At 57.6% G+C, this 57,671-nt stretch carries 48 protein-coding genes and 3 tRNA genes (1 of these 51 running past the window's edge); 26 read left to right on the top strand and 25 right to left on the bottom strand.

Features of this window, described 5'->3' with window-relative positions:
* From BN3659_RS01465 to BN3659_RS01435, 7 genes are all read left to right on the top strand, one after another.
* On the top strand, positions 1-1,199 hold the 3' portion of the coding sequence (locus BN3659_RS01465; protein ID WP_091533985.1) for a DUF4857 domain-containing protein. It extends 31 nt beyond the left edge of the window; 1,199 of the gene's 1,230 nt are visible here — the last part of the coding sequence; its start codon lies off the left edge, out of view; it ends in the stop codon at positions 1,197-1,199.
* An 808-nt stretch (positions 1,200-2,007) separates the two neighbouring features.
* A complete protein-coding gene (locus BN3659_RS01460; RefSeq protein WP_091533984.1) occupies positions 2,008-3,264 on the top strand; it encodes a DUF3575 domain-containing protein in 1,257 nt (418 codons plus the stop codon).
* On the top strand, positions 3,261-4,277 hold the full coding sequence (locus BN3659_RS01455; RefSeq protein ID WP_091533983.1) for a DUF5119 domain-containing protein: 1,017 nt from the start codon (positions 3,261-3,263) through the stop codon (positions 4,275-4,277). Before BN3659_RS01460 ends, BN3659_RS01455 begins: the two co-directional genes overlap by 4 nt.
* 71 nt (positions 4,278-4,348) lie before the next feature.
* Positions 4,349-5,347 (top strand): fimbrillin family protein, encoded by a 999-nt coding sequence (locus BN3659_RS01450; RefSeq protein WP_091533981.1) that lies wholly within the window; start codon positions 4,349-4,351, stop codon positions 5,345-5,347.
* Positions 5,348-5,514: 167 nt separating this feature from the next.
* Complete coding sequence (locus tag BN3659_RS01445) at positions 5,515-6,489, top strand: fimbrillin family protein (protein ID WP_171847671.1); 975 nt, start codon at positions 5,515-5,517, stop codon at positions 6,487-6,489.
* Positions 6,490-6,526: 37 nt separating this feature from the next.
* A complete protein-coding gene (locus tag BN3659_RS01440) occupies positions 6,527-7,621 on the top strand; it encodes a fimbrillin family protein (protein WP_091533979.1) in 1,095 nt (364 codons plus the stop codon).
* A 10-nt stretch (positions 7,622-7,631) separates the two neighbouring features.
* Positions 7,632-10,070 (top strand): fimbrial protein, encoded by a 2,439-nt coding sequence (locus BN3659_RS01435; RefSeq protein WP_171847670.1) that lies wholly within the window; start codon positions 7,632-7,634, stop codon positions 10,068-10,070.
* 219 nt (positions 10,071-10,289) lie between these two features.
* On the opposite strand, the gene BN3659_RS01430 is transcribed toward BN3659_RS01435, so the two are convergent.
* Positions 10,290-10,362 (bottom strand) — tRNA-Gly (locus BN3659_RS01430).
* Positions 10,363-11,148: 786 nt separating this feature from the next.
* Here BN3659_RS01430 and BN3659_RS01425 point away from each other — a divergent pair.
* The 4 genes from BN3659_RS01425 to BN3659_RS01410 all read left to right on the top strand — a co-directional run bounded on the left by BN3659_RS01425 (position 11,149) and on the right by BN3659_RS01410 (position 13,710).
* Positions 11,149-12,138: an acyl-CoA reductase gene (locus BN3659_RS01425; protein WP_091533976.1), complete on the top strand. Its 990-nt coding sequence runs from the start codon at positions 11,149-11,151 to the stop codon at positions 12,136-12,138.
* 16 nt (positions 12,139-12,154) lie between these two features.
* Positions 12,155-12,685: an IS1096 element passenger TnpR family protein gene (locus tag BN3659_RS01420; protein WP_091533975.1), complete on the top strand. Its 531-nt coding sequence runs from the start codon at positions 12,155-12,157 to the stop codon at positions 12,683-12,685.
* Positions 12,678-13,586 (top strand): tRNA (adenosine(37)-N6)-dimethylallyltransferase MiaA, encoded by a 909-nt coding sequence (miaA, locus tag BN3659_RS01415; protein WP_091533973.1) that lies wholly within the window; start codon positions 12,678-12,680, stop codon positions 13,584-13,586. The genes BN3659_RS01420 and miaA overlap by 8 nt, the downstream gene beginning before the upstream one ends.
* A 38-nt stretch (positions 13,587-13,624) precedes the next feature.
* A tRNA-Leu gene (locus BN3659_RS01410) sits at positions 13,625-13,710 on the top strand.
* A gap of 295 nt (positions 13,711-14,005) precedes the next feature.
* Here the strand turns inward: BN3659_RS01410 and BN3659_RS01405 are convergent.
* Both BN3659_RS01405 and BN3659_RS01400 read right to left on the bottom strand, forming a co-directional pair.
* On the bottom strand, positions 14,006-15,007 hold the full coding sequence (locus tag BN3659_RS01405) for a DUF4062 domain-containing protein (RefSeq protein WP_091533972.1): 1,002 nt from the start codon (positions 15,005-15,007) through the stop codon (positions 14,006-14,008).
* Positions 15,008-15,070: 63 nt separating this feature from the next.
* The gene (locus tag BN3659_RS01400) at positions 15,071-15,982 is read right to left on the bottom strand and encodes a hypothetical protein (RefSeq protein ID WP_091533970.1); all 912 of its coding nucleotides are present in this window, start codon (positions 15,980-15,982) and stop codon (positions 15,071-15,073) included.
* Positions 15,983-16,701: 719 nt separating this feature from the next.
* Between BN3659_RS01400 and BN3659_RS01395 the strand changes: the two genes are divergently transcribed.
* From BN3659_RS01395 to BN3659_RS01365, 7 genes are all read left to right on the top strand, one after another.
* Positions 16,702-17,982: a nucleotidyltransferase domain-containing protein gene (locus BN3659_RS01395; protein ID WP_253181049.1), complete on the top strand. Its 1,281-nt coding sequence runs from the start codon at positions 16,702-16,704 to the stop codon at positions 17,980-17,982.
* A 120-nt stretch (positions 17,983-18,102) separates the two neighbouring features.
* Positions 18,103-19,797, top strand: coding sequence for a transcription termination factor Rho (rho, locus tag BN3659_RS01390; protein WP_091533969.1), 1,695 nt, complete (start codon positions 18,103-18,105; stop codon positions 19,795-19,797).
* A gap of 170 nt (positions 19,798-19,967) precedes the next feature.
* Positions 19,968-20,738, top strand: a complete 771-nt coding sequence (locus BN3659_RS01385) for a S1/P1 nuclease (RefSeq protein ID WP_091533968.1) — start codon at positions 19,968-19,970, stop codon at positions 20,736-20,738.
* A gap of 402 nt (positions 20,739-21,140) precedes the next feature.
* Positions 21,141-22,391, top strand: coding sequence for an efflux RND transporter periplasmic adaptor subunit (locus tag BN3659_RS01380; RefSeq protein ID WP_091533966.1), 1,251 nt, complete (start codon positions 21,141-21,143; stop codon positions 22,389-22,391).
* A gap of 3 nt (positions 22,392-22,394) precedes the next feature.
* Positions 22,395-25,490, top strand: coding sequence for an efflux RND transporter permease subunit (locus tag BN3659_RS01375; RefSeq protein WP_091533965.1), 3,096 nt, complete (start codon positions 22,395-22,397; stop codon positions 25,488-25,490).
* Positions 25,487-26,881, top strand: a complete 1,395-nt coding sequence (locus BN3659_RS01370; protein WP_091533963.1) for an efflux transporter outer membrane subunit — start codon at positions 25,487-25,489, stop codon at positions 26,879-26,881. The genes BN3659_RS01375 and BN3659_RS01370 overlap by 4 nt, the downstream gene beginning before the upstream one ends.
* Positions 26,882-27,350: 469 nt before the next feature.
* A complete protein-coding gene (locus BN3659_RS01365) occupies positions 27,351-28,250 on the top strand; it encodes an arginase family protein (protein ID WP_253181048.1) in 900 nt (299 codons plus the stop codon).
* Positions 28,251-28,451: 201 nt separating this feature from the next.
* Here the strand turns inward: BN3659_RS01365 and BN3659_RS01360 are convergent, their stop codons facing one another.
* The 4 genes from BN3659_RS01360 to BN3659_RS01340 form a co-directional block, all read right to left on the bottom strand.
* Positions 28,452-28,994, bottom strand: coding sequence for a flavodoxin family protein (locus tag BN3659_RS01360; RefSeq protein ID WP_091533962.1), 543 nt, complete (start codon positions 28,992-28,994; stop codon positions 28,452-28,454).
* Between the two features lie 322 nt (positions 28,995-29,316).
* Positions 29,317-29,487 (bottom strand): DUF3008 family protein, encoded by a 171-nt coding sequence (locus BN3659_RS01355; RefSeq protein WP_091534287.1) that lies wholly within the window; start codon positions 29,485-29,487, stop codon positions 29,317-29,319.
* 1,149 nt (positions 29,488-30,636) lie between these two features.
* Entirely contained in the window at positions 30,637-31,380 is a 744-nt protein-coding gene (locus BN3659_RS01345) for an MvaI/BcnI restriction endonuclease family protein (RefSeq protein WP_091533958.1), read from the bottom strand.
* Complete coding sequence (locus tag BN3659_RS01340; protein ID WP_091533957.1) at positions 31,370-31,672, bottom strand: helix-turn-helix transcriptional regulator; 303 nt, start codon at positions 31,670-31,672, stop codon at positions 31,370-31,372. Before BN3659_RS01340 ends, BN3659_RS01345 begins: the two co-directional genes overlap by 11 nt.
* A gap of 100 nt (positions 31,673-31,772) precedes the next feature.
* Here BN3659_RS01340 and BN3659_RS01335 point away from each other — a divergent pair, with 100 nt between their 5' ends.
* Complete coding sequence (locus BN3659_RS01335; protein ID WP_091533954.1) at positions 31,773-33,023, top strand: DNA methyltransferase; 1,251 nt, start codon at positions 31,773-31,775, stop codon at positions 33,021-33,023.
* A gap of 1,189 nt (positions 33,024-34,212) precedes the next feature.
* Here BN3659_RS01335 and BN3659_RS01325 read toward each other — a convergent pair.
* Genes BN3659_RS01325 through BN3659_RS01295 form a run of 7 tightly spaced genes read right to left on the bottom strand, consistent with a single transcriptional unit; the run spans position 34,213 to position 39,322 of the window.
* Positions 34,213-34,779 (bottom strand): NAD(P)H-dependent oxidoreductase, encoded by a 567-nt coding sequence (locus BN3659_RS01325; protein ID WP_091533951.1) that lies wholly within the window; start codon positions 34,777-34,779, stop codon positions 34,213-34,215.
* A gap of 25 nt (positions 34,780-34,804) precedes the next feature.
* A complete protein-coding gene (locus tag BN3659_RS01320; protein WP_091533949.1) occupies positions 34,805-35,554 on the bottom strand; it encodes an SDR family NAD(P)-dependent oxidoreductase in 750 nt (249 codons plus the stop codon).
* Between the two features lie 39 nt (positions 35,555-35,593).
* On the bottom strand, positions 35,594-36,607 hold the full coding sequence (locus BN3659_RS01315) for an aldo/keto reductase (RefSeq protein WP_091533948.1): 1,014 nt from the start codon (positions 36,605-36,607) through the stop codon (positions 35,594-35,596).
* Positions 36,608-36,618: 11 nt separating this feature from the next.
* A complete protein-coding gene (locus BN3659_RS01310) occupies positions 36,619-37,272 on the bottom strand; it encodes an NADPH-dependent F420 reductase (RefSeq protein WP_091533946.1) in 654 nt (217 codons plus the stop codon).
* Positions 37,269-38,135, bottom strand: a complete 867-nt coding sequence (locus tag BN3659_RS01305) for an aldo/keto reductase (protein ID WP_091533944.1) — start codon at positions 38,133-38,135, stop codon at positions 37,269-37,271. The genes BN3659_RS01310 and BN3659_RS01305 overlap by 4 nt, the downstream gene beginning before the upstream one ends.
* A gap of 18 nt (positions 38,136-38,153) precedes the next feature.
* Positions 38,154-38,450, bottom strand: a complete 297-nt coding sequence (locus BN3659_RS01300; RefSeq protein ID WP_091533943.1) for an antibiotic biosynthesis monooxygenase family protein — start codon at positions 38,448-38,450, stop codon at positions 38,154-38,156.
* Positions 38,451-38,473: 23 nt separating this feature from the next.
* On the bottom strand, positions 38,474-39,322 hold the full coding sequence (locus BN3659_RS01295; protein ID WP_091533941.1) for an aldo/keto reductase: 849 nt from the start codon (positions 39,320-39,322) through the stop codon (positions 38,474-38,476).
* A 127-nt stretch (positions 39,323-39,449) separates the two neighbouring features.
* On the opposite strand from BN3659_RS01295, the gene BN3659_RS01290 reads away from it, so the two are divergent.
* The 3 genes from BN3659_RS01290 (at position 39,450) to BN3659_RS13580 (ending at position 41,362) form a co-directional block, all read left to right on the top strand.
* Positions 39,450-40,289, top strand: coding sequence for a helix-turn-helix domain-containing protein (locus BN3659_RS01290; protein WP_091534286.1), 840 nt, complete (start codon positions 39,450-39,452; stop codon positions 40,287-40,289).
* 241 nt (positions 40,290-40,530) lie between these two features.
* The gene (locus BN3659_RS01285; protein WP_141682445.1) at positions 40,531-40,908 is read left to right on the top strand and encodes a hypothetical protein; all 378 of its coding nucleotides are present in this window, start codon (positions 40,531-40,533) and stop codon (positions 40,906-40,908) included.
* A 325-nt stretch (positions 40,909-41,233) separates the two neighbouring features.
* Positions 41,234-41,362, top strand: a complete 129-nt coding sequence (locus BN3659_RS13580) for a hypothetical protein (RefSeq protein ID WP_262480978.1) — start codon at positions 41,234-41,236, stop codon at positions 41,360-41,362.
* An 8-nt stretch (positions 41,363-41,370) separates the two neighbouring features.
* Here BN3659_RS13580 and BN3659_RS01280 read toward each other — a convergent pair whose 3' ends face one another.
* A complete protein-coding gene (locus BN3659_RS01280; RefSeq protein ID WP_091533938.1) occupies positions 41,371-41,727 on the bottom strand; it encodes a winged helix-turn-helix transcriptional regulator in 357 nt (118 codons plus the stop codon).
* Positions 41,728-41,921: 194 nt separating this feature from the next.
* On the opposite strand from BN3659_RS01280, the gene BN3659_RS01275 reads away from it, so the two are divergent.
* Together BN3659_RS01275 and BN3659_RS01270 are read left to right on the top strand one after the other, a co-directional pair.
* A complete protein-coding gene (locus tag BN3659_RS01275; RefSeq protein ID WP_091533936.1) occupies positions 41,922-42,812 on the top strand; it encodes a radical SAM protein in 891 nt (296 codons plus the stop codon).
* A gap of 10 nt (positions 42,813-42,822) precedes the next feature.
* A complete protein-coding gene (locus tag BN3659_RS01270) occupies positions 42,823-43,302 on the top strand; it encodes a hypothetical protein (RefSeq protein WP_091533935.1) in 480 nt (159 codons plus the stop codon).
* 201 nt (positions 43,303-43,503) lie between these two features.
* On the opposite strand, the gene BN3659_RS01265 is transcribed toward BN3659_RS01270, so the two are convergent.
* The 4 genes from BN3659_RS01265 to BN3659_RS01250 all read right to left on the bottom strand — a co-directional run bounded on the left by BN3659_RS01265 (position 43,504) and on the right by BN3659_RS01250 (position 45,382).
* Positions 43,504-43,785, bottom strand: a complete 282-nt coding sequence (locus BN3659_RS01265) for an HU family DNA-binding protein (protein ID WP_091533933.1) — start codon at positions 43,783-43,785, stop codon at positions 43,504-43,506.
* 116 nt (positions 43,786-43,901) lie between these two features.
* Positions 43,902-44,540, bottom strand: a complete 639-nt coding sequence (locus BN3659_RS01260; protein WP_091533931.1) for a hypothetical protein — start codon at positions 44,538-44,540, stop codon at positions 43,902-43,904.
* 39 nt (positions 44,541-44,579) lie between these two features.
* Positions 44,580-44,771, bottom strand: coding sequence for a hypothetical protein (locus tag BN3659_RS01255; protein ID WP_091533929.1), 192 nt, complete (start codon positions 44,769-44,771; stop codon positions 44,580-44,582).
* Between the two features lie 245 nt (positions 44,772-45,016).
* Positions 45,017-45,382, bottom strand: coding sequence for a winged helix-turn-helix transcriptional regulator (locus tag BN3659_RS01250; RefSeq protein ID WP_091533928.1), 366 nt, complete (start codon positions 45,380-45,382; stop codon positions 45,017-45,019).
* Positions 45,383-45,568: 186 nt separating this feature from the next.
* Here BN3659_RS01250 and BN3659_RS01245 point away from each other — a divergent pair, with 186 nt between their 5' ends.
* On the top strand, positions 45,569-46,093 hold the full coding sequence (locus BN3659_RS01245) for a DUF6125 family protein (RefSeq protein WP_091534284.1): 525 nt from the start codon (positions 45,569-45,571) through the stop codon (positions 46,091-46,093).
* Between the two features lie 260 nt (positions 46,094-46,353).
* Here the strand turns inward: BN3659_RS01245 and BN3659_RS01240 are convergent, their stop codons facing one another.
* The 5 genes from BN3659_RS01240 to lepA all read right to left on the bottom strand — a co-directional run bounded on the left by BN3659_RS01240 (position 46,354) and on the right by lepA (position 51,805).
* A complete protein-coding gene (locus BN3659_RS01240; RefSeq protein ID WP_091534283.1) occupies positions 46,354-46,845 on the bottom strand; it encodes a site-specific integrase in 492 nt (163 codons plus the stop codon).
* A gap of 124 nt (positions 46,846-46,969) precedes the next feature.
* Positions 46,970-47,410, bottom strand: coding sequence for a phage integrase SAM-like domain-containing protein (locus BN3659_RS13410; protein WP_224757835.1), 441 nt, complete (start codon positions 47,408-47,410; stop codon positions 46,970-46,972).
* 558 nt (positions 47,411-47,968) lie between these two features.
* Positions 47,969-48,041 (bottom strand) — tRNA-Gly (locus tag BN3659_RS01230).
* Between the two features lie 68 nt (positions 48,042-48,109).
* Positions 48,110-50,011, bottom strand: a complete 1,902-nt coding sequence (locus BN3659_RS01225; protein ID WP_091533926.1) for an AMP-dependent synthetase/ligase — start codon at positions 50,009-50,011, stop codon at positions 48,110-48,112.
* A 3-nt stretch (positions 50,012-50,014) separates the two neighbouring features.
* Positions 50,015-51,805, bottom strand: coding sequence for a translation elongation factor 4 (gene lepA, locus BN3659_RS01220; protein ID WP_091533921.1), 1,791 nt, complete (start codon positions 51,803-51,805; stop codon positions 50,015-50,017).
* Positions 51,806-52,152: 347 nt separating this feature from the next.
* On the opposite strand from lepA, the gene pheT reads away from it, so the two are divergent.
* Positions 52,153-54,618, top strand: a complete 2,466-nt coding sequence (gene pheT / locus BN3659_RS01210; protein ID WP_091533918.1) for a phenylalanine--tRNA ligase subunit beta — start codon at positions 52,153-52,155, stop codon at positions 54,616-54,618.
* Between the two features lie 781 nt (positions 54,619-55,399).
* On the opposite strand, the gene BN3659_RS01205 is transcribed toward pheT, so the two are convergent.
* On the bottom strand, positions 55,400-57,553 hold the full coding sequence (locus BN3659_RS01205; protein ID WP_091534281.1) for a beta-N-acetylhexosaminidase: 2,154 nt from the start codon (positions 57,551-57,553) through the stop codon (positions 55,400-55,402).
* Positions 57,554-57,671: the final 118 nt, after the last annotated feature.

Genomic DNA, 57,671 nt, shown 5'->3' with positions numbered 1-57,671 from the left:
TCGTTTCCGTGTTGTTGCTGGCATGGCTGCTGCCGTGGTTCTACACGTTCCTTTTCGCTTCGCCCGCATGGTCGCCGTTCACGCTTTACAGTTGCATAACGCACAGCTTCGCGTCGATTTCGTACGACGCCGAGGGCAAGGTCGTCGGACGCGATTTCAAGGGCAATACCTACACCGAGCGACAGTTCGACAGCATCCTTCCGATGTTCTACTACCGCCAGCTCGCCTCCGAGGGGCGCTTCCCGTCGCAGATCGAGGGCGTTGCGGTCGATGTCGGCGACGCCGAGCGTTCGGGCTTCATCTTCCGCACTTCTCCTTCCGAGATCAACCGCCGCAGCCCCGGGCTCTACCAACTGCTGGAATCGAGGCCCGCCCGGGTCGATTTCAAATCCCCGACCGACGTGTTCCGCATCACGGGTGAAGGGATCGAATTCGTGGATATGGAGACCAATACCCTCGACCGCGAGAAGAGCGATGCCTTCACCCGCGCCATGCGGGACGAGGGTTTCGCGTTCCCCGCCCGCGTGGTCGCCGGCAACGCATCGACCCGCAAGGAGTATGACAACGGGTATTTTATTGCGGACAATGAGTTTAAGGTCTATCACCTCAAGCAGGTTCGGGGCCGCCCGTTCGTCCGCCGCACGGACATATCCCCCTCGTTGGAGATCCGTCGTATTTTCGTTACGGAGTTTGCCGATCGCCGGCTGTTCGGTTTTCTGGTCGACAAGGACGATCGTTTCTATGCCCTCGAAACCGGGGACTATTCGCTGCACGAACTGCCCGTGGGGACGTTCGACCCCGCGCAGGAGGGGATGATGATCGTCGGCGACATGTTCTACTGGACGGTGATCTTGCAGGGCCTCGGCACCGAACGGCTCGTGGCCGTGAATGCACGCGATTACTCGCGTGTCGACGCATACGCACCCGAATCGGCTCCCGAAGCGTGGGAGCGGCGTGCGGAATATCTTTTCCCGTTCAGCCTTTCGTTCACCTCGCCGCTCGACGGATATGTGAAACCGCGTTTGGGAGACTTCTCCTGTCTCGCTTTCGGGCTCGGGGCGCTGTTGGCCGCGGTATATGCCGTATTGCGCCGCCGCATGCCGCCGGGCAAGCGGCTGCTCCGGATGGCGGGCATCGTGCTCTTCGGGCTTTTCCTCTTCATTCCGCTGCTTGCGCTGGAGTCGTCCGCAGAGGCATAGAAGCCGCTGTCGTATGAAAAAGAGGCTGTCCGCCAAGTCGCGGACAGCCTCTTTTATCGTTTTCCGACAGTCGGGTAAGGACCGCGAACGGCGTCGGGATGGGGATTTCCGCCGGCAATCCGTTTCGCCGCAGCCTCGCCCGCATTTCGGGGCGTGGAACACCGCCTGCCCTGAAAGGGGCGATTTCGAACGGGCCCGAATAGGGCCGAATGCGCTGCGTGTCGGCCGATGCGACGGATAGGCCGCCGGTCCGCGATCGTCCGGCAACAACCGTCTGCGAGGCGGCTCGTATGCCGCAGTGCCCGTGGCGGAAACGGCGGGCGGCGAACCGGCTTCCCGGATGAATGTTTCGAACCGCCCGTCGCCGGGCGAGGAGGCTTCGGACGGTTGCCTGCCCTCCCCCCTCGCCGGAGCCCTCTGCATGCGATTCGCAGATGCGGTGCATGACAAAACGCTCGAACCGCACAGCGGCCGGAAGCCTCGGCATGCGACGGTTTTACGGTGCCTTCGGTCCGAAACCCGGCCGGAACGACCGATTATATGTTGGTTAAATCGTTGGTTTTTACGCACAAATGTAACGAGTTTTTATTTATCTGTCAAAAATATTTCTAAAAAAATTATAATTCAACCTTTTAGCGACACCTTTTTTCCTGACCTTTTTCGGATTATACCTTCCTTTTTCCTATATACTTATTTAAGGAACGAATAAACCGTAACGTATCCGTTCGATAAATGGGTGTCATCGTATGTCGATTCATGTCGGTCCATTACCTGCGGGTACCGTGTCGGATTATGAATTGAATACGATATGAAGTTTCGGAATATATACGTATTGTTCCTGATCCTCCTTTGCGGCGGCTCCGTGAAGGCCCGTCCCGTCGCGGATTCGGTGCAGGTCTATTTCCGGCATGGCTATTCCACCCTCGATCTTTCGCTGCATGACAATCGCCGCACGCTCGATGAACTCGTCGAACGGTTGCAGGCGCTCTCGTCCGACACGACTAAGAAGCTGCTGTCCGTTTCGATAGAAGGCAATGCGTCGCCGGACGGACTGCACGGGGCCAATCTCCGGTTGAGCCGCAAGCGTGCGCAAAACGTCCTGACGTACATCCGCACCCGCACGGCGATTCCCGATTCGCTGATTACCGTGCGGGCCGACGGGGTCGACTGGCGCACACTGGCCGCAATGGTCGAGACGGCGCCCTTCGTTCCGGCCCGGGAAGAGGTGCTGGACATTCTGAGAAACATCCCCCTTTGGATCTACGACGGTCAGGGCCGGATCGTCGACGGACGGAAAAAACGACTGATGGATCTGAAGGGCGGCGCGGCCTACCGTTTCCTGAAGGAGCGTTTCTTTCCCCAGTTGCGCAATTCGAGAATCGGAGTGGTCTGCACGGTCGATTCGCTGCCGCAGGAGAAGCTGCCGCCTGTCGTTCCCGCCGTGTCCCCTGCCGTTGCGTTCGCGCGGAAACCGGTTCCGGCGTCCGGTCCCCTCCCCGGCAGTGTGCCGGCCGCCTCGGGGCCGGAGGCCGAGGAGCGGGAACCGCTGCAACGGCTGGCCCTGAAGACCAACCTGCTTTACGACGCGATTTTGATGCCTTCGCTGGAGGTGGAGTACCGCATCGACGACCGCTGGTCGGTCAATCTGGAGGGCGAGGTCGCTTGGTGGTCTGAAAACTCGAAACACAAATATTACCAGATCGCTACGATCAGTCCCGAGGCCCGCTATTGGTTCGGGACGAAAAAGCCGTGGCACGGGCATTACATAGGCGCTTTTGCGGGCGGCAGCTGGTACGATCTGGAAAACGGGGGCCGCGGTTATCAGGGCGAAGCGGTCATGGCGGGCCTGAGCTACGGCTACATGTTCCCCATCGGGCGCCGTCTCTCGCTGGAAGCCGGGATCGGAATCGGTTACCTGCATACGGAATACGAAGAGTACCTGCCCGTCGACGGGCATTATGTCTATCAGCAAACCAGCCGCACGAACTACTTCGGTCCTGTCAAACTCAAATTCGCTCTCGTTTGGCGGCTGTGGAATGTAAATAAGAAAGGAGGTGCGCGATGAGCCGGTATCTATACGAAGGCGGGCTGCTGCTGTGTCTCGGAGCGCTGCTGTGCGGCTGCCGCAAGGATTTGTGCTACGACCACGAACTGCACGGGCTGAACGTGCGTGTCGAGGTGCGGCCCGATTGGGAGTGCGTCTGGGAGCGGGACTACGGCATGGACTGGGACGACAACTGGGCGGAAGAGGTCTTTTGCTGCGCGTACGAAGCGCTCTGTCCCGAGCCGGCCTCCGGCATCGCCGCTTTCGTCTATAACGCGGACGGGACGCGCTCGGAACGCCACCTGCCCGCGGAGGGCGGGCTGCTGCCGATGAGCGAGGGACCGAAGTCGCTGTTGTTCTGCAACGACGACACCCGTTATATCGTCTTCAGCGAGATGGATTCGTGGGCCACGGCTTCGGCCACCACCCGCACGCGCACCCGTTCCTCATATAGCCAGACGCATGGCGGCGAACGGACGGTCAATGCCCCCGACATGCTCTACGGGGAGTGGATCGAAAAGCACGAGGCCGCGCAAACTTCGGCCCCCGTAGCGCTCGCGGCGTATTTGCAACCGCTGGTCTATACTTATTTGGTGCGCTACGAGTTCGATGCGGGACTGGAGCACGTGGCATTGGCGCGGGGAGCGCTCGCCGGTATGGCCGAGGCGGTTTACCTGCGGGACGGCCGGACGGGCGGGGAGGCCGCGACGATCCTCTACGATTGCGAGTTGAAAGAGTTCGGGCCGGAAGCGCGCGTCGCGTCGTTCGGAGTTCCGGATTTCAGCCCCGAAGAGTATCGGGGACGACGTTCGGAGCGCAAGTACGGATTGAATCTGGAGGTGAGGCTCAAGAACGGAAAAGTCAAAATCTTCGAGTTCGACGTAACCGATCAGGTGGCCTCGCAGCCCCGCGGCGGCGTCATCGCGGTCTCGGGACTCGTTATCACGGACGACGAGGCCGAAGGCGGCGGCGGATTCGATGTGGATATCGACGGCTGGGGCGATTGCGAAGATATCGTGTTGCCGTTGGACTGAGACGGGACCGATGAGAAGATTACGGATAAGTACGTTTTTCATACAACAAACCATTATTAAAAGCGAAAAAGATGAGAAGGAATTTTCTTTTGATTGCCGGAGTCGCAGCGATTCTGGCAAGTTGCAGCAAGACCGAGACGGTCGAGAGGCCCGAGACAGCCGGCATCCGTTTCGACGGGGCTTACATCGGATATTCCACCGAGACCCGTGCCTTCACAGAGATCGATGACCTGTCCGAATTTTGGGTGTACGGGCAATACACCAAAGATGATGCATCCACGGTGACGGTATTCACCAACGACAAAGTTACCGAGGGAGGCGGGGAGAATGTTTGGACTTACGAAGGAGGACAGCGCCCGTGGATCGATGGCGCGACGTACACTTTCGCCGCCTATGCCCCGGAGAATGCAGTATCGGCCGAGGGGCTGAACGATAACGGCTACCTTACTTTTACGTACACTTCCGATCAAAACAATCAGGAGGATCTGCTTTATGCGGCCTATACCCAAAATGGACAGGCAGAGAGCAATGAGCCCATTGCTCTTATTTTCAAGCATCTGCTCTCGAATGTTCAGTTTACTTTCAAAAACGGGTTCGATAAGACCTCCGAAGTTAACGTCAGCGACATTCAGGTAACAGGTATCGCAACGCAGGCGACATTTACCGGTAACACTATAACCGGTACAGGAGACGAGAATTTCGGAGGCGACTGGGACACGGCGACAGGAAATGGTACTTTCGCTCTTACAGATCAGTTGCAGATCTCGGCCGCGGGCAGTAGCGACGGAATCGTCGTCATTCCTCAGTCTGTCGGAACGGTCAGCGTTACCTTCGATGTGGAGGTCAAGGATCAAAACGGCCAAATTATTGCCTCCAAGGACAAAATTTCGGTCAATCTTCCAAACGAGACGACCACAGCGTGGGCGAAAGGCTATCGTTATAACTACGTCGCCACGATCACGCCTGAGAGCGTCAATTTGGAATATATCGAGTTCGAAGAGCCGAGTGTCGACAAATGGACGCCGAGTAAGGATGATGTAGAATTAGAAATACCAGTGTCGGAAGAATAAAAACACGACCTTCGGAACCGCCGTAAGACGGGTTCCGGTTATTGACCGGACGGGGTTGAATGTTCGTTTTCGCGCCTCGGCAACCTTCCGGGCAAATCCGGATTGTTTCCGGCTCGCCGGGAACGGTCCCTTTCCGGTCGCATGAAGAGCTGAACCGAACGAAGACTATGTGGAAAAATCGTAATATATCGACGACACGAACGTTGGCGGCAGGTCTGCTGCTATTGTCCGGCTGTTCGAAGAGCGGCGCGGGAACCGTCGCGCAGGACGAGGCCATCGGCTTCTCGACGAACGTCGCACGCTCCGCGGTAACCGAGTTCGCCGAGAAAGACCGCTTTGCCGTATGGGCCCGCGAAACCCCTGCGGGGGGCGTTCCGTCCTTGATTCTGGAACAGGAATCCGTAACCCTTGAGAACGGCGAATGGGGATACACGAACCTGCGATTCTGGAGAAACGGTGCCGCATACGATTTTTACGCCGTCTATCCGTATGAGCTGCAATCGGCGTTGAAAGTTACGGGTGCGGGAGGAAGTCCGTATATGGAAATTACGGATTTCGACGCCACGCAGTCCGCGGATCTGATGGCGGCGGAGGAAACGGACCTCCGATACACTCCGCCCGCACGGCCCGTAACCTTCGTCTTCCGCCATCTGCTTGCGCAGGTACGCATCGAAGGCCGTGTGGATCCCGCGCTGGCGGCTTCGGGGCGCGTGAGTGCCGAAATCGTTTCGGTGAAACTTTTCGGGATGCCCAAAGGGGGCAGCTGCACGGTATGGCCCGGCGAGGACGGAGTGTGGACGCCCGGAGAGCCCACGACTGCCGATGCGCCTTTTGCCGAAAATACCGCCGGACTGAAGCTGACGGCGTCGGGACAGTCCGTATTCACGGACGACCTGCTGCTGTTGCCGCAGAGTGTCGGCGAGGCTTTCACGCTGGAGATCCGATACCGGTATACCGAGGCGGGCAGCACGTCCGACATCCTCACGAAGAGCGTAAACCTTGCCGAAGCGGGCCTCGCCGCGTGGGCGGCCGGCGGAAGTTACCGCTACACCTTCACGATAGGCGGCGAATACATCTTGTTCGAGCGGCCGGAGGTGGTGCCTTGGATTTCCGCTTCGGGCGGCAGCATCACGGTGGAGTGATTGCCGCGCATATTCGGAATTTAACAGCATACATCCTATGAAGATAAAGACGATATTTCTTTTGTCCCTGACGGTTGCGACGCTCTCTTGCGAAAAGTCGGAATACACGGCTCCTGCGGTGCTTTCCGGCGAGTCGATCCGTTTCGGGATTCCGGACGTCTCATCGGGCGGCGGTCTGTCGTCGCGGGCGGCCGGAGGGCCTTTGGACGAGTTCCCGGAAGGCGGCTCGTTCGGGGTGCTGGGCTACTGTCTGGCGCAGAAGGGCGACAACACCGGCCTCGACCCCAATACGGGGACGGACTCGTGGGAAGCCAAGGCCCCGCGAAGCACGCCCCATCTGTTCTACAAAACCGAAGTCGAGTACAACGGTTCGGCCTGCTACTATACCGGCATGCAGCAACGCTGGTACGAACCGCGGGATTACCTTTACAGTTTTTTCGCTTACTATCCGTATGAGGGCGGATATTTCGCCGTTACCCCCGAGACTGCGGAGGGAATGGGCGCCCCCACGCTGACGTTCTCCATGCCTTTCGAGGGCGGTGAGGTCGAGACCCCGCGCACGATGGAGGAGATACCGGATGCGATGGTTGCTGCTGCGATGGATGCAACGCGCGGCGACGGACATGTGAACCTGCGGTTCTATCACATGTTGGTCGGCCTGAACTTCAAGGCGAACAATTACAACGAGACGCACGGCGTAGTCATTCACGGGCTGCGGCTGGCAGGCACCTTCCACCGTTCCGTCAAAATCGACATCGACAAGGGGCAATCCTATCCGGAGGAGACGTTCCGCGGGACGTTTGCCTTCCTCGACGGTTCGGACGAAACGGATGACGTCAAGGTGCTGGCCCACCAATCGGCCGATCGCCTCGGAGACAAAGTGCTGATGCTGGTGTCCAATCCTACTGCGAATCCGTATTTGGGCGATATAGAGATATATCTGGACTATACCTTCATGGGCGAGGTACACACGAACCGATATATCGGCAGCGTGGCCGACTTCTTCCCGCAGGCGGGTACGATCTACACCGTGGAACTGAATTTTATCGGAGACGCTTTCGTCCTGAACTTCGTGGTGGACAACAATCAGGTGTGGGAGGATGGCGGCGACAGCGATTTGGATTTCGAATAAAAGAGCGGATATGAACAACAAAACGAGCATACGGAACTATGTCTGCGGGCATTTATGGGCGGCCGCAGTATCGGCGGCATTGTGTCTGGCGGGGTGTTCGAAAGACGAGATCCCCGATCGGAGCGGCTTCGGGCATGACGGGAATTTCCGTCTGACGGCCGTGGCGGAGAGCATGTCGCCCGAAAGCGTCGTTACCCGTGCCTCCGATCCGAAGAATGAGGCCGAGCGCGAAATCAAGACGCTCCACGTCTTTCTTTTCGGGCCGAACGGCGAGTACCTGTCGGCGAAGCAGGACGGAGAGCATCGGTTTCAGGGATACCAGACCGCTACGGGCACTTCCACGCTGCTTATAGACAACGACGGTTTCGCAGATGCCGTCGAGGCATCCGGTGCCACCGTGTACGTGGTGGCGAACGTGGAGCCGGGGACATTCGGGAAGATGACGGACGAGGGTTATCCGGAGCTAATACCCGATCTGAAGGCTTTCGAGAATTTCCGCTACCGGCCCGTCGATTATCGAACGCTTGTGGAACTGCCTGAATCGGGCATGCCGATGGTGGGAAAATCGGAAACCGAGGTCGACCTGACGAAAGAGCGAGGCGAGGTCGTCATCGCGATGAAGGCGTTGATGGCACGGTTCGATTTTTCGTTCAAGATCTCCTCCGCGAACGGGGCGGTCGGCGGGTTGCCGTCGCTGAACCTGACGCAATACGAGGTGTGCAACATGGCTACCGCCGTTCCCTTCATCGCTCCGACGGCTACGGACGGAGACGTGCCGCAAAGCGACCTCGATCCGGACGGCGACGGAGAAGCCGACGACGTTAAGGACATGAAAGAAGTGCTCGATCCTACACAGGACATTATCTACAACCAGAGCGGCGAGGCGACTCTTTCGTTCTACGTGTTCGAGAACCTGCGCGAGCCGGGGTACAAGGAATACCCTGCCGAATATTCCTATCCGGCAGGTACGCTTCCGGAGGCTTATCAGTGCTACAAGCCTTTGCTGGCGAGAAACGAGGATACCGGCGAGGTGATACCCGCTACGCATATAGTAGTCGGGGGCTTTTTTACCGATGCCGACGGTATCGTTTACAACGCCACTTGCACGATTTATCTCGGCGGCGATCCGGTGGATGATTTCAATGTCAAACGGAATCACCAGTACCGCAACCGGGTAACGATCGCCGGCATTACCCGAGCGGGCAACCTGCCCGGCGACGTAACGTTCGATGCCCGTATCGACGTGGAGGCGACCAACCCCTATTACATCTCCATATTGCGGCATAAGAACATGGATGCCCATTTCAATGTTACGCCGTTGGATGTCTATCTGTTCGATGAGAATCAAAACCCGACGATGGATATCGAGGTGAAAGATCCGGAAGCCAAAAACTGGGTGCGTATCGAGAGGGTGCCCAAATCCGTAATGGAGAGCGGAAAAACGGACGACAGCGATCTTTACATAGAGCACCCGAGGCAGGAATTTGCTGCCGGTACGGGCAAACGGAAATACTTCACCTCGGATTTGCTGACCGATCCCGGGCAGTTGAAAAACAATACGAAATACGAGGATCTGGGCGATCGAGACCGTATCTATATCTATGTGGACGAAAATATCAGCACGAAGGACCGTTCGGCCGATCTGGTGCTGACCTATAAGGAAAACGGCAAGCAGGTCGGCGAGCCCCATACCATCACGATCGAACAGCACGGACTGCTGAAAGTCAACGTGGAGGATGGCGGCGAACACCAGTATTACATCTATGCGGAAGCCTATGAAGAGTATCTGGACTATTACGACCCGCTCTCTGCATGGCAGAGCGATCAGGTCTACGACGGGCTGCCATGGGGGCCGAAAGATATGGGGTACATACATACGGGTATTCTTCCTACCCATTTTCTGTGCGAATACGATGCCGTGGAGAATATTTTCAAAGGGCGTGAAGGGACAATGGCAATCCTGATGGAGCGGGGAATCTATTCTCAGAAAGAGGTTTGGGCAGGATACTATCCCGATGAACCCCTTGAAGCCATGGAACTGGATGTACGACCTTCCACGGCAGCGGAGTATTGTTACCGTAAGAACAAGACCGACCGTAACGGCTACATCCGCTATGAAGACATGCGCTGGTATCTGCCCTCCATTCGTGAACTGGAAAATATGCTGACTACCTATTACGCCTCCACTCCTGAGTTTCAGAATTCGTTCTACTGGTCTTGCGCAGCGGCAGAAGCCGAACGGGGACTCGGTACTCCGGAGGCGACGAGTTATGCCCGGGCGACGATGGCCCATCAGGTCGATGGAGTTATCAAGCACAAGGAGAGCGGGGCGTATAAATATTACGATTCGTCGCTCGGACCGGCAAGTCCGTACGGCAAGGCATTGCGCACCACCGTATTCCGTATCCGCGCCGTCTATCGCCCCGCGGACGACGCGGAGATAGAGTGATGACGTGCAACGCCTCGAAATAGACCTTCGGCCATTCAGGATGCGGCCGAAGGTCTTTTCCATTTTCCGTACGGGGGCCGGAGGAGGGGGGGGATTCGACGGGTCGTATTATGCAGAGGGGATAAGAGGGCGAGCCTGAAAAGGCTGTTTCGGTCCTGTATTTCCACCCTATGCAAACAAAAAATCAGCAGCCTCATTTCTGAAACTGCTGATTCCCGGAGCGGAAAACGGGACTCGGACCCGCGACCTCAACCTTGGCAAGGTTGCGCTCTACCAACTGAGCTATTTCCGCAGTACGCAATCCCTGTCAGTCGAATTGCGAGTGCAAAGGTAGTGAAAAAATCCGTATATCCAAATCTTTCGAGCGTATTCTGCAAATTTTTTCGTGCGCAAGAGGTTTTCCCCGAATACTTTCATACGTTCGTCGAGAAGCCGGTACCTCATTTCCCGCGTGCCGGGCCTCCGGCATGCAGGGCGGCATCCCCGTGCGTTCGGCTTCCGCCTCTGCGGGCGGTGTCCGCGTTTTGCGTACGGCTTCGTCGATCTGCGGATGGTCGTGCTGGAGCGATGCCCCGAGACCTGTGCTATGAGTATGGTCCGGATCGCCGGTCGGTGCAGGGTCGGGGGCCGGGACCGGACGGGGTGTATACTTAGGTCGGAAATCGTTGTTGGAGATCGTGCTCTTCCGATGGCTCTTCGAAGAAGAGCCTTGTGTCGTATCCCCGTGCGAGGCTGCCGTCGATTTTGGCTTCGGTTGCTGCGCGAGACAAGGCGGGTACGATGCGGCGCTGCGCTTCCCGCACGATCTGCCACAACCGTGCGAGTCGAAGGCCGAAGGCGTGCGTTTCAGGTCAAAGCGGACGGTTGCCTCGGTTCCGTCGTCTGCTGCCGAAGATGCACCGCCGGTCGGGTAATGACTGCGGGCGGTGTCCGGTCGCCTGTCTGAAGTTTCTTTCCGTCATCGTTTCCGAGCCGAGGCGTGAAGAGCGGGATGCACGGCGACGACACGAATGTCGAACCGCCGATTAAACCCGGCCTTGCGGAACAATATTTCCGGCGAAATCGTATCTTTGCGGGGATGAAAAACGCATTGGACCTCTTTACGGAATTGGGACGGCGTCTTGTCCGTTTCGGGCAGGACGAAGCCTCGCGGCGGGCCGCGGAGCTCGCGCAAGCCGCGAACGGCTGGTTTACGTCCGGCGATATTCGGCGGGCCGCAGCAGCCGTCGCGGACGGGATGCTGCGGCGCGAACGGCTCGCGTCGTGGCTGTCGCACTACCCCGTTCCCGCGGCCGAGCCGCGGCGGGTGCTGGTGGTGATGGCCGGCAATATTCCGCTCGTGGGTTTTTTCGATCTGCTGTGCGTCGTGGCGGCGGGACACCGCTGTCTGGTCAAACCTTCGTCGAAAGACCGTCCGCTGCTGGAGTACGTCGTCGCCCTGCTGCGCGAGATCGATCCGGATGCGGCGGTCGAATTCGCCGACGGCGCCGAGACGGAGGCCGACGCCGTGATCGCCACGGGCAGCGATCGGGCCAACCGCTTTTTCCGGACCCGCTATGCCGCTCTTCCCGCTCTGCTGCGCGGCAGCCGGCAGTCGGTCGCGGTCCTCTCGGGCCGCGAGACCGAACGCCAGCTGGCAGGGCTCGCGGACGACCTGTTCGCCTACTCGGGCCTCGGCTGCCGCAGCGTGTCGCTCGTGTTTCTCCCGCGCGGATGCGGCTGGCGGCCGACACCGCTCCGCATGAATCCGAAGTACTGCCGCAACTACGTGCAAACGAAAGCGGTGCTCGTGATGCAGGGCGTCCCGTTCCGCGACCTCGGGGCGGCCGTGATGGTCGAGCGGCGGGCCTTCCCGACCGCGCTGAGCTGCATCTGTTATACGTATTACGACGATGTGTCGGAGGTCGCCGCATGGCTCGCGGAGCACGACGGCGAATTGCAGTGCGTGGTCTCGGAGTGCATCGCCCATTCGCGGCGTGCGGACTTCGGCTGTGCGCAGCGGCCGGCGCTGACGGATTATCCGGATGACCGCGATGTGATGGAATTTCTTGCGGGCCTCGGGAAATAATGTTATATTTGTAATTATGAAAAAGTCTGAAAACAGGTCGATGGTATTCCGTTTCCGCATGCTGAGCGACGAAAACGACCGATTCGTGCGCGATTATGAGGTATCGTACGATACGACCTTGCTCGAATTCCACGATTTTCTCCTCCGCTCGCTCGAATACGAGCCGTGCATGGCTTCGTTCTTCACGGCGGACGACCGCTGGAACAGGCTGCGCGAATTTACCCTGATGGACATGGGTGCCGAAAACGGCGAAGGGCCCGAGCCGATGGAGCGCATCGCGCTCGGGCAGATCCTCCACAGCAACCGCGACCGTCTGATCTATCTCTTCGACCTGTTCGGGGACCGTGCCTACTATCTGGAGCTGACGGGTGCCGCCGAAGCGCAGGCCGGAGCCGAGTACCCGCGCGAAATCTTCGCGCGGGCCGAGGCGCCCGACCAGTACGACCCCTCGAAAACCCGCGCCGACGAGGAGGAGGGGTCGATGTTCGACGAGGCGATGGACGACTTCCGCGAATTCGAAGGCGACGACGCTTACGACGATGAGTAGCGGGCGGCTTGTCGTGATCGTCGGACCGACGGCTTCCGGCAAGACGGATCTGAGCATCCGGCTGGCCGAACACTACCGGGCGCCGATCCTCTCGACCGATTCGCGGCAAATCTATCGGGGGATGCCGATCGGCACGGCCCAGCCGGATGCCGGTCAGTTGCGGCGGGTCGAACATCATTTTATCGCATCGCTCGACATCACCCGGGAGTTCAGTTGCGGACAATTCGAAACCGAGGCGCTGGCTCTGCTCGGGCGGTTGTTTGCGGAGCATGAAACCGTGATCGCCGCGGGCGGTTCGGGGCTCTATGTGCGGGCGCTCTGCGAAGGCATGGACGATCTGCCGGAGGCCGACGCCGCGTTGCGTGCGGCGCTGGCCGAGCGGCTGCGGCGCGAAGGGCTTCCCGCGCTCGTCGAAGAGCTCGGCAGGCTCGATCCCGACTATTGCGATCGGGTGGACCGCGACAATCCCGCACGGGTGCTGCGGGCGCTGGAAGTCTGTTTGCAGACGGGGCGCCCCTTCTCCGCATACCGCACGGGAGTGCGCCGCAAGCGGGATTTCGGGATCGTGAAGCTCGGCGTCGATCTGCCGCGGGAGGTGCTCTACGAGCGGATCGACCGGCGCGTGGACCTGATGATGGAGGCCGGCCTCGAAGCCGAGGCGCGTGCGCTCTACCCTTTCCGGCACCTCAATGCCCTGCAAACCGTCGGCTACAAGGAGTTGTTCGCCTACTTCGACGGCACGTGCACCCGCGAGGAGGCCGTGGCGCTCATCAAGCGCAATACGCGCCGTTACGCCAAGCGGCAGCTCACGTGGTTCCGGCGCGACGGGGAGATTCGCTGGTTCGCACCCGACCGGACGGAGGAGATGATAAGCTGCATAGATTTGGCGTTTCGTAAATAAATTCGTACTTTTGCCGCGTCTTCCGGCGGGAGACGGCCGCTCGAATGGTGGAATAGGTAGACACGCCGGACTTAAAATCCTGTGGCCAGCAATGGCCGTGCCGGTTCGATCCCGGCTTCGAGTACGGATGCGGAAAACCGCACGCTCCGAGCCGGGAGCGCGCGGTTTTTCGCATTTGTCCGTGTCTGTATCCGATCGTTTTTTTCGGAGCCGGTCCGGTTCGCCCGCCGGAGGGGGCGGCTTACTCCCCTCCCCTTTTTCCCGCCGGCAGCCGGGCGTCCGACGAATCGCCGGCGATTCGGAATTCAGGCGGCTCCCGGAAATCCCCGGGGCCGATCGCGGGAGACCGGCGCGAGGCGCTTATTCTCGGATCGCGGTTTCTCGGACGTGCTTCGGAAGGCTTCGCCGGATCTCCGGATTCACGGGTGGGAACGGTCGGACAACATACCCCAGATCGGATTGTCGTTTCCTTCGGGCTGCATTTCCGCCGTGATGAAATCGTCGCGCCAGTCGTCGGGCCGGAGGTATTTGAGCGATCCGTCCTCGTTGAAAAGTTCGTCGCTGATGCAGATGCGCCGCACGTAGTGCCTGCCCTGTTCGGCGCGGCTGATGCTGCGGATCCAGTAACCGGTCTTTCCGGTATCGCCCATCTGCCTGAAGCCCCGTGCTTTGAGCAGACACGTCAGGTCGTCGCGACCTTCGATGTAGAAATTGTAGTCGATGCGCAGCAGCTCCCGTAGCTTCTTGACGATGGGATGGTTGATGCGGATGATGCGGTTGATCTCCTGATCTTTGCCTTGCGACTCTTCCTTCAGGTAGTCGATCATTTCGCGCAGGGTTTTGGCCGTATTCTCGATGTCTTTCAGCACGAGCGCCTCCTTGATCCGTTTGTTGTCGACGAGAAACTGCTTGAAGAGCCCCGCGAACTGTTCGCGCAGGTAGCGGGTGATGTCCTCGGCCGTTTCGAATCCCTTGATGTTGTTGTTGTGCGGCAGCGACTTGATCTCTTCGATGAATTTATAGATGTTGACATTGTCCGCGTATTTGTAGACGATCTCCCGGTCCTTGTTCAGGATGTAGGTTTCGTATTCGGTGAATACGTTCTTGTCGATGAAGATGAAGACCTGCTTGTCCTCCTTCAGGGCGGTCTTGAGCTCCATCTGCGACACGGAATAGCTCTTCTGCTCCCGAATCGAAGAGGGGCTTCCGTAACGTCCGCCGATGATCGAGATCAGAATGTCTATGTTGCCGATCTCCTTGTAGCAGTAAGCCTCCAGTTTCTCGTCTTTGCCGTAGGGAATGTCTCCCTCCTCGTTGCGTACGGGTTCGTAGCCGAGGTTCTCGATGAATTTGTCCAGTTCCAGCCGGATCTGCCTCAGATCGTAGAAGGTCGAACTGATGAATATGCGCGGTTTGGCCATCGTTGGGTTGTTTGAAATTCAGTAAAACGGGCGGTTTGTCGGTCCGGACGTGCTCCGGTTGCGTCAGGAAGGGGTTTCGGCCGATTTCTTCAGTTGCTTGATCGTCGATTCGATCAGGCTGAGCTGCGAATAATCGGGGAAGGATTTGAGCGTCTCGCGGTCGTTGCCGTTCGGGAGGATCGTTACGCCCCGGTCGATCAGCTCGCTGATGCTGTTGATCGACAGTTTCAACCGTTCGACGGCTTCCGGATCGTTTTGGTCGTAATGCGTGCGGACGATCCGTTCCGCCTCTCCCTGCGTGATGTTCCTCAGTTGTTCGCGTTGGGCCTCGATCAGATCCCGAAGGCTTTCGTTTTTGAGTTGCAGCGTTTTGGCATGTTCCTCGAGTATGCGGGCCTCGGCGCGCTTGCGCCGGATCACGGCGGCGCTCCAGCAGATCACTCCGATGAGTTTGACGGCCGCCGCGGCACCCAGACTGACGTAGAAAATGATCGAACCCCGATCGGCTCCGACGATCTTGACGTTCGATTCGACCCGGCTGTCGATCAACGGCAGTTCGATCGACTTCTTCAGTTCGTCCGCCACTTTGCTCAGCTCGTCGAACGTATTGAGCGCCGGAATCCGTATGGAGAGCATATCGTGCAGATCCGACAGTCCGTCCGTTTCGACGATCTCTTTCAGCACTTGTAACTTGTTCTTCAATTTCTCGATCAGCGTTTTGAATTCGAGGTATTCGGTCGTACTCAACGTGTACTCGTCCTGCGGGCTTTTGAAGAGCGGGTGCTCCACGACGGTATGCATCTGCGGCCCGAGATACGGGATGTCGCGCACCAGCAATACGGCCTTTCTCAGTCTGTTCAGATTCTTGATTACGTACTGAACGCGGCCGTTGCTGTTGGCATCTTCGCGCTCCCTTGTAAATTTCATATTGTCCAGCGCCTCTGCAATGTCGTAATAGTGGGGTCCCAAGTTCATCGCTTCATTTGTTTAGGATAGGAAGTAATGTAAAAAACAGTATATATTATTATATGAATAAAATAAAATATACACAAATATAGCAAATCTTTCCCATCTTCCTTTTTTTGCTATGTATTTCGTCGTTTTTTCTATTTTTCGGACCTGCGACGCGCAGAGCCGTCGGGGGCCGCTCCGGGCTGCGACCGGCGCTTCCCCGGTGCCGAACGGAGCGAAGCGCGCAGTTCGCGGCTGCACGTGTGTTCCGCCGGCACGACCTTCCCGTTCGCCGCACGGTCGGGGTTTCTTCGAATGTTGATAAAATTTTCCCGAATTTTCTTGCTGTGTGAAACATATCTATTATCTTTGTCGTTGCGAACTGTATTGATATTTCTAAATAGCATTAGGTGAGTCGACATGCAATCCTATGCGCAGAACCGTTGGGGCACTCGTCCGTGAATGGTACTTACCTAATCTTAGAAATAAGTGATGTGTACAGTTCGCAGCTGCGCACTTTTTTTATATATATGCGAACTGTACACATCGCCGGCGTTCCGATGCCGGCAAGCCGAAAGGCCAGCCTCCGCGGGCTGCCGTCGCCTTGCGACCGGACTCCCCGCAAAAGCTGCCGTCCGCCCGAGTAGTCGAACCGTTGCCCGAACATTGTTTCATGCCTCGCTGCATCCGGCGGATGTGGCGGGGACAGCTCTCTTATTGTCGAATTAAAACGCCTTACAACAATGGAAAACAACACGTCGGCCGCACAGGAACAGCTCGTGCGGCAATCCGAATCATCGGTCTCGCACCCGAACCCCGAAGCCGCATCGAAGCCGGTGCGGTCCGCCGCGAAGATGCCGGAATCCCCGGCCCCGGCGGCAGCGAACGCCGCATGCCGGTTATCCGGTGCGGACCGCCGAGCCGTCGGCGGTCCGGAGTGCGACACGGAATACGAACCGTATAGCGATGCCGAACATGAACCGGACGGCGGTCCGCTGCTCGAATCGGACCGGGGGCCGGAGTGTGGGCCGGAGAACTGCACGGCTCCCGGCGTGAGCTCCGGTCCGGACCGGATCGTCGAGACGGTTGCGCCCCGGCAGCCTGCGCCGGAGTCTCTCTTCGAAACGGGGATGGCCCGACAGTCCGCGCCGGAACCGACATCGGGTGCCGCCGGAGACGGCGCACGCTACGACGCCGACGAGGCCGCCGAGATCGTCCGCTGGCTCACGCAGGGCCTCTTCGATCCGGAGTACATCCTGCTCTTCGGCAAACTGGCCGGAGGCACGCCCTTCAGCGATCCGAAGGCTTACGACCTCATGCTGGTCGTGCGCGAACGCCCCGTCTACGATTGGGTGCAGGTCAAGCGTTACCTGCGCTACCAGATGCCTGTCCGCCATCGTAAGATCCGCTATATGAATCTCTATGTGCTGCCGCTGAGCTACGTGGAGTCGCACAACACGCCGTTTCTCTACTTCAGCCACCGCGAAGGCATTCTCCTCTACTGCAAGGACCGCCACTACTTCCGGCGTCCGAAATCCTGCAACTTCGCGGCGGCCTATGCCGATGCCAGACTCTATTACGACACCTTCGCGGACATGGGGATGTTCTATCTGGAGAGGGCCAACACGGAGTATGCCGAAGGTTACAACCTGCGTCCCGCGGCTCTCTTCACGGCGCAGGCGGCCGTCTATTTCTACCACATGCTCTTCTACGTCTACCACGGCTGCGAGTTCGGCATCCACGATCCGGTGGCGATGCACGAGCGGATGCGCACGCTCTCGTCCGAACTGATGCTCCTCTTCGACGACGACCGCACCGAACGCCTCTTCACGCCCTCGCGCCTCCGCGGATTTATCCGCAGGGCGGCCTACGACGTGCGCTTCACGGTCGATCCCGCAGAGCTGGAGACGCACATGGACCGTGTCGAACGGATGGGCGGGATCGTACAACGCCTGTGCGAACTCCGGCTGGAAAGGTACCGGGATCTCGCGGCGCGGCACGGTGCGGAGCCTCTGTCGCGTTGACCGTGAGCGGTTTTTTTGAGTCGGAGGTTTTGAATTTCGAAATAATGCACTATCTTTGCATACGAATTCCGACAGCCGGACAACCGTCCGGCGATGAAAATCAATTTGAAAACAGAAAATATGCAGGATCAGAATGCACTCGAAGGCAAGACACTTGCCGAGTTGCGTGAAATAGGCAAAGCGCTCGGACTGTCGAACGTCATGGTCAAAAAACGCGAATTACTCGACCTGATCGCCGCTGCGGCCGCTCCGCAGGAGGAGGCGAACGCTGCGGGCGAAACCGTTGCCGCTGCGGAACCCGCTGCGCCTCAGGCCGCCAAACGGGGCCGCCGCCCCCGTATCGCCAAGACCGAACCTGCGTCGCAGGGGGCGGGCGAAGCCTCCGTGCAGCGGGAACAACCGGAGCCTGCGGCCCGTCCCGGAGCGGAGGCGGAGCCGCAGGAGCTCTTCCGGAGCGAGGCGCCGGCCGACAGACGGGAGACGCTCCGCACTCAGGCGCCGCAGGCGGAGCCCAAGCGCCGGGGCCGCAAGCCCAAGGCGAAGGCCGAAGCGCCGGCCGAACCCGGGACGGACGATGTCTTCGGCCGCACGGAGGAGGAGCCCGTGCGCGAACCGTCGGCCGAGGCTGCCGAAGCGTCCGCCGCCGTGCAGCAGCCTCAGCCGTCGCTCGACGACGAGGTGATTACCAAGGACGATTTCGCCGGCGAGATCGAGGGCGAAGGCGTGCTGGAGATCATGCCCGACGGCTACGGATTCCTCCGCTCGGCCGACTACAACTACCTCAACTCGCCCGACGACATCTACGTGTCGCCGTCGCAGATTAAGCTCTTCGGCCTCAAGCCCGGCGACACGGTGCTCGGCGCGATCCGCCCCCCGAAGGAGGGCGAGAAGTACTTCCCGCTGGTGCGCGTGAACGAGATCAACGGCCTGAAACCCGAGTACATCCGCGACCGCGTGCAGTTCGAGTTCATGACGCCTCTGTTCCCGAGCGAGAAGTTCTGCCTCACGGGCAACGGCCACAACAACCTCTCCACGCGCGTGGTGGACCTCTTCTCCCCCATCGGCAAAGGCCAGCGCGGACTGATCGTGGCGCAGCCCAAGACGGGTAAGACGGTGCTCATGACGCAGATCATCAACGCCATAGCCGACAACCACCCCGAGGTTTACATCATCGTGCTGCTGATCGACGAGCGTCCGGAGGAGGTAACCGAAATGGCCCGCAACACGAAGGCCGAGGTGGTGGCCTCGACCTTCGACGAGCAGGCATCGCGCCATGTGAAGGTGGCCGAGATGGTGCTCGACAAGGCCAAACGCATGGTCGAATGCGGTCATGACGTGGTGATCTTCCTCGACTCCATCACGCGACTGGCGCGTGCCTACAACTCCGTGCAGCCCGCATCGGGCAAGGTGCTCTCGGGCGGCGTGGACGCCAATGCGCTCCACAAGCCCAAGCGTTTCTTCGGCGCGGCGCGCAACACGGAGGAGAAGGGGTCGCTCACGATCATCGCCACGGCGCTCATCGACACCGGTTCGAAGATGGACGAGGTGATCTTCGAGGAGTTCAAGGGTACGGGCAACATGGAGTTGCAGCTCGACCGCAAGCTGGCCAACAAGCGCGTCTACCCCGCCGTCGACGTGATCGCGTCGGGTACGCGGCGCGAGGATCTGCTGCTTCCGCGCGAGGTGATGAACCGCACGTGGATTCTGCGCAAATATCTTTCGGACATGACACCCGTGGAGGCCATGGAGTTCCTGCATAAGCAGATGTCCCAGACCGAAACGAACGAAGAGTTCCTCGCCACGATGAATCATTGAAACGCGGAGCGCCCCGCCCCTTGAGCTCCTGCTCGCGGGGCGGCCGTGCGGAGAACCGTCCTTCTCCGGCGCCTTTCCGGCGGCTGCGGCCGCGAGATTTTGCGTGCGGCGTGCGACGTTCGCAAGGCTCGAAAGGCGGGGTGTCATCCCTTCGAATAAGTACCGATACCATGAAAAAATTCCTGCTTCTCGTCGGCTGTCTGCTGACGGCCCAAAGCTTGCTGGCATGGGGCCAGAAAGGCCACGACGTCGTGGCGTACATCGCCGAATGCCACCTCGCGCCCGAGGCGGCCGAGCGGATCGAAAAGGTGTTGGACGGCCGTTCGCCCGTCTACTACGCCAACTGGATGGACAATGCCAGCCACCGGCCCGAGTACGCCCATACGAAGACGTGGCACTACCTCAACATCGACGAAGGGTACACCTACGAGACGATGCCGAAGAATCCGGACGGAGACGTCCTGCGGGCGATCGAGACGCTGGTCGGAAAGCTCAGGGACGGGGGGCTGGAGCCCGACGAGGAGGCGACGGCGCTCAAGATGCTGATTCATCTGGTGGGCGACATGCACTGTCCCATGCACACGGGCCGTCTGAGCGATCTGGGCGGCAACATGCTGTCCGTAACGTTTTTCGGAACTCCGACGGACCTGCATACGGTCTGGGATACGCAGATCGTCGAGGCGGCCCGCCGCTGGAGCTACTCGGAGTGGCAGGATCAGATCGACCGCTTGTCGGACGACGAAATCGTTTTCGTGCAGTCGGGCGAGCCATCGGACTGGATGCGGGAGACGCACGAAATCTGCCGGCGCATCTATGCCGAGACGCCCGAGGGTACGGAGATCTCCTACGATTATGTCGACCGGTTCACGCCGACGATCGAGACCCAGTTGCTCAGAGGCGGATACCGGCTGGCGCGGCTGCTGAACGAGATTTACGGCTGAGGAGACGACGGGCGCGACGGAATCCCTATTTATGGGGATTCCGTCGCGCATGAAAATACGCAAATGTGGCGATTGTGCGGCTCGGCGGAATGTGCGACCTTTGCACTGTGGACAATGAAAGAGAAATATAGCCGTTTTCGCATTGTTTGTATTGTTAATGTTTGTGTGTGAAAAAGTCTTCCCCGAGGGGAGGACTTTTTTGTCGTAGGGGCTTCTTTTTCCCGTTTCGAACGGAACGTGTGGAATTTTTCCACGCTCGTGTGGCGCAATTCCACAAAAAAATTGCTTTCTTTGCAGGGCTTTACAGCCTTATGGTCCTGTTTTTCATGCGGATTATGGCAGATACGCGGCATTGGTCCGGCCTTTGGTACGGAATGAGTTTAACCCATAACAAATGAATTCATGAGATTTGATAAACTCAAACCGGATTTATCGAAACTGAATCCGGAAAATCTGAAACGAACGGTCTCGAAAATATCCCGCGTCCGCTTCCGGCCGACCCGCCGGCAGTGGATCGCCGTCGCGTGCGGAACGGCCGCGGTCGTCGCTCTGCTCGTCTTCCTGCTCCGGCCGCGTCCCGCGGCGGTCGAACTGCCCGTGGTGGAGGTGGAGCCCGTCGAAACCGAGGACGTCAATATTTACGGCGACTACGTGGGCCGCATCCGCGCCCAGCAGTTCGTCGAGATCCGTGCCCGCGTGGAGGGCTTCCTCGAACGGATGCTTTTCGCCGAAGGCACCTATGTGGAGAAGGGCCAGACCCTCTTCATCATCGACCCCAAGGTCTACCGCGCCCGCGTGAACAAGGCCAAGGCCCAGCTCAACAAGGCCCGTGCGCAAGCTCTGAAGGCCGAGCGCGACCTCAACCGCATCCGCCCGCTCTACGAACAGAACGCCGCCAGCCAGCTCGATCTGGACAATGCGATCGCCTCCTACGAGAGTGCCGCGGCCGACGTCGTGGTGGGCGAAGCCGACCTCATGCAGGCCGAGATGACTTTGGGCTACACCACGGTGCAGTCCCCGATTTCGGGCTATATTTCCGAGCGCAGCGCCGACATCGGCACGCTGGTCGGTCCGGGCGGACAGTCGCTTCTGGCCACGGTGGTGAAGAGCGATACGGTGCGTGTCGATTTCAGCATGACGGCGCTGGACTATCTGCGCAGCAAGGCCCGCAACGTCAATCTGGGTCATAAGGACACCCTGCGCAAATGGGACCCCTACATCACCGTAACGCTGGCCGACGGTTCGGAGTACCCCTACCGCGGTCTGGTGGATTTCGCCGATCCGCAGGTCGATCCCAAGACGGGCACCTTCTCCGTGCGCGCCGAGATGGCCAATCCCGACCATATCCTGCTGCCCGGACAGTTCACCAAGGTGCGCCTGCTGCTCGACGTGCGCGAGAATGCGGTCGTCGTGCCGACCAAAGCGGTCGAAATCGAGAAAGGCGGAGCCTATGTCTATGTCGTGCGGCCCGACAGCGTGGTCGAACGCCGTTTCGTGGAGACCGGCCCCGAGCTGGGCAACACGATCATCATCGAGCGCGGGTTGGTTCCGGCCGAGCATATCGTCGTGGAGGGATACCACAAGCTCCGCCACGGCATGAAGGCGGAGCCCGTGCCCGCCCGCACCGAACCCCGAAACGAAGAGGAGGAGTAGCCCATGAAGAGCGATTTTTTCATCGACCGGCCCGTCTTTTCGACGGTGCTGTCGCTCGTGATCGTCATCGTCGGCGCGATCGGTCTGGCGCTGCTGCCCGTGGATCAGTATCCGCAGATCGTGCCGCCCGTGGTCCGCATCTCGGCCTCCTATCCGGGTGCCGACGCGCAGACCGTAACGCAGGCCGTGGCCACCCCCATCGAACAGGAGCTCAACGGTACGCCGGGCATGATCTACATGGAGTCGTCGAGCTCCAATTCGGGCGGTTTCTCGGCCACCGTAACGTTCGACATTTCGGTCGATCCCGATCTGGCGGCCGTCGACATTCAGAACCGTCTGAAAAAGGCCGAGGCGCGTCTTCCGGCCGAAGTCGTGCAGAACGGCATATCGGTCGAAAAACAGGCCGCCAGCAAGCTGATGACCATCACGCTGCTTTCGTCCGACCCCAAGTTCGACGAGATCTATCTGTCGAACTACGCGACGCTCAACGTGCTCGACATGCTGCGCCGCATCCCGGGCGTGGGCAGCATCTCGAACGTCGGCAGCCGCTACTATGCCATGCAGGTGTGGGTGATGCCCGACAAACTGGCCGACCTCGGTCTTACGGTGCAGGACTTGCAGTCGGCGCTCAAGGACCAGAACCGCGAGTCGGCGGCCGGCGTGCTGGGACAGGCGCCGATGAACGGCGTGGACGTAACGATCCCCATCACGGCGCAGGGACGCCTCTCGTCGGCGGGCGAATTCGAGGACATCGTCGTGCGGGCCAACCCCGACGGGTCGATCATCCGTCTGAAAGACGTGGCGCGCATCTCGCTCGAAGCCTCGTCGTACAGCACCGAGAGCGGCATCAACGGCGGAAATGCCGCCGTGCTGAATATCAACATGCTGCCCGGAGCCAACGCCATGGAGGTCGCCGAGTCGGTGAAAGAGGCGATGGACGAAATCAGCCGCAACTTCCCCGAGGGAATCACCTATGAGATTCCCTTCGACATGACTACCTACATCTCCGAGTCGATCCACCACGTCTATCGCACGCTCTTCGAGGCGCTGCTGCTGGTGATCGTCGTGGTCTACCTCTCGCTGCAAAGCTGGCGCGCCACGATCATCCCGATCGTCGCGGTGCCGATCTCGCTGATCGGTACGTTCGGCGTGATGCTCATCTTCGGTTTCTCGCTCAACATGCTGACGCTGCTCGGACTGATTCTGGCCATCGGTATCGTCGTGGACGATGCGATCGTCGTGGTGGAGAACGTCGACCGCATCATGAACGAAGAAGGGCTCTCGCCCTACGAGGCGACCAAGAAGGCGATGCGCGGCCTCGGTGGCGCCCTCGTGGCCATGTCGCTTGTGCTCTGCGCCGTTTTCGTGCCCGTGAGCTTCCTCTCGGGCATCACGGGGCAGCTCTACCGTCAGTTCACCATCACGATCGCCGTGTCGGTCATCATCTCGACGGTGGTGGCGCTGACGCTCAGTCCGGTGATGTGTTCGCTCTTCCTGCGGCCCGACAGCGGAGCGAAGAAAAACCGTCTGTTCCGCCGCATCAACCTCGCGCTGGCGAAGAGCAACAACTTCTACGGCCGCATGATTCAGGGGGCGCTGGCGCATTCGCGGCGCATGTTCGTCGCATTCGGCATCGTGCTCGTGGGGATCTGGCTGATGAACCGTCTCGTGCCTCAGAGCTTCATGCCGCAGGAGGATCAGGGCTATTTCACGGTCGAACTGGAGCTGCCCGAAGGGGCTACGATCGAACGCACGCGCGAAGTAACCGACCGTGCGATGGCCTTTCTGATGGCCGATCCCGATGTGGAATACGTGCTCAACGTTACGGGATCGAGCCCGCGCGTGGGGACCAATCAGGCCCGCAGCCAGCTCACCGTGATCCTCAAGCCGTGGGACGAACGCGAATCGGAAGGTATCGACGAGGTGATGGCCCGCGTGCGCGCCGAACTGCGCCGCTACCCCGAGAGCGAAGTCTATCTTTCGACGCCCGCGGTCATCCCGGGGCTCGGCACCTCGGGCGGTTTCGAGATGGTGCTCGAAGCGCGCGGCGACATGGGATATGCCGACTTGCAGCGGGCGGTGGATACGCTGATGCTTTACGCTTCGAAACAGCCCGAGCTGACCGGTCTCGCCTCGTCGATGCAGGGCGATATTCCGCAGCTCTACTTCGACGTGGACCGCGACAAGGCCCGCATGCAGGGGGTCTCGATGTCCGACATTTTCTCGACGATGAAAGCCTTCACGGGGTCGATCTACGTCAACGACTTCAACATGTTCAACCGCATCTACCGCGTCTATATTCAGGCCGAGGCCCCCTACCGCGCCCGCCGCGACAACCTCAATCTCTTTTTCGTGCGCGGTACGGGCGGAACGATGATCCCCGTTACGTCGCTCGGCACGACCTACTATACGACCGGTGCCGGTACCATCAAACGCTTCAATATGTTCAACGCTGCGACCATCACGGGCGAGGCGGCCCACGGTTACAGTTCCGGACAGGCGATGGAGACGCTCGAACGGATCGTGCGCGAACGGCTGCCGTCGTCGGTGGGCGTCGAGTGGAGCGGCCTCTCCTATCAGGAGAAGCACGAGGGCGGGCAGACGGGCGTGGTGCTGGCGCTGGCTTTCCTGTTCGTCTTCCTGTTCCTCGCGGCGCAGTACGAGAGCTGGAGCGTGCCCGTGGCGGTGATCCTCTCGCTGCCCGTGGCCGGCATCGGAGCCTATCTGGGCATCTGGCTCTGCGGGTTGGAAAACAACATCTACTTCCAGATCGGTCTGGTGATGCTCGTGGGTCTGGTGGCGAAAAACGCCATTCTGATCGTCGAATTCGCCAAGGAGGAGGTCGAGAAGGGGCGCGACGCCGTAGCGGCCGCGCTGACGGCCGCACGTCTGCGCTTCCGCCCCATCGTGATGACTTCGCTGGCCTTCATCCTCGGTCTGCTGCCGCTGGTCTTCGCCTCGGGGCCCGGTTCGGCGAGCCGTCAGGGCATCGGCACGGGCGTCTTCTTCGGCATGTTGGTGGCAATCACCTTCGGCATCGTCTTCGTGCCCTTCTTCTTCGTATGGATTTACCGGATCAAAGCTAAATTGAAACGATGAAACGTTTGATTGTCCTGTTCCTGTCTGCGGCGGCTTTCGCTGCCTGCTCGCCCGTGCGGCATTGCAAGACGCCCGAGCTCGACCTGCCCGAACGGCTTGCGGGCGCCGACGGCGATTCGCTGACGGCGGCCGATCTGGGCTGGTGGCAGTTCTACGGCGATCCGGTCCTTCGCCGGATCATCGAACGCACGCTGGCCGAAAACAAGGATATGCTCGCCGCCGCAGCGCGCGTGGAACGCATGCGGCAGATGTACCGCATCGACAAGGCGGGCCGGCTGCCCGATTTCACGGCTGGCGTATCGGCCGATAACGAGACGAACGACTACTACGGCGAATCGTCGGTCCGCGATCCCGAATTGGGACTGAAGGCGTCGGTTTCGTGGGAACTCGATCTTTGGGGCAACCTGCGCTGGGCCAAGCGCAAAGGAGCGGCCGAATACCTCGCTTCGGTCGAGGACCGGCGTGCGATGCGCATGACGCTCGTGGCCGAGGCGGCCTCGGCTTATTTCCGACTGATCGCGCTGGACAACGAACTTGCCATCGTGCGGCGCACGCTCGCCACCCGCAGCGAGGGGCTGGATCAGGCGCGGATTCGTTTCGAAGGGGGGCTTACGTCCGAAACCGTCTACCAGCAGGCTAAGGTGGAATATGCCGCGACGGCTTCGCTGATCCCCGATCTCGAACGGCGGATCGAAATCACGGAAAACGGGCTTGCGCTGCTCATGGGGGAGAATCCCGATCGGAGTGTGGAACGCGGTTCGCTGGACATCGAGGCCGAGCTGGCCGACAGCCTGCCCGTGGGGCTGCCGTCGGAACTCCTGCAGCGGCGGCCGGACGTGCGTTCGGCCGAGCAGCAGCTTCGTGCGGCGATGGCCGGTGTCGGAGTGGCTTATGCCGACCGTTTCCCCCGACTGATGTTCCGGCTGACCGGCGGTTGGGAGAACAATGAGCTCAGGGGTTTTTTCAGCTCTCCGTTCTCCTATGTCATCGGGGGGCTGGCTTCGCCCGTCTTCGGCTTCGGCCGCAAGCAGGCCAAATACCGTGCTGCGATGGCCGCCTACGACGAGGCGCGCTATGCCTATGAAAAGAAAGTGCTCGAAGTGCTGAAGGAGGCGGACGACGCCGTCGTTACCTACCGCAACAGACGGCGCACGGCAGCCTTGCAGGTCAATCTGCGCGATGCCGCACGCAAATACGTGGAGCTGGCCAACCTCCAGTACCGGAGCGGCAGCATCAACTACCTCGACGTGCTCGATGCCCAGCGACGCTATTTCGATGCGCAGATCGGCGTGAGCAACGCCGTGCGCGACGAACACCTCGCATTGGTGGAGTTATACAAAGCGCTGGGCGGCGGCTGGAGTCTGGAAGAGCCCGATGCGGAGGGACGATGACGAGCCTGAAAAATGCAATCGGCCGGAAAGAGACATGCGCAGAGACGAAAAAAGACGCAGGCGCATTCTCTGCCAATCGAAGGTACGCCTTTTACCCAATCTCGACAAAGAAAAACGCCTACGCTTCGCGCAGACGTTTGACCTATTGTTTCTGAGATTGTAGGAAAAATTGGCGTTTTTCGATTCAAAACAATAGCAAACGCTATATATTATCGGAACAAAATTACGCATTGTCGACCGTAAAAACAACGGCGGGAGCCGAATTTGTTCTGTTTGCGTCTTTTTATCTTACGATAGGGCCGAAAAACGCACTGAGGATATTCCCTGCTTCGGTCTGCCCTGCCGGACCGCATGGCGGCTGCGGATTTGCACGGATCCTTTCGGGACGTTATCTTTGCGGGGGCCTGCCGCGTGTATGCCGACGGGGCGGTCCGTTTGCCGGCCGCGCCGCAGCGTCCTGCTGATAAATATGAAATTGCTGAAATTCACGACGATTATGAACGACGATAAACGAATCGTCCGCCTGCTCTACCCCCAGTGGCAGGGAGGTGTCGTGGCGCATTGGATGCCCGATATTCCTCCGGAGGACGCCGCGCGGGGATACTATCTGGGAGCGCATCTTCTGGCGATGCTCGCTCCCCCGACCACCGACAGGATCGTGGAGGTTCCCGTCGCGCTCGACGGAGACGACCGTGCCGCGGAGAACGGGATCAGCGGCTATCGGGCGATTCTGCGACAGACGGAAGCGGCACTCGCTCTGATGCGGGAGTACGATCCCGACCGGATCGTTACGCTCGGCGGCGAATGCTCAGTGAGCGTGGTGCCGTTCACCTATCTGGCCTCGAAATACGGCGGGGATGTCGCCGTCGTCTGGATCGACGCACATCCCGACGTTACGCTGCCCTTCGACGGTTACGAGGGGTATCACGCGATGGCATTGACCGCCTGTCTGGGGCTGGGCGATCCGCAGCTCATGCGGCTGCTGCCCGCGAAATTCGACGCTTCGAAGGCTCTGATCGTCGGCGTGCGTTCTTGGGACGACGGGATGAAGCGGCGACAGGAGGAGCTGGGCGTCGCAGGGCTTGCTCCGGCCGAAGTCCGGGCGGATCGTTCGGCCGTTTCGGATTGGCTGAAACGTTCGGGGGCGTCGAAAGCGGTCGTACATTTCGATCTCGACGTATTGGATCCGTCCGAGATCGTTGCCGGCGTAGGCGTCGAGCCCGACGGATTGCGGATCGACGAGGCGGTGCGGATCATCCGCGATATTGCCGCCGAACACGAGCTGGTAGGGCTTACTGTCGCGGAACCCATGCCGCGCGTAGCGCTCAAGCTCCGGAACATGCTCGCGGAGCTGCCTCTGATGAAGTAGGCGGCCGCTCCGCATCGGATCGCTCCGGTCGGGGACCCTCCCCGACCGGAGCGATCCATACCCTACTCTTCGATTCCGTAACCGTCCCGTCGATCTATCCGGCGGCCTTCCGTGCGCGAAACGGCACCGGACGGATGTCGGACCGTGCGGCGGTCTTGCGTTCGCGGCGGATCGCAGCGCATGCGGGATGGCGGCGGACGTTTAGCGGATTCCTTTCCCGGCTTCGTAGGCTTCGCGCATGGCCGGTTTGCCGGCGATCTCTCCCGCGTGCCAGACGCCTGTGCCGTAGACGACGCCTCCGACGGTCGGGCCGTCCAGACAGTCGAGAAAGCCCTGAAACGTGTCGACCGTGCGCAGCATCTTCCGGCGGTCGTCTTCGGCAGCCGTTACGATGAACCGGAACTCTTTGTTTTTCAGTTCGGTGTAACGTCCGCAACAGCGGTCGATGAGCGTCTTCATCTGGGCGCTCATCGTGTAGAAGTAGACGGGCGTGGCCATGACGATAACATCCGCCGCGACCATCTTTCCGACGATTTCGGCGGCATCGTCCTGCTGAGGACAGGGTTTTCCGTACAGACTGCATGTCCCGCATCCGGTGCAGTAGCCGATGTTCTTGTCGCGCAGGAAGATCTTTTCGGTGTCGTTTCCCGCATCGGCGGCTCCGCGCAGAAATTCGTCGCACAAAGTGTCCGAGTTGCCGCCCCTGCGGGGGCTCGAAGAGAGTATCAATACTTTTTTCGCCATAATACCATTTATTTAAGTTCGGAAACCGGGTCCGGCTGTCGCCGGCCGAGGGGCGGTTGCACGCCCGTTCCGCCACCGGGACTTCGGCTTCCGGTTTCACGGACAAAGATACGCACCCGCACCCGATGGCGTGTGATACGTATTACGGATAAAACTACCCGAAATCCTGTTTGCATCCGGATGCGTCTGCCCGACGCCGTTCTGCTCGGCGGAGAGGCCGTGCCGACAGAGCGCACTCCCGGCGGGCGCACGCGGCGTTCTCCGGTCCGGGAAAGAACCGGACCGGCGCCTTCGGCGACGGACCTCGGAGAGTCGTCCGCGTCTATTTCGGCTTTTTGTCGGACAGGGGCTTTTTGGCCATATCGGCCAACTCGCGCTCGGTCATACTCTCGGCGACGTGTTTTACTTCGGTGCTGGGATGTTTGTTTTCGCCTCGTTTATAGGCCAGAGCCGCGCCCATGAGCCTGCGTTGTTTTTCACTTTTGGCTGGCATGACGATACCGTTTGGTTTATACGCTCTGCCGACTCCAAATTCGAAGCCAAAATGAATAGCCCGGCGAGAGAGTGTGGAGGCGCAATCGTTTTCCCGCGGTTCGTATCCGCATGCCGCGGCCGGATGTCCGGGTCCGCGTTTTCGTAGGCCGTCCGTTGCGACGGCCTTCCCGCATATCGTTGCCATGCCCCGTGTCTTCCTGCATCGCATGTTCCGGACGCGAGATCCGAATCCCTGAAACCTACGGTTGATTTTCCGTATTCGAGGCCCGATCGAGTTTATTGGGAAATTGGGCTGTCGGATTTTGGACGGGTTCTCTGTATTTAACGCAAAGTGCGATCCTTCGGTTGCGGAACACGGCGTTTTCTGTCTGGGGCGATGCGTCGCGTCCATTTCGGATGCGGCGGCGAATGCGGTTTCGCCACCGCTCACTTTCGAGCGATCGTTTCGAGTGCCGGTCCGATTCGCTCGTTTCATCCTGCGGAATGTCGTTTGTTTGCTCCTGAGCGTTCCCCATGCCTGCATCGTGAAGCCGTCCATGATCGAAACGTATGTTTTGCAGCGCGGCCACGGAACCCGATCCCATGAAATCGCATCCGGAGAGTGCTCCTAAACAGGGGCTTTCGTTGCGACCGCGGCGGTCTCGACGCACAGCGGCGATGCCGGCGCGATACCGATCTGCCGGTTTTCCGACCGTCCGTCCGGCGATGCGGCGGACGTATCCGGCAAACCGTCGGTTAACGGCCCCGTCGAGAAACCGTCGCATCCGAATCCGGCCCCTGCCGATCCGGCGACGGATCGCCGGGCCACGGTCCGTATCGCAGCCACGGATCGCACGGTTCCCGTCGGCCGGGGCGTTCCGTTATCCGTCGGCCGCCACGAACGAAAAATCCTCACGACAAGGTGATTGGCCTGCCGCAAGGATTCGGTCGTCTGTTCTGCGAGCGGAAAACGGGATTCGAACCTATTCCGTTTCCGTGTTATATATCAATATGTTGTGATTGATTGTCCGCTTTTGGGTCATTGATTCGTTGAGATTGCCTTACGCCTCAATGCTTTTCCATACTGCATAGCGAAGATAATGATTTTTTACAAATTCTGCAATGTTAAAATTTAAACAGCTATGGGAGATTAACTATACAAATCGTATTACTGTATCTCTATTTTTTCTTCATAAAGAGAATATAAATCCGCTGGCTTTATTCTAAAACCAGTTCCATGGTCATGGGGCTTACCTTTGTTTTTGCCACTTTTATATGATCCGATACGAATATCTATCATTACTTTGCCTTCATCAATTAATTGTAGTAGTTTACTAATAGATGGTTTTAAATAAATCTCCGCCTTCGTATAATGAAAATATTCCTCTCCATTCTCTATTTTTGAATCTGCGTACACAAAAAACAGAGCCTTAAGTTTAGAGTTTAAGCACATATCCAGTTCTTCATAAGTCCAGTAAGCAGATCTATCAACTTCGTGAGATTGAAAATTCCTAACTTCTATAACCACTCTTTGGTTGACTTTGTCATTTATTATAATAAAGCCGTAAATTTTTCTATAAGTGTTACATTTATTGGAGAATATTGAAGTGTGTAACCTTTTTAGATTAGGATTATCTTTATAATTTTCCCCATATTTGTCCCTTAAATAAGTATTTACTTTGGGTGGATGAGAGGGACTTTTTGTAAATAAAGTCAAGTACGATGCTGTTTCGGCTCTTTTGCTTTTAACCTCAAATCCGGCAAAATCAGGAGCTTTGTTGTTATTCTCATCGACACCGAGATAATCCTCAAAGGTCTTGCCTATACCCGTATTATGAGTTCTGCGGCTTTTGAGATACCCCAAAGCCTTGATTCTGTTAAATTCACTAACGATCAGCTCCTTATCCATCATATTCTACTAATTTTTCAATTAAACGTTTTACAAGTTCATTTTTATCCAGTTTAAGCTCTTCTTCATTAAGGAACACGGATTCAATGGGATAACTAAATTCTCGACACAAGATACTTATTTGCTTAAGAGTGTACTTATGTGGAAACTTGGGACTTTCAATGTTTCCGATTTGTCCATAGCTATTTATCCCCAAAAGATCACTGACAAGAGCCTGTGTCATATTTTGATTTTGTCTTAACTCTTTTAAGGTATTGATAATTCTTAGTTGATAGTCTGTTTTCTTTACATCCATAATATTGCACTCATTTTGAGAGCAAAAATCGGAAACAAAAAAGTTTAATCCACTCTCATATTGAGAGTAATTTCTTATATTTGCAAAAATATTTGAGACAATGTATAGAAGAGAATATACGTCAGATTGGGATTTTAGGGATTCAAATACTAAAGAATATACACATTGCTATCATAACTATCCTGCAATGATGATTCCGCAGATTGCAAGGAGATTAATTTGCGATTTCGCTCCTGAAGGTTCGGTAAGTATGATTCTGGACCCATATATGGGGTCAGGAACAACTCTCGTTGAGGCTGCAATAAAAGGGATTGATTCGGTAGGAATAGATGTCAACCCGTTGGCTCGTTTTATTGCAGAAGTCAAGACGACTAAATTCAATATCAATGAGGTTGAAGAATCATTTAATTATATATTAAGGAAGATAGATAGTTTTGATATTAGCGCTTGGAAATATGTAGAAACGGATTTTAAGCACATAACTAAACATGACTATTGGTATAGCAAAGAGAACTTAATAAAATTGAAATACTTATCATCGGTAATCGACAGTATGGAATTCGCGGCTACCAAATCGTTTTTCAATCTTGCATTAGCGGAAACCATAAGAGATGTTTCATTTACTCGGAACGGAGAGTTTAAACGTTATCGAATTGAGGCCAATAAAATTCCGACCTATAATCCGAATCCATTCGTTTTGATCGCAGATAAAATAAAACGGAATTTGGATGGTTTAAACAATTTTTTAAAAGATGCTTCGGAATTTACGGTAAACATATCCGACTGCAACAGTGTGTATGAGATACCCCATTCGTTATTAGCCAAAGAGAGTGTCGATATGGTAGTAACCTCGCCTCCCTATGGAGACAGTCGGACAACCGTTGCTTATGGACAATTCTCAAGATGGGCAGGTGAGTGGTTTCGGTTTCCTAATGCGAAAAATATAGACCGGACCCTTATGGGGGGGATGCCTAAGAAAATCGACTCCATAGACACAGTTGCTTTGGCGACGGAACTGGAACAGATAAAACAATCTGACATAAAACGATATTACGAGGTCACTACATTTTTAGACGAGTATTCTCGGTCTATCGAGAATGTGGCTGGTGTTATTAGAAAGGGAGGCCGAGTTTGTTATGTTGTCGGAAACAGAACCGTAAAAGACGTACAAATTCCATTGGATTATTTTACTGCTGAAATATTTGAGAAACATGGTTTCAAGCACGAAATTACTTATGTTCGCTCCATTCCTAATAAAAGAATGCCAAGCAAAACCAGTCCTTCTAATAAGAAAGGGGCTAATGTTAGCACTATGACCGAAGAATATATCGTAATTATGACTAAGTTATAATTCGAATTTTATTTTAAGTGTCGGGCGTATGCCGATGTGGGAATGCGTTCTGGGAGCAAGTATAAGTTTTGTGGGACACAAAACCTCCGGGGCGTACCGAAGAGTCGCCGGACACCGTAGTAAGGAAAAAACGGCATGAGTATCCAAACATATTTTGATAGACGCTGCAATAAAACGAAGAAAAGCGGCCGTCCGAAACTGCCGCCATGAATGAAACGGGACTGTCCCGCCAAAGTCAATTTCGCCAGAAAGAACTATGCCGAATTGCTGTTCCAACGCAAACGGATCGGTAAGCCTCTTTCCGAGATTGTCTATGAACTGGCAACGTCTATGTCAAAGAAGCCGTGCCGCAAGATGTAGTGCATGCGCTCCGCGCACTGGCCGGTATGGCGAACAAACTGAACCAGCTGGCGCACTTCGCCCATATCCACGACCGCAGTACATCGCCGACGAAAACAGGAGGTTGTTCCGAGAGATAAGCGACCTTATAAGAGAATAAGATTGAACCTTCGGCAAGGATAAAAAGAAGGTGAACCGTCATCGGCTCAGGGGGAAAATGCGGTCAAGTACCGTATCCATGATACCGTCGATGGTGCGTTGAGAGGCTCGACTGGAAGGAGCTGAAAGAGTACCTGTCGGAAAAAGGTATCACAGTAGATTTTACCAGTAAAACCGATGGTAGAATCAAGGGGGGGGGATCTGCGATAATATCTCTTTCAGCGGTTGTCGGATTGACCGTTCCATGACCTACAAAAGCCTTGATCGAAGGCTGAAGGCTGAATGCTGAATGCGGAAAGGGTCGGTATTTGCCGACAGTCCTATTGTATATCCGCACCACTGCCTGATTGGGGACGGCAAGGGACTGACGATGCAGACGGGTAGATTCACCGACAAGGGCCAACAAACGAATCTACAAGCGGCCTTATCGGAACGGACGGTTCATCGGACAGCGGATTTCTCCCTGTCCCAAATATCGGAGAAGCGGTTGAGGAACTGGTTATGCAACCGCATATTGTACCCGCATCCGGCGGTGGAGGTGGCGGAAGCGACAACGACCGGGGATGGAGGGATGATGATAAAGAAAAAGAACATATCCCTTATAAACGAAGAAGGTAAATTATATCTTTTATATAAATAGACACACTACCGTCCACAATTTTAGTGGACGGTAGAAAAACTATCCGTTAAATTAACGGTAGGATGTTTTTTCCAACAACTCGATAAGCCGTTGTGCATGTTGCTCCGATGCAATCTTCTGCTGTTCGATGAGTTCGGGCGAGGTCCGGTTGCCGTAGCTTACGCCGCCTGTATATACATATCCGGCGAACTCCATCTGGCAAAGCCGACAGGTAGCCTTGTAGCAAGGCAGGAAATCTTCGATATCATAGCCCATCGCCCCCTCGCGGCCGTACATCGTTTCGGGTGCTCCCGTCGTGAAGGACAAAACGAGTTTCTTGCCTTTCAGCTTGTCGCCCGTGCTGCCGTGCGAGAATCCGTGCCGGAAGGTCTCTTCCATCCAACGCTCCAACAGGGAAGGGGCAGAGTACCAGAAAAGGGGGTACTGCAACACGATGATGTCGGCACGGAGCAGGCGTTGCTGTTCGGCTTCCACATTGATTTTGAAGTCGGGATAGAGTTCGTCCAGCTTTACGATTTCGGCTTCCGGCAAGCGTCTGGCAAGCGTTTCGAGGATGGTCTTGTTGGCCACCGACGTTGCAAGGTCCGTGTGTCCGCTGATGATTAAAACATTGTTCATATTATATTCGGATTATCATTGTTTATTATGCACCTACACCGCCGTCCACTTTATAGTCGGCTCCGGTTACGAAACTGGCTTCGTCGCTTGTCAGAAAAGCGACGACAGCGGCAACCTCTTCGGGTTGTCCCATTCGACCGAGGGGCACGCTTTTCGTTACCATATCCTTGTGGGCTTTCGCGGCTTCGTCCGAAAGCTCGGTCTTGCCGTAGATAGGGGTTTCGATAGGCCCCACGCCGAGCGAATTGACACGCACGCCGTCGCGTGCCAGCTCTTTTGCCCATGCACGGGTCATGGTATATACGGCCGATTTCGAGGCGGCATAGTTCGCCATCGTTGCGATAGGATTGGTCGTCATCGTGGTGGTGATGTTCAGTATGTTTCCTTTCGCCGCCTTTATCATCGGCAGGCAGGCATGGGTAAGCATCACGACGGTACGCACGTTGATGGCGAATACCTTGTCGTATTCTTCGATCTTCATCTCGGCAAACGGCGTGACGGGCGCCCATCCGGCATTGTTGACGAGAATATCGAGGCGGCCGTACCGCTCGCCGACAGTCTGAACCACCGCCTGTATCCCGGCTTCCGATTCAAGGTCGGCAGCAAGAAAGGTTATCTTATCGCTATGGGATGCTGTTTCGGCGAGTGTCGCTTCCGTGCGTCCTACGATCAATACGTTAGCACCTTCATCGGCCAGACGTCGGGCGATGGCTCTTCCGATACCTGTTCCGGCTCCGGTTACGAGGGCGACTTTGTTATTTAAGGATTCGTACATAATTATTGTTTGATAATTGGTTTGCTTAATCATTCGTTCTCATCGCTCCGCCTTTGCTACTTTCTGCCGGCTTCCTTCGATAGTCCCCAACTTGGCGATATCCTCGTCTGTCCGGTTTCCGTGTATGGTGATATGCCCCAACGCCTCGTTCATGGCGGCGTACTCGGCATCGGTAAGCGCCACTTCCGCAGCACCCAGATTTTCGAGAATACGGGCATCGCTACGCATACCGGGTATAGGAACAATATGACCGGAATACATCACCCAAGCCAAAGAGATTTGTGCGGCGGTGCAATGCTTCTCTTCCGCATAGCGGTTGATAAGGTCGAGCAAAGCAGCGTTGGCCTGCATGTTTTCCTCCGTGTAGCGGCTGATGACGCGGCGCACGTCGTCGCCCTCAAAGGCGGCATGGCGATACTTGCCGCTCAGGAAACCGCCTGCCATAGGCGAATAAGCGACAAAGCCGATGCCTTCAGCCTTGCAATAAGGAATGACGTCGGCCTCCCACTTACGCTCCATAATCGAGTATTCGCTCTGCACGGCTGTTATAGGTGTAACGACATGGGCCGCTTTGAGCTGTTCGAGCGTAGGCTCGGACTGTCCCCATGCACGGATTTTGCCTTCCCGTATCAACTCGCCCATCCAATACGCAACCTCGGCCGGATCGCTCTCTTTCGGGACACGGTGTTCCGTGTAAAGGTCGATGTAATCGGTCTGCAACCGCCGCAGCGATCCTTCCACCGCCTGCCGGATTCCTGCTCGGCTTAATTTGCCTTCCGGTCTTTCCTGTCCGGGCAGAGTTGCAGGGGTGAATTTGGTGGAAATTACCACCTTGTCGCGGAACGGTTTGAGTGCTTTTCCGACAAGTTCTTCGTTCTTGTAACAACTGTATATTTCAGCCGTATCGAAAAAGGTGCAGCCTTCGTCGTAGGCTTTCCGTATCAGCCGGATGGACTCCGTCTCGCTGGGGCACGCGCCGTAGCCGTGCGTGAAGCCCATGCAGCCCAATCCGACTGCCGATACTTCTATATTTCCGAGTTTTCTTGTCTTCATGCTTTTCTTATTTATTGTTTCCTTACTAACCTGAATCCCCACTCCATATTCCCCGTAGCATTCAGGGCAGCGGGCCAGAACGCACCGAGCATTTCGGTGTAGCGCGACATGCTTATGTCGCCCAAATCAAGGGTATCCTCCCAACCGAAATCCTTTAATAGTGCCGCCGCTTCGGCTTTTGCGTCAGCATCGTTGCCGCAATAGAAGCCCGTAATGGCATCCGGCAGTTGTCCCGGATGAACCATCAGGTGATTGCAGAGATAGTTCAGCGTCTTCACGACTTTCGTGTCCGGCAAAAGGTTTTGCGTCTCTTCCCCCAAACTGGTTGTACCGCTCCACCTCGAATCGAGCGCGATATGTCCGTCTTTGTAGATGTACGGATTTGCCAAGTCGATCAACAGTTTCCCGTTCAGATTTTCTTTTCCGGCAGCGTGCAGGGCTTCGAGCGAGTGAATGCCCTGCACGCAGTTGAATACTCTTTCTCCGAATCGGGCCGCATCGGCAAAAGTGCCGTTAAAAGCCCGTTCGCCATTGCTCTTCGTCCGGCTTACAGCTTTTTCATTGGTAGCGCTGCGTGCTCCCATCATGACTTCATGACCGAGTTCGATCAATTTCGTGGCGATAGCATGAGCCACACCGCCCGTTCCTATGATTCCGTATTTCATTTCTTGTTATCCGGGTTAAACTGTTTGTCGTAATTCAACAGGAACTTCACCAATTCCGGGTTGCGGTGCGACCAGCGGAAGTCGGCAGGCTTGTCCAGCGGACGGATGCCCTCCATTTCTTCCACTGTCAGGGCGAAGTCGAACACGTCCGAATTCTGCTCCATGCGTTCGCGGTGCGTGCTTTTCGGAATGGCGATAATACCGCGCTGCACCAAGTAACGCAGGGCGACCTGCTGCACCGTTTTACCGTATTTTTCCGCAAGACCTGCCATCGCGGGACGAGTGGTCAGGTCGGGATCTCCCTGCGCCAGCGGCCCCCAAGCCATGATACGGGTCCCGTAAGGCTTCATCTCCGCTTCGGCATCCCACTGCTGGCTGAACACGTTCGTCTTCAGCTGGTTCACGGCAGGCTTGATTCCGGCATATTCGGCCATATCCACGAAGCGGTCGGGATAGAAATTCGATAGACCGATGGCGCGTACCTTCCCGTCGCGTACAGCCTGTTCCATTGCCCGCCATGTTCCCGGATAGTCGCCGAACGGCTGGTGGATAAGCAGCAGGTCGATGTAGTCGGTGCGCAGCTTGCGGAGCGATTCATGGATGCTGCGGGCGGCCTTTTCCTCTCCGGCATTGGTAATCCAGACTTTCGTCGTGAGGAACAGTTCGCTGCGGGGCACGCCGCATTTGGCGACCGCTGCGCCCACGCCCTCCTCATTGTAATACGCCTGCGCCGTGTCTATCAGCCGATAACCTGCGCCGATGGCATCGAGCACGCAACGCTCGCACTCTTGGGGCGATACCTGAAAAACGCCGTATCCTAATACCGGCATTTCGATGCCGTTGTTCAATTTTACAGTCTGCATATAATTCTGTTTTATGGGTTAATATTCTATTTGGGCGATATCGGCGCTCTGCATGTCGAATGCCTCTCCGGCTTTTTCCGCAATGTCGGTGTGTGTCCGGCTCCGGATCAATACGTCGAAAGCGGCCTTGTCTTTAAGGTCGATGACCATCATCACGGCATCGGGCCGTCCGAACAGTCCGCGCGTGCGGCCTACCGTGATGCCTTCGATTACCGTTTCCTTCTCTTTCATGGCACGCATTTCGGCCATCTTTTGTTCTACCACGTCATCGGGAATCCCTTTTTTGACATTGATGATGAATACATGACGTAACATACTCCTCTGTTTTTCGGTTTCGTCTATTCGTGGATCTTATGCAGCCCTATCCCCTTCACGGTAGGCAGGTCCATGTCGTCGTAAATCGGGCTGCGGCCCGTCTCCAGCGTGGCTATGGCTGCCATTTCCGCATCCGACAGCGTGAAGTCGAGGATATGGAAATTCTCCGCCATCCGTTCCCTGCGCACGGTCTTGGGGATGACCACGATGTTGCGCTGGTTGAGCCAGCGGAGGATAACGGCCCCGACGCCCTTACCGTGCCGTGCGGCGATTTCTTTCAGTACCGGATGGTTGAAAATGTCGTTCTGCCCCTCGGCGAAAGGCGCCCATGCCTCGTGCTGGATGCCTTCCTGCTGCAAAAAAGTATTGGCCGCCTGCTGCTGGAAAAACGGATGCGTTTCAAGTTGATTTACGGCAGGCTTTATTTCGTTGTGCAGGAAAAGGTCTTGCAGACGTTCGTTAGAGAAACTCGTTACGCCGATCGCTCGGATGCGCCCCTCCATATAGAGCCGCTCCATCGCCCGCCATGCGGCATAGTAATTCCCGTAGGGTTTGTGCATCAGGTAGAGGTCGAGATAGTCCAGTCCGAGCTTCTTCATCGAAAGGTCGAACGCCCGCAGCGCATCGTCGTATTCATAGTCCTGCACCCACAGTTTGGTGGTGATGAAAAACTCCTCACGTTTCACTCCCGACCTGCGGATGGCATCGCCCACCTGTTCCTCGTTGAAGTAGGCGGCTGCCGTGTCTATCAGCCGGTAGCCCGTTTCGATGGCACCGGTTACGACCCGTTCCGTTTCGTTTTCGGGAATCTGAAACACGCCGAAGCCTATGGCTGGCATCCTCACCCCGTTGTTCAGTCTTACGTCTTTCATATCTCCTTGATTTGATTTTTCTGCCGCAAAGTTACCGCGCTCTTGTTGTCCCGCTGTTATGAAATTCGAGGAGGAATTTTCACTTTTCGTGGCTTCCAGTTATTTTTGCAGCAAAAGAAAGACAGTTATGGAGCAGACGGACTTCGATGGGATTGTTTTTGCCGACACGTTGCGGGATTTCAACGCCTTGCGCTATGCCGGACAGACCGTACACATTCTTTGCTGCTGCGGCAATATGGGGTTTACCTTTCGAGACACGCGCTACAATATCGCAGCGGGCGATTACGTCATCCTGCCCAATGCGGAATTCGGATCCGGATTCTCCGCATCCGACGATTTCGGAGGCGTTCTGATGAGCCTTTCGGAAGCGTTCGTCGCCTCGATCGCCATCCGCAGCAATTACGGTATCGTCGGGCATCTGTCGCTCCTGCAGAATCCTGTGATGAAACTCTCTGCCCGCGACTTCCGGATATGCGAAGCCGCCCTGCGGTATCTCCGTATGCGTATGGAAGAAAAGGAACATCTGTTCCGCGAGGAATTATTGGGCAGCCTGTTAACTGCGCATATCCTCGACCTTTACGACATACATGCCCGCAGCCGGAATGTGTTGCAGCCTTCTGAACATACCGCTTCGCAGTTGCGTAAATTCATTGAATTGTTATACAACGGTGAATATATGCGAAACCGTGACCTTGATTTTTATGCTTCCCGTCTCTGTATTACCCCGCACTACCTGTCGGAAATATGCCGGAAGGTAAGCGGCCGTCCGGCTACTTATTGGATAGACCGCTTCACCATTCAGGAGATTACCCGCCTGCTTCGTCAAAAGGAATTGCCGCTGACTGCGATTGCCGAGCGTATGAATTTCTCTTCCGTTTCCTACTTCAGTCGCTATGTGCAGAAACGGATAGGAATGCCGCCGTCGGAGTACAGGAATAATCTTACATCAAAGCAATTCAAATTTTGACTTCAGTTTATCTTGTCGGGGTAATACACATCCTAATAAAGACAGAAAAATCACCTGTCAACAATCGATCAAATTTAGGAGTAAAACATACTATATCATACGGTGTATAGATACTGCATCGGAGTGTTTCTGCAAAATTAAAATCGCATTTTGGATTTGCAGGATTTTCATGAGCGGTGATAACTATCACGTAGCATATTCATTTCCGATTGCCGGAATTTTCTTTCAAACGTATCCTATTTTGAAAAAACAGGTTTTTGCCAATCTGTTTCCGCTTCGGGCGGCTGTATATCTCGATACAGGAATACGAACTGCTGGTGGCCGGGCTGCGGACGGAACTCGGGGCACGGACGGCGGGGGCAAGAACCTCATCGCCCGCAGCCCGTTCTGCGGCAAAGAGGGTAAGTTCGGGAGTTTTATCGAAGGGGAGACGGCCCGCAAGAAACCCTTCAGGGCGCATTGTTTCTCGTGCGGCTGTTCGACGACCATCTTGGAGAGGCTGCTCGAAAACCTCGGCCGGATGAACCTGCTGCCGACGGAAACCGCCTCGCTCCCCACACCGCTCGCCAACGTGTTGTTCCCGACGGAGGAAATGCGGGTCGAGGTAGACGACGAATGAAGGCAAAGTGGAATTTGTCCGCGGTAATTTTGGGACTTCATCGGAATATAACGGGAAATAGGGCGTAAGTTGTGATTCGGGCAAGAATGGCATATCGTTTGGCATTGTCCAGAAAGACTTAAATTCCCATGGTGTGCGCCCCGTCCTCGCCTTCTGACGGAAAACCCCGAAACCATACAGCCAAACGGCGGCCATCGGAAACATGGTCGCCGTTTTTTATGCAACGAAAACGAACCGAAGCATGAACGAACGCGAATTGATCCGAGCGTTTTCCAAAGAATTGGACGGGAACCTGCTCGCCTTGTATATGGTCGGGACATGATATATGGTTTCAGATAGACGCCTGCGCATGCAGCAGCTCGCGGCCGAAGGCGTCTTCACGGAAGACGAAGCCGCCGAGGTCGTGTTTTCCGGTGCGGCGGTCGTATGCGTGCCCGATAAGAACAGTGCGTAAAAAACGATCTATTTCCGGCCTGATTTATTCCGGTGCTCCAGTATTTCGTCGGCATTGGAAATCGCCCATCGGATAACCCCTTCCAGTGGTGGAATCAAACTTCTGCCCAGCGGCGTCAACGCATACTCCACCCGCGGCGGGATTTCGGGATATGCTTTTCGGCTCACCAATTTATCCGCTTCCAACGATTTCAGGGCAACGGACAACATCCGCTGGGATATGTTGGGCATGTGTTTGAATATCTCGTTGAACCGCATTGTCCCGTGAGTATGCAGGAGTATCAGAATGCGCAAGGACCATTTGTCCCCGAACCTGTCGATGATACTGCAAGCGGGACAGACTGCCTCCTCAAAATTATTTTCCATAAATTCTCATTTTTAGTGTCGTGGTATTCAGCAAAACTAACATTGATGTAATTATATGACAATCATGTTAGTTCTTTTTTTATATCAGCTTCCTGTTTACTTTTGCCTTTACAAAAGTAATTAAATATACGAACAGAACCATAATCTTTTCAAAGGTTTATACGGGTTCGGCAAACCATTAAATGAGAATTAGAATGGATATTGAAAAAATGCACTTTACGGGGCCGATATGGCGACCGCCGTATGAAGCCGGTTCGGTACTCCTGCAAGCAACCGTGGGATGTACCCACCACCGATGCAAGTTTTGCAGTCTGTACCCGGGAATTGAGTTCCGGGTATCGCCCATGTCCGAGATCGTGTCGGACTTGGAGATTATCCGGCATTACCAGCCGCGGGCGAGGCGCGTGTTTCTAACCGGTGCCAACCCTTTCGCATTGAGTTTCGACAGGCTGAAAGAACTCGCCATGACCGTCCACGACTATCTTCCCCGTTGCCAAATCGGCACATTCTCCCGAATCTCCGACATAAAGAACAAGACCGTGGAGCAACTGAAAGAACTCCGCAGCTACGGGTTCAACGGCCTTTCCATCGGAACGGAGACGGGCGACGACATGACGTTGGCTAAAATGAATAAAGGGAATACGGCACAGGACACCTTCGAGCAGTGCAGGAAATTGGAAGAAGCGGGAATAGAATACTATATCGTTTACCTGACAGGACTTGCGGGGAAAGGGAATGGACGGAGGAACGCCTTGGCGAGCGCAAAATTATTCAGCCGGCTGAAACCGTACATCATATCCGTAGTGTCCTTGACCCTGTTTCCCGGATCGGAACTTTACGGGGACGTGGCAAACGGAAATTATGCGGTATCTCCCGAGCACGAAAGACTGGAGGAGCTGATGACTTTCATCGGAAATCTCGAAAACAGGACGACGTTGCTCGCCGATACCGTATCCAATCCCGTTCCGATAAACGGTTTTTTGCCCGAAGACAAGAACAGAATCTTGGCCGAATTAAGGAAGATGAGGGAAAATATCGGTGAAGCGGAATTGCAAACATACAGACGAAACATTCGTTCATTATAAGATTTCGAAAATGGAAAACAGCGTCATTCAGTTCAAACGGCTGCTCAGATTCAGCGGAATATTCAATATTGTCGGGGCCTTCCTGTTTATCGTCCCCAAAGTATATGAATCGTACCTTTCTTTCTTCAACCGCCTGAATGCCTCTATGGGATTGGGTGGTAACGATATTTCGATACCGTCCGATATATTTCACACGCTTTTTATCAATACCGCAGGCATAGATTTGGTGCTGATCGGGGTTATCGTGTTGGCGGTTTCGAGCGATCCGTTAAGCCGGACGAACAGGTTTATCATTCTTTGCAATGGCATCGGACGGAGTGTTTTCGCGGTGATTATCGGATATTATACCGCCTGTCAGGGGTTAATCGGGGTGTTTGCAGTCATCGGCGGAATAGATTTCCTGATTACGCTGGGATTCATATACTATCTGCTGCGGACGAAAAGGCTGGCGAAGAACCGGTCTGCCTGTAAAACGATTCCTGCAAACTGAGGAAAAGGACGAGATTGCATCTGCCTGCACGGCGGTCGTAAGCGCGTGCCCGATAAGGATGAAACGGTAAACTAAAGAATAAGACGCAGTTTCCAGTATTGATAACTATATACTTGCATATACTCTATGCCGCCTTGCCATTATCAAAAACCGGAAACTGCGTATGTACGGATATATCGGCCTTTCGCCTATTGAACGGGGCTACTCGCTGTCTTTCACGGCCGCCATGAATGTCTTGGCCGGCTCGAAAGCAGGGATATTATGCGCCGGAATAATGATGGTCGTATTTTTCGAGATATTGCGTGCCGTCTTCTCTGCCCGGCGCTTGATGATGAAGCTGCCGAAGCCGCGCAGGAATACCTCGTCTCCGCCGACCATCGCGTCTTTTACATTTTCCATGAAAGCCTCAGTCACTTCAGATACAACCGCTTTCTCGATTCCTGTCTGCTTTGTAATTTCCGCAACAATGTCTGCTTTTGTCATAATTCCAGTATTTTTATAGATTCATATCGGTTTCAGCACCCCGCCTTCGTGGTAAGATGTAAAGAATCTCGGTCGAGTAATCTTCCGGGATAGACATTCAGAGGCGAACTATATGCTTAGGGTTGAATGGGTGCGGCTTCGGGGCGCGCTTTTTTTTGTATGTGTACCGAAACAAACGGCAGCAAAGCCACCAAGGTAATCGGCGGACGGGACGGGTCATACGCCCTTGCCCGCAGTCCCGTGACCAAATGCAGGGCCCCGTCGAAGCGGTTGTAAACAGCTGTGTCGTTGACCTCCACGAAGTCCCAGTTGTCGTACGGCAGGCGGTCTTTCGTCGCATGGTCGCTGATCTTGTTCAGCGTGGACTCGTAGGTCGGCCGGGAGGCGATGTCGGGATTGTCGCACACGGAGAACGGGACGCAGCCCCCCCCCTCGCGGCAGGTTGCCCGCTCGCCGTTGTCGTTCTGTACGAAGCGGCTGCGAATCCAGTTCGTCGTGGGGTTGGGCGTAAGGAGCATCTTCGAGACCTTGAACGTCTCGTGCGTCTTCCAGCGCAGGCGTGAGAAGAGCACCTCGACGGTTTTCTGGCTGACTTCGGACGCTTCGTCGCGGCAATGGTCGCCTCCGTCGAGCCGAACCGCCCGAAGTCGGGGGCGGAGGGGCGATCGGTCAGGTCGAGCATGATAATCACGCTTGTCGTTCCGGAAGCGGAGCGTGCCCGCCACGTTGTTGATGTGGTAGTGCTCGTCTTTCACCGCCCCCCCCCACTGCTTGATGACCGTGCGTATCGTGTTCTATGTCGACTCCTTCAGGCTCTTGAGCGTCTTGCGGGCCGCCGCGGCGCGAAGGTCGGGAAAGCGGTTGCAGCCGTTCACGAGCCAGACACTTGATGCAAAGAACCTCCCGCTGCCGGCCGCGCCGCCGCCCAGCACCAGTTGCGGGATGTTCCGGTTGTCGCACGGCGTATCGGGACTGCGGGCGGGCAATTCACGTACTTTATCCTCGATGGTGTGGCGGAAAAAGCGGCCGTCGATATAGGGGTTGCCGATGGTATAGGTTTCCGCCTTGTACTTGCGTTTGAGAAACAGTTCCGTTCTTTGATGCTGTTTAAGTTACGTCAAAGAATAGCGGTTCGGGGAAGGCGGGCGGTTACGGAAGCTCCGGTGCGGAAGAAAAGAAAAAAGACCGGCTCCTTGAGCGGACGCGGTCTTGGAGGCGTCATCGCGGATTTTCAGCGGTCCGGTTCTTTGTATTTCCCCATCTCGTCGAACAGGTTGTTGTGCTTCAGGCCCCACTCGTCCATCATCCGGATGATCGGGATAATCGAGCGTCCTGTCTCCGAGAGTTCGTATTCGGTGCGGGGCGGTGTCTCCGGGTAGACCGTCCTGACGACTATTCCCATCCGTTCCATTTCGCTCAGCTGCTGCGCAAGCACTCGCTTGCTGACTCCCGGAATGATGCGCAGGAATTGGCTGGGGCGACGCAGGCCGCGGTTCATGCAGTTGATCAGGTAGGGCTTCCATTTGCCGCCCGCCATGATCTGATAGATGCTCACGCCGCATCCGAGGTCGATGGGTATTTTCCGTTCGTATTTCATGTCCGACTCGTTCGCAATCTTATGCCCGCAAAGGTAACGAAACTTTGTCGGGTGATAAAACATTCACCCGATGATAAATTTACCACTTATTGCAGTTACACCGTCCCGCATCTAATTTTGCAGCGAAAACAAGGCAATGATTTTTTGCCGTGAAAATTGAACCCCAACATTAAAAATAAGAACAACATGAACCGGAATGACCTTTTAAGTTCGCTGAGCAAGGGGGAGCTCATCTCCCTGATCGAAGCCTACTCGAAGAACTGGCTCGCCATGGACGGCGTGTGGTTCCAATCTGTCGAGCGCAAATTCGGCATGGACGAGGCCATGTACCACGACTGCGAAGCATGGAAAGTATATACCGCGACGGAAGCCCGGCGCATCAAAGCGTTTCTCGGCCTGCCGGAGCGCCCCGGCCTCGAAGGGCTGGCGAAAGCCCTGCAACTGCGCTTCTACGCCCACATCAACAAGCAGGATTTCGTGTTCGGCGAAGACGGCAGGACGCTGACGTACCGCATGGTGGACTGCTTCGTGCAGACGGCCCGCAAGCGCAAGGGCATGGAGTTCCACCCGTGCAAGTCGGTCGGTGTCATCGAGTACAGCGGCTTCGCCCGGACGATAGACGACCGCATCGCCTGCCAGTGCATCAGCTGCTATCCGGAGATGACCGACGAGAGCTGCTGCTGCGCATGGAAGTTCACGTTGAACGAATAAGACTTTTCCGTGAGACCGTCGGCGACAGCTTGGGAAATACCGGAAATAGCCGGTATGCCCTTATTGAAAGAGTAAGAGGAGTTCGAGCGTACCGCCGGTGAAAATTACGAATTTTCTCAGTCTGGCTTCTTACGGGGGCACTTGGCTTTGCTGCGAGAACAGGGCTGTTGCGGAAATTCCCCGGCATTTTCTTGCCGGGGAAAGCGGTTCGTGCATTGTTCGCTTGCGATCCGTATTTCGACCTCAAGCATTCTGCGGTTCTATTGTACGGTCGCCTGTTGTCTCCGGCCGCCGTAGCGGGCGTTCATGCGCAGCCTCAGTTTCTCCTGCTTCGTGTTCTTGTAGTAGTGTTTCTCGATGGTCCGGGCACTGTTTCCGGCCATCTCGGCCATATGGAAGATGATGGTTCCGGCATTCAGCTCGCTGGAGATGAAAGTTCCCCGTGCCGTGTACCGCGTCATTTCCTCGTCGATGCCCCAAACCGTGCAGACCTTATCCGGCGTTTCGCTGACCTGCGAAGAGAAACCGCTGCGACGCCCTATTTTCTGTTTGTCTGTCTGGTGCTTCCTCGTGTAAACGGGGAAAACGTAGTCATCGATTCCCGTACCTCGGTATTTGTCGATTATTTCTGCGAACCGGTCGATGAGCAGGGGCTTGGCCAGCTTCGGGAACTTCGTGCGCCCATAGACAATCGCGCCCTCCTTCTCGTTAATCATGTCCCACGTCGGGTTGATGACATCGACGTTCGCCATGCCGTCGGCTGTAAAAGCTGAAAAGGAAGAGGTGGATACACGGTCGCTCCTGTTCGGTAAAGAGGCTCCGGCCCATAAATTCCATGCGACGGATGATATTGGCATTGACTGCCTTCGCCTCGAATTATCCCCGTGCCATCTTTTCTGCCGCGGACTCGAAAATCGCAGGATTGGCCCCGTACATGTGAAGCTCGTCTGCGGCATGGTTCACAAGGGCGCGGAACATGCGGAGAAGCTGGCGAAGGCCGGCCTTATTTCCGTTCTCGATGCCCCGTTTCTCCAGAAAGACGACGTACTCCAGAAGACAGGTCTGAGTAATATCGGTGAAATAGTAGCGGGACAACTCCTTGCGGAACTTCGTTTGGACAAAGTTCGCGAGCGAATTGCGGAGCTGTTTGTACATCGAAGCGGTACCGACGCTTTTGACGAGCTTGCCGTTCTTGATTTTCTCGTGGTTCTCGAAATAATCGGGGCGGGCTTGAAGCAGTTGCGAGACGGTCAGCATCTTCGTCTTTTTTTTCTCTTTCTCCTCGCCTTTGGACTTGAAACAATCGGCCCACTGCAATACCGGGAAATTGCGCTCCTCGCGTTCCCACTGCTCGGCAACGGATATGTATTTACCCCCCCCCTGATGTCGGGCAGCGGTTGGTTCTTCTCGACGTATTCGCTGCTGGAGGAGGTGAAATTCCGGGACTCGTTATCCCAGTTCTTGCAGGCCCCGGTAACATCGGCTACTCGCGGAATGCGGTTATAACCGGTCTTGTAAAAGACCATTTCCAACTTGACCATTTGGGGGGGCGGAGCTTGGGGACCTTTGAATGTGATTGAAAACATACCTCGTCGATTGATTTGGTGTCCCTTGCATTTCCGTATATCCCCATGCAGAACCCTACATGGACCCCTGCATAAGAATAGGAAAATCCGCCATCATCGGGTGGGAATTAAAATATTCCGCCACCGAAATAATCACACGGTCAGACGGTGTTAGGCTGTCGTCTCCTGTTGCGACACAAAAACGAAACGGTCCTGCATGTAATTGACATACAAAATCGTTTGCTTCATGCTGCGCAGCCTTGCCCACAACCTTATCCAACAAAAAAGGCCCTTCGTAAAGGACCTCGCGAGCGGAAAACGGGATTCGAACCCGCGACCCTCAGCTTGGGAAGCTGATGCTCTACCGACTGAGCTATTTCCGCAGAGCGCAACCGCCCACCGGGCGAATTGCTTCGGCAAAGATAATCCCAATTCCGGATATTTGCAACCCTTAGCCCAAGAGTTTTTCGAGTGCGGCGATATTTTTTTCGCTTCGGAGCGCCTTGCCCTCGGGCGTATAGAGGTCGTCGAGACGTTCCCTGTAACGCTCCTCGACTTTGTTGCGGACGATTTTCATCGTACTGTTCACCAATCCGTTCCGTTCGCTGAACGGCTCGTCGACGATCGCCAGAGCCGAGGGGAGCCAGCGGTCCGGGAATTGGCCTGCGCAGACCCCGCCCTTGCGGTATTTGCCGATCTCGGCGCCGAGCAGGTCGGCCGCGGCCTCCGCACGTTCGCGGCCCGACAGTCCGCGCAATTCGCGCAGCAGCGCCTCGCGGTTGGGGACGACCAGCGCCGTGGTGTAGGGATTCTGGTTGTTGTGTACGACGATCTGGTCGATCAGCGGCGACTTGTCGACGATGGCCTCCTCCATTCCCTCGGGACTGTACTTCTCGCCGTCCGATGCGATCAGGAGGCTTTTGAACCGGCCCAGCACATAGAGAAAACCGTCTTCGGTGAGGTAGCCCATGTCGCCCGTGTGGAGCCATCCGCCGCGCAGCGTTTCGGCCGTGGCTCCGGGGTTCTTCCAGTAGCCCGCCATGACGTTTTCGCCGCGCACGACGATCTCGCCCTTCTGCCCGTGCGGCAGTTCGCGCCCCTCTTCGTCGAAGATGCGCACGTCCAGCGGAATCAGGATCCTGCCCGACGATCCGAAACGGTGCCCATGCTTCTTGGGCGAGTTGGTCGAGATGACGGGCGTCGCCTCCGAAAGGCCGTATCCCTGAAACATCGGGATGCCGATCGCATAGAAGAAGCGTTGCAGCTCGGAATCGAGCAGCGCGCCGCCGCCCACGAAGAATTTCAGCTCGCCGCCGAAAGCCTCGCGGACCTTGCGGAACAGCAGCAGGTCGAACAGCCCGACCGCCGGAGCCAGCGCGATCCGCCATCCGCGGCCTCGGTCGTATCCGTCGGCGTTGTAGGCGTAGGCCGTGCGCAGTCCGAACCGGAACAGCCGTTCGGCGAGCGCTCCCTTGGCGCGGACGGAGGCTTCGATGTTCTTGCGGAAGTTCTTGGCCAGCGCCGGCACCGAGAGCAGGAAGTGCGGTTTCACTTCGCGGATGTTCTGCGGGATGTTGCGCAGCGTCTCGGCGGGCGTTTGACCCACCTTGACCGTGGCGACCGTAGCGCCGCAGGCGATCATGATGTAGAATCCGACCACATGGGCGAAGCAATGGTCCAGCGGAAGGATGATGAGCGTGCGGTACCACGACGGGATGTCGATGCGCGTGAGCGACTGCTCGACGTTGGCCGTGTAATTGCGGTGCGTGAGCACCACGCCTTTCGGGTCGGCCGTGGTGCCGGACGTATAGGTGATCGTGGCGATATCCTCGTTGCGGATGGCGCGGCCCGTTTCGAGGAATTCCGTTTCGTGCGCCGCCAAGTGGCTGCGGCCCATGCGGCGGAGGGTGCCGAGCGCCGTCTCGCCGTGCTGCAATTCGATGTGCCCCAAGACGACGATGTGTTCTACCGCGGGCAGCTGCTCGCGGATGCGCCGGATCTTGGGAAGCTGCAGCTTGGAGACGAACAGCGCCCTCGCTTCGGCGTGGCGCAGACGGAACAGCAGGTCGTCGGACTCTTCGAGTTTGACCGAGAGCGGCACGCTGACGCCGCCGGCGTAGAAGATTCCCAGCTCCGACACAATCCAGTCGTTGCACCCCTCGGCGAGGATTGCGATCTTGTCCTTCGGACGGATGCCGAGCGCCGCGAGCCCCGCTCCCGTTTCGACGGCCCGGACCCGGGTTTCGGCATAGGTCAGCGGTTCGAACCGCTTGTCGTGTTTTTCGAGCAGAAAAGTCTTCGCACCGTATTTCGCGACGGACGATTCGAAGAGGTCGATGAGGGTCTTTTTCATGGGTCAGTCCATTTTCAGCACGGCGAGGAAAGCCGACTGCGGAACCTCTACGTTGCCGATCTGCCGCATGCGCTTCTTGCCCTTCTTCTGCTTTTCGAGCAGCTTGCGCTTGCGCGAGATGTCGCCGCCGTAGCACTTGGCCGTTACGTCCTTGCGCACGGCCTTGACCGTCTCGCGGGCGATGATCTTGGCGCCGATGGCGGCCTGTATGGCGATGTCGAACTGCTGGCGCGGGATCAGCTCCTTGAGCTTTTCGCACATCTTGCGGCCGAAGTCGTAGGCGTGGTCGGCATAGATGAGCGACGAGAGGGCGTCGACCGGCTCGCCGTTGAGCAGGATGTCCAGTTTGACGAGTTTCGAGAGCTGGAATCCCGTGCGGTGGTAGTCGAACGAAGCGTAGCCCTTGGAGATGCTTTTGAGCTTGTCGTAGAAGTCGAAGACGATCTCCGACAGCGGCATGTCGAAATTGACCTCCACGCGGTCCTGCGTGATGAAGGTCTGGTTCTTGAGCACGCCCCGCTTGTCGATGCAGAGTTTGATGACGTTGCCCAGAAACTCCGATTTGGTGATGATCTGCGCCAGAATATAGGGCTCCTCGATCCGGGCGATCTTCGTAACCTCGGGCAGCCCCGAGGGGTTGTGCACTTCGAGTACGGCGCCCTGCGTGGTCGTGATGCGGTAGGAGACGTTCGGCACGGTGGTGATCACGTCCATGTCGAATTCGCGGTAGAGACGCTCTTGGATGATCTCCATGTGCAGCAGTCCGAGGAACCCGCAGCGGAACCCGAAGCCGAGCGCCAGCGAACTCTCCGGCTCGAAGGTGAGCGAGGCGTCGTTGAGTTGCAGCTTTTCGAGCGAAGCGCGGAGGTCTTCGTACTGGTCGGCCTCGACGGGATAGACGCCCGCGAAGACCATCGGCTTCACGTCCTCGAAACCGGCGATGGCCTCGGCGGCCGGACGCTCCACCGAGGTGATCGTGTCGCCCACCTTGACGTCCGCCGAGCTTTTGATGCCCGAGCAGATGTAGCCCACGTCGCCTGCCCGGATCTCGTCGCGGGGCTGCATCTTGAGCTTGAGCACCCCCACCTCGTCCGCGTCGTAGCGGCTGCCGGTGTTGAAGAATTTCACGCGGTCGCCCTTGCGGAGCGTGCCGTTGAAGACGCGGAAGTAGGCGATGATGCCGCGGAAGGGGTTGAACACCGAGTCGAAGATCAGCGCTTGCAGCGGTGCGTCTTCGTCGCCCTTCGGAGCGGGAATGCGGTGCACGATGGCCTCCAGCACCTCTTCGATGCCCTGCCCCGTTTTGCCCGAGGCGAGCAGGATCTCCTCTTCCCGGCAGCCGATCAGGTCGATCACCTGATCCTTCACTTCGTCGATCATGGCCGACTCGACGTCGATCTTGTTGAGCACGGGGATGATCTCCAGATCGTGTCCCACGGCCAGATAGAGGTTCGAAATGGTCTGCGCCTGAATACCCTGCGTGGCGTCCACCACGAGCAGCGCCCCCTCGCACGAAGCGATCGCGCGCGAGACTTCGTAGGAGAAGTCGACGTGGCCCGGGGTGTCGATCAGGTTCAGCGTGTAGCGCTGCCCGTCGCGGGCGGTGTATTCCATCTGTATGGCGTGGCTCTTGATGGTGATGCCCTTTTCGCGTTCGAGCTCCATGTCGTCGAGCACCTGCGCCTGCATTTCGCGCTGTCCCAGCGTATTGGTTTTCTCCAGCAGGCGGTCGGCCAGTGTCGATTTGCCGTGGTCGATGTGGGCGATGATGCAGAAGTTGCGTATGTTTTTCATCCTGTTTTACGGGGAAATTTTCCTCGCAAAGATAGTAAATGCCGCGGGCATATGCAAACGGAGCCGGAAAACAATTACGGAGCGCTGCGGATGCCTCCGGAGCCCTATTCGGGCGCGGCCATACGGAAGGCGAACGAAAGAACGGCGATTTTTGATCCGCCGAATACCGTTTCGGATTCCGGGAAAACCGCCTCTCCGTCTTTTTTCGAATCCGACGGGGCGGACGCACGGAAGAGGCTGCGGATCCGGCCCGGTCCCGCGGCGCTAAACGATGAAAAGCATGCGGGTCCGGAAATTTTTCGTATATTTGTCCGCATTAACCGGCTATAACATATAGATCCAACGATATGAATATCTCTTACAACTGGCTGCGGCGCTATCTCGACACGACCCTTACGGCCGAACAAATCGCGGTGATACTGACCGACATCGGTCTCGAAGTCGAAAGTTTCGAAAAGGTCGAAACCGTCCGGGGCGGCTTGCAGGGCGTCGTGGTGGGCGAAGTACTCGCGTGCGAGGATCATCCCGATTCGGACCACCTGCATATCACGAAAGTCGATGTCGGGACGGGCGAACCGCTGCCGATCGTGTGCGGAGCCGCCAACTGCCGTGCGGGCCTCAAGGTGCTGTGCGCCACCGTCGGCGCGGTGCTCTACCCCGGCGGCGGCGACGAGCGGTTCAAGATCAAGCGCAGCAAGATCCGCGGCGTCGAGTCGCTCGGCATGCTTTGCGCCGAGGACGAGCTGGGCATCGGCACGTCGCACGAGGGCATCGTGGAGCTGCCTGCCGATGCGCGGGTCGGCATGCCGGCCCGGGAGTATCTCCGGATCGAGGACGACTATCTGATCGGCATCGGGCTGACGCCCAATCGGGTGGACGCCGCATCGCACATCGGCGTGGCCCGTGATCTGGCGGCCTACCTGACGGCCCACGGCACGCCGACCGAGGTGAAGTGGCCCGACGTGTCGGCCTTCCGGGTCGACAACCGCGATCTGCCGATCGAGATCGTCGTGGAGAATGCCGAGGCGGCGCCCCGCTATGCGGGTATCACGGTCAAGGGGTGCAAGATCGGCCCGTCGCCCGAGTGGATGCAGAACTGCCTGCGTGCCGCGGGCATCCATCCCAAGAACAATCTGGTGGATATCACCAACTTCGTGCTCTTCGAGCTGGGCCAGCCGCTCCATGCGTTCGACGCATCGAAGATCGAGGGGCGCAAGATCGTGGTCCGGACCTGTGCGGAAGGGACGCCGTTCGTTACGCTCGACGGCGTGGAGCGCAGGCTGAGCGACCGGGATCTCATGATCTGCTCCGCCGAGCGCCCCATGTGCATCGCGGGCGTATACGGCGGTCTGGATTCGGGCATCTCCGACCGGACGACCGACGTATTCATCGAGAGTGCCTATTTCAACCCCGTGTGGGTGCGCAAAACGGCCAAGCGCTTCGGGCTCAATACCGACGCTTCGTTCCGCTACGAACGCGGCATCGACCCCCGCATGCAGGTCTATGCCGCCAAGCGCGCCGCCCTGCTCTTCCGGGAACTGGCCGGCGGCGAGATCGCGAGCGACCTCATCGACATCTGCCCCGAGCCCGCCGGGGATTTCGTATTCGACGTCTCGTTCGCGCGGATCGACGCCCTCGTGGGCAAACCCATCCCCGCCGAGACCGTCCGGACGATTCTCGGGGCGCTGGAGGTGCGGGTGCTCGCCGAAAAGGAGGGGGTGCTGACCGTGGCCGTCCCGCCCTACCGCGTGGACGTGCGGCGGGAGGCCGACCTCATCGAAGACATCCTCCGCATCTACGGTTACAACAACGTGGAGATTCCGGCACACGTGCATTCGACCCTCTCCTATGCGCCCAAACCGAATCGGGAGAAACTGGCGGATCGGGCGGCCGATTTTCTCACGGCGAACGGCTTCACGGAGATCATGTCCAACTCGCTGACGAAAGCCTCCTACTACGAGGGGCTGTCCGCTTATCCGGCCGAACGCTGCGTGCGCATCCTCAATCCGCTGAGCGCCGACCTCGGCGTGATGCGCCAGACGTTGCTGTTCGATACGCTGGAGGCCGTGCAGCTCAATGTCAACCGCCGCCATGCCGACCTGAAGCTCTACGAGTTCGGCAACTGTTATTTTTACGACGCGACGCGACGCAACGCCGACGACCGCCTCGCTCCCTACTGCGAGACCTTCCGCCTCGCGGCGGCCGTAACGGGCAACGCCGTCGTGCAGTCGTGGAACGAGCGCCCCGGGGCCGCGTCGTTCTTCACGCTGCGGGCCGTGGCCGAGAAGCTGCTGCGCCGTTTCGGGATCGACATCTATGCGCTGCGCACCGAACCGCTCGAAAGCGACCTCTTCGCCGAGGGGCTCTCGCTGTCGCTGGGTGGCAGGGAGCTGTTGCAGATCGGCGTGGTCAGCCCCCGGCTGTGCCGCCGTTTCGATCTGAAGCAGGAGGTTTATTTCATGGAGATGAATTTCGACGTGCTGGTGCACTCGACCGAAAAACATAGGATCGCCGTACAGGAGCTCTCGAAGTTCCCGGAGGTGCGGCGCGATCTGGCGCTGCTCGTGGATCGCTCGGTAACGTTCGCCGCACTGCGCGACGTGGCGTTCGCCGCGGAGCGCAAGCTGCTGCGGAGCGTTACGCTCTTCGATGTCTACGAGGGCGACAAGCTCCCCGAAGGCAAGAAATCCTATGCGCTGGGCTTCGTGCTCGAAGACCGCGAGCGCACGCTCGACGAGAAGACGATCGAGAAGGTCATGTCGAACCTCACGCGCCAGTTCGAGCACTGCTGCGGCGCCCGGGTGCGGGGGTAGCGGCCGCCGCGGGGCGAGGCTGAAGGGCTGTCCGCGACTTGTCGGACAGCCCTTTTCCATGGTACGGCCGCTCGAAAGCTTTTCCGAACGGGCAATTCCCGCAGGGTTGAAATAACTCGTCGGGCGCCCTTTCTCTTTTCCGTGTTCGTGCTCCCGCTTGAGACCGATTCGGAACGTACGATCCCCGCACGGCAGAATACCGCTCGGCCGCCCTCGTTTTTCCCGGCCGCAGGTCGTCGGGGGTCGAGGCCCCCGCCCGCACCGACGAATCGAGACCGTTGTCCGCGGTCGGTGCCGGGATCGGGGCATGACCGGAGGGGCCGCGACCGCCCGGGCGGGCATACCGGACACGGATCCGGCGAAGCCGCTCCGCCCGCAAATGCGGGGTGCGCCTTCATCGGGGCGTTTCAGGGAATGAAGGGAAGAGCGTCGGCAGCAGCGGCGCGAATCCGCGTGCGCGGGTTCTCTGTTCCGCCGGAAGTTGCCGGTTCGTAACGGAGGGGCGCTTCCGTCGCGGGGCTGCGGGGACGCGGGAGCGATACAGTGAGTGCGGCGATGCACGGCTGCCCGCATTCGACGACGCGCGGGGGCGTCTGCTCGAATGCGGCGGCCTGCCGTGAGTACGGGCCGCCGGACGATTTAGCGACGGACGGGCATATGCGCGTATTCGGATACGGGTACCTGTTTCTCAGGCCGTTCTCGTCCTGCGCGAAGACCCGATCGTCTGCCGCGTCTCTTGTCCGGCAGCTGCGGCGCTTCGGTTGCGGCGCGTGCTGTCGGTTCAGAGTACGGGTTTGATCCGCGGCGGCTGGATGGTTACGAACGCGCAGCCGTTGTCGTCGCACGTCGAGACGATCCGCACCGAGCGCAGCGGTCGCGCGGGATGCAGCGTAACGCTCCCCTTCTCCAGTTCGCCCGCCCGTTCGAAGTGCGTGCCGTCGTAGGAGATTTCGGCATAGCCGGTCGTTACGATCGTCTTGGGAACCTGCAGATGTCCCGTCTGTAGGAACACTTCGCGGCACCGCACGGGTTCGGCGAAGTCGTAGCGGATCCAGTCGCCCTGCCGGCAGGCGCGGGCGGTGCGGGCGACGCCCCGGTATTTTTCGACATTGGCATAGGGAATCCGCCGGCTCTCGCCCATGGAGGTGGCGAGCGTCAGCGCCGGTGCGATCGTGCGGTAGTAGGCCGCGGCGCCGACCTCGGCGCTGCGCCCCGTGCCCTGCCGCGCACGGAACAGGTAGCGGTGCGGTGCGTCCGTGCGGATCGGACGGGTGTAGCGGTGTTCGACGGTGTCGCCCTCCAACCTGTAATAGAGCTCGGCCTCCGTGTCCGGCGCGGTCGCCGTAAGTGCGCCTTCGCCGTACTGCACGACCGGCGGAAAGAGCCGGAAGCGGATGTCCATTGCCGTCAGACGGTCGTAGTGTTCCTCCCGAAGCGTCTCGCTGAATGCCTCCCAACCTTCCGCGTTGCCGTGCCAAGCCTGCTCGGCGAGGGCGCAGATGCGCGGATAACACATGAAATCGAGGTAGTCGGGCCGTTCGGGTTCGTGCGAGACGTAGGCTTCGGTCCAGAACGCACCCTGAAAGCCCAGAATCCGGCACCGTTCGTCTGCCGTAAGTCCCTCAGGCAAAGTGTATTCGTAGGTCTCTTTCGCATCGAACACCGCGGCCCAGCTGTGGCCTTCCTCGTGCGGGGTCTGCCTCATGTCGAAGTAGAAGCTTTGCGCCGGCATGACGACCGTCGGATAGCCCGCGGCGAGGGATGCGCGCACGGCCTTCGTACTCTCCCAGCCGTGGACGCGGGTCGTGCGGGGCAGCGTGCCGGTGCGCACCGCCTCGTTCCACACGGCGGGCAGCTTCCCGTGGCGGGCCAGAATGGCGGCCGTGCGCTCCATGAAATACTCCTCCAGCCGGTGCGGATCTTCCGTCCCGAGGCGGCGCATCAGCGCCCGGCAGTCGGGGCAGCGCTTCCACTGCGACGCCTCGACTTCGTCGCCGCCGATGTGGATGTAGGGCGACGGGAACAACGCGCACACCTCGCCCAGAATGTCTTCGAGCAGCGCGTAGTTCTCCTCGCGGGCCACGCACCATGCCGAACGCTCGTCGTAGCCGTTCGACGCGGAGGTGTCGGGCGTGTAGCGGCAGAGTATCTCGGGCCTCACGCGGGCGATGTTGCGGCTGTGGCCCGGCAGGTCGATTTCGGGGATGATCTCGATGTTGCGCAGGGCGGCATAGTCCGCCAGCTCGCGCAGCTCCTCCTGCGTGAAGTAACCGCCGTACTTCTCGTCCCACTTGCCGTAGACGGGCCGCACGGGCGAATCCCCGCCGCGGAAGCCGCCGACGGCGGCCAGTTCGGGGTGGGAGCGGATTTCGATCCGCCACCCTTCGTCGTCGGACAGATGGAGGTGCAGTTTGTTGATCTTGTGGCAGGCCAGTCCGTCGATGAAGCGCTTCACCGCTTCCGGTCCGATCCACGTGCGGGCCACGTCGAGGTGCATGCCCCGGTAGGCATAGCGCGGAGCGTCGGCGATCTCGCAGCAGCCGAGCCGCACGGGGTAGTCCGGCGTGCGGGCATAGACCTCGGGAGGCAGGAGTTGGAAGAGGCTCTGCATGCCGTTGAAGACGCCGCCCGTGTCGCCTGCCTCGATTTCGATGCGCGATGGCAGGATGCGGAGCACGTAGGCTTCGGGGGCGTAGCCCTCGTCGAGCCGCAGCACGAGGGCCCGATCCGACGAGCGCGCGGCGTCGCACGGGAGCCCCAGCCGTTCGCCGAGGTAGGCGGCCAGCTGGCCGAGCCGCGGATCGAACGTGATCGTCGTCGCGCTGTCCAATACGAAAACGCCCTCTCGGTGCGTTATGTGCGAGGGCGTGGGCAGGATGCCTGCCGCTGCGATGCGTGCGGTCAGCAGCGTCGCCAGCAAAAGTCCGAGTTTCATGAGCTGTCGCGAAATCGTCGAATTTTTTTCTTCCATTTCCCGCCTCGGCAGGTGCCCGGACGAACGGTTTTGCATCGGGTTCGGCGAAATGATTCGGTCGCCCCTCCCCTGCCCGCTC

This window comes from Alistipes sp. CHKCI003 (genome assembly GCF_900021155.1).
Classification (GTDB): domain Bacteria; phylum Bacteroidota; class Bacteroidia; order Bacteroidales; family Rikenellaceae; genus Alistipes; species Alistipes excrementavium.
Note: the sequence above shows the minus strand (reverse complement) of the source record. Positions and strands in the feature narration are given on the sequence as shown.

Coding starts and splice junctions, on each gene's coding strand:
- BN3659_RS01315 (WP_091533948.1), bottom strand. CDS start 36,607: ATGAAGACAAGAAAACTCGGAAATATAGAAGTATCGGCAGTCGGATTG.
- BN3659_RS01225 (WP_091533926.1), bottom strand. CDS start 50,011: ATGAAAAAGACCCTCATCGACCTCTTCGAATCGTCCGTCGCGAAATAC.
- BN3659_RS01395 (WP_253181049.1), top strand. CDS start 16,702: ATGGAAAACAACACGTCGGCCGCACAGGAACAGCTCGTGCGGCAATCC.
- BN3659_RS01370 (WP_091533963.1), top strand. CDS start 25,487: ATGAAACGTTTGATTGTCCTGTTCCTGTCTGCGGCGGCTTTCGCTGCC.
- BN3659_RS01455 (WP_091533983.1), top strand. CDS start 3,261: ATGAGCCGGTATCTATACGAAGGCGGGCTGCTGCTGTGTCTCGGAGCG.
- BN3659_RS01280 (WP_091533938.1), bottom strand. CDS start 41,727: ATGGAAAATAATTTTGAGGAGGCAGTCTGTCCCGCTTGCAGTATCATC.
- BN3659_RS01325 (WP_091533951.1), bottom strand. CDS start 34,779: ATGAACAATGTTTTAATCATCAGCGGACACACGGACCTTGCAACGTCG.
- BN3659_RS01250 (WP_091533928.1), bottom strand. CDS start 45,382: ATGAAATACGAACGGAAAATACCCATCGACCTCGGATGCGGCGTGAGC.
- BN3659_RS01290 (WP_091534286.1), top strand. CDS start 39,450: ATGGAGCAGACGGACTTCGATGGGATTGTTTTTGCCGACACGTTGCGG.
- BN3659_RS01425 (WP_091533976.1), top strand. CDS start 11,149: ATGAAAAACGCATTGGACCTCTTTACGGAATTGGGACGGCGTCTTGTC.
- BN3659_RS01400 (WP_091533970.1), bottom strand. CDS start 15,982: ATGAACTTGGGACCCCACTATTACGACATTGCAGAGGCGCTGGACAAT.
- BN3659_RS01205 (WP_091534281.1), bottom strand. CDS start 57,553: ATGAAACTCGGACTTTTGCTGGCGACGCTGCTGACCGCACGCATCGCA.
- BN3659_RS01380 (WP_091533966.1), top strand. CDS start 21,141: ATGAGATTTGATAAACTCAAACCGGATTTATCGAAACTGAATCCGGAA.
- rho (WP_091533969.1), top strand. CDS start 18,103: ATGCAGGATCAGAATGCACTCGAAGGCAAGACACTTGCCGAGTTGCGT.
- BN3659_RS01270 (WP_091533935.1), top strand. CDS start 42,823: ATGGAAAACAGCGTCATTCAGTTCAAACGGCTGCTCAGATTCAGCGGA.
- miaA (WP_091533973.1), top strand. CDS start 12,678: ATGAGTAGCGGGCGGCTTGTCGTGATCGTCGGACCGACGGCTTCCGGC.
- BN3659_RS01435 (WP_171847670.1), top strand. CDS start 7,632: ATGAACAACAAAACGAGCATACGGAACTATGTCTGCGGGCATTTATGG.
- lepA (WP_091533921.1), bottom strand. CDS start 51,805: ATGAAAAACATACGCAACTTCTGCATCATCGCCCACATCGACCACGGC.
- BN3659_RS01460 (WP_091533984.1), top strand. CDS start 2,008: ATGAAGTTTCGGAATATATACGTATTGTTCCTGATCCTCCTTTGCGGC.
- BN3659_RS01360 (WP_091533962.1), bottom strand. CDS start 28,994: ATGGCGAAAAAAGTATTGATACTCTCTTCGAGCCCCCGCAGGGGCGGC.
- BN3659_RS01340 (WP_091533957.1), bottom strand. CDS start 31,672: ATGGATGTAAAGAAAACAGACTATCAACTAAGAATTATCAATACCTTA.
- BN3659_RS01240 (WP_091534283.1), bottom strand. CDS start 46,845: ATGGCGAACGTCGATGTCATCAACCCGACGTGGGACATGATTAACGAG.
- BN3659_RS01245 (WP_091534284.1), top strand. CDS start 45,569: ATGAACCGGAATGACCTTTTAAGTTCGCTGAGCAAGGGGGAGCTCATC.
- BN3659_RS01335 (WP_091533954.1), top strand. CDS start 31,773: ATGTATAGAAGAGAATATACGTCAGATTGGGATTTTAGGGATTCAAAT.
- BN3659_RS13580 (WP_262480978.1), top strand. CDS start 41,234: ATGGTTTCAGATAGACGCCTGCGCATGCAGCAGCTCGCGGCCGAAGGC.
- BN3659_RS01450 (WP_091533981.1), top strand. CDS start 4,349: ATGAGAAGGAATTTTCTTTTGATTGCCGGAGTCGCAGCGATTCTGGCA.
- BN3659_RS01320 (WP_091533949.1), bottom strand. CDS start 35,554: ATGTACGAATCCTTAAATAACAAAGTCGCCCTCGTAACCGGAGCCGGA.
- BN3659_RS01345 (WP_091533958.1), bottom strand. CDS start 31,380: ATGATGGATAAGGAGCTGATCGTTAGTGAATTTAACAGAATCAAGGCT.
- BN3659_RS01295 (WP_091533941.1), bottom strand. CDS start 39,322: ATGAAAGACGTAAGACTGAACAACGGGGTGAGGATGCCAGCCATAGGC.
- pheT (WP_091533918.1), top strand. CDS start 52,153: ATGAATATCTCTTACAACTGGCTGCGGCGCTATCTCGACACGACCCTT.
- BN3659_RS01405 (WP_091533972.1), bottom strand. CDS start 15,007: ATGGCCAAACCGCGCATATTCATCAGTTCGACCTTCTACGATCTGAGG.
- BN3659_RS01420 (WP_091533975.1), top strand. CDS start 12,155: ATGAAAAAGTCTGAAAACAGGTCGATGGTATTCCGTTTCCGCATGCTG.
- BN3659_RS01385 (WP_091533968.1), top strand. CDS start 19,968: ATGAAAAAATTCCTGCTTCTCGTCGGCTGTCTGCTGACGGCCCAAAGC.
- BN3659_RS01300 (WP_091533943.1), bottom strand. CDS start 38,450: ATGTTACGTCATGTATTCATCATCAATGTCAAAAAAGGGATTCCCGAT.
- BN3659_RS01305 (WP_091533944.1), bottom strand. CDS start 38,135: ATGCAGACTGTAAAATTGAACAACGGCATCGAAATGCCGGTATTAGGA.
- BN3659_RS01365 (WP_253181048.1), top strand. CDS start 27,351: ATGAAATTGCTGAAATTCACGACGATTATGAACGACGATAAACGAATC.
- BN3659_RS01265 (WP_091533933.1), bottom strand. CDS start 43,785: ATGACAAAAGCAGACATTGTTGCGGAAATTACAAAGCAGACAGGAATC.
- BN3659_RS01355 (WP_091534287.1), bottom strand. CDS start 29,487: ATGCCAGCCAAAAGTGAAAAACAACGCAGGCTCATGGGCGCGGCTCTG.
- BN3659_RS01445 (WP_171847671.1), top strand. CDS start 5,515: ATGTGGAAAAATCGTAATATATCGACGACACGAACGTTGGCGGCAGGT.
- BN3659_RS01310 (WP_091533946.1), bottom strand. CDS start 37,272: ATGAAATACGGAATCATAGGAACGGGCGGTGTGGCTCATGCTATCGCC.
- BN3659_RS01440 (WP_091533979.1), top strand. CDS start 6,527: ATGAAGATAAAGACGATATTTCTTTTGTCCCTGACGGTTGCGACGCTC.
- BN3659_RS01375 (WP_091533965.1), top strand. CDS start 22,395: ATGAAGAGCGATTTTTTCATCGACCGGCCCGTCTTTTCGACGGTGCTG.
- BN3659_RS01275 (WP_091533936.1), top strand. CDS start 41,922: ATGGATATTGAAAAAATGCACTTTACGGGGCCGATATGGCGACCGCCG.